This is a genomic window from Lysobacter sp. Root667, assembly GCF_001427715.1.
Taxonomy (GTDB): domain Bacteria; phylum Pseudomonadota; class Gammaproteobacteria; order Xanthomonadales; family Xanthomonadaceae; genus Lysobacter.
In genome coordinates this window covers 399,012-454,723 of sequence record NZ_LMHF01000001.1, presented here as the reverse complement: position 1 = coordinate 454,723, position 55,712 = coordinate 399,012, and the positions used below count along the sequence as shown (strand labels likewise).

The 55,712-nt window shown below is 69.8% G+C and carries 55 protein-coding genes (2 of these 55 cut by a window edge); 18 read left to right on the top strand and 37 right to left on the bottom strand.

Features of this window, described 5'->3' with window-relative positions:
- On the top strand, positions 1–335 hold the final stretch of the coding sequence (locus tag ASD78_RS01925; RefSeq protein ID WP_156087532.1) for a hypothetical protein. Its footprint begins 913 nt before the window's first position; 335 of the gene's 1,248 nt are visible here — the last part of the coding sequence; the start codon falls outside the window, past its left edge; its stop codon occupies positions 333–335.
- A gap of 46 nt (positions 336–381) precedes the next feature.
- Here ASD78_RS01925 and ASD78_RS01920 read toward each other — a convergent pair whose 3' ends face one another.
- The 21 genes from ASD78_RS01920 to ASD78_RS01820 all read right to left on the bottom strand — a co-directional run bounded on the left by ASD78_RS01920 (position 382) and on the right by ASD78_RS01820 (position 23,708).
- A complete protein-coding gene (locus tag ASD78_RS01920; RefSeq protein ID WP_055908214.1) occupies positions 382–846 on the bottom strand; it encodes a DUF2269 domain-containing protein in 465 nt (154 codons plus the stop codon).
- Between the two features lie 2 nt (positions 847–848).
- Positions 849–2,171: an SDR family oxidoreductase gene (locus tag ASD78_RS01915; RefSeq protein WP_056097981.1), complete on the bottom strand. Its 1,323-nt coding sequence runs from the start codon at positions 2,169–2,171 to the stop codon at positions 849–851.
- An 89-nt stretch (positions 2,172–2,260) separates the two neighbouring features.
- Positions 2,261–2,851, bottom strand: a complete 591-nt coding sequence (locus ASD78_RS01910; RefSeq protein WP_056097979.1) for a hypothetical protein — start codon at positions 2,849–2,851, stop codon at positions 2,261–2,263.
- Positions 2,848–3,411 (bottom strand): sigma-70 family RNA polymerase sigma factor, encoded by a 564-nt coding sequence (locus ASD78_RS01905; RefSeq protein ID WP_082559878.1) that lies wholly within the window; start codon positions 3,409–3,411, stop codon positions 2,848–2,850. Before ASD78_RS01905 ends, ASD78_RS01910 begins: the two co-directional genes overlap by 4 nt.
- A 91-nt stretch (positions 3,412–3,502) precedes the next feature.
- Positions 3,503–4,873, bottom strand: coding sequence for an ATP-dependent protease ATPase subunit HslU (gene hslU, locus ASD78_RS01900; RefSeq protein ID WP_156087544.1), 1,371 nt, complete (start codon positions 4,871–4,873; stop codon positions 3,503–3,505).
- Between the two features lie 40 nt (positions 4,874–4,913).
- Entirely contained in the window at positions 4,914–5,465 is a 552-nt protein-coding gene (gene hslV / locus ASD78_RS01895; RefSeq protein ID WP_055908207.1) for an ATP-dependent protease subunit HslV, read from the bottom strand.
- 137 nt (positions 5,466–5,602) lie between these two features.
- Complete coding sequence (locus ASD78_RS01890) at positions 5,603–6,880, bottom strand: pitrilysin family protein (RefSeq protein ID WP_056097977.1); 1,278 nt, start codon at positions 6,878–6,880, stop codon at positions 5,603–5,605.
- Positions 6,877–8,217 (bottom strand): pitrilysin family protein, encoded by a 1,341-nt coding sequence (locus ASD78_RS01885; protein WP_056097976.1) that lies wholly within the window; start codon positions 8,215–8,217, stop codon positions 6,877–6,879. The genes ASD78_RS01890 and ASD78_RS01885 overlap by 4 nt, the downstream gene beginning before the upstream one ends.
- A 14-nt stretch (positions 8,218–8,231) precedes the next feature.
- Complete coding sequence (locus tag ASD78_RS01880; RefSeq protein WP_056097973.1) at positions 8,232–9,608, bottom strand: MATE family efflux transporter; 1,377 nt, start codon at positions 9,606–9,608, stop codon at positions 8,232–8,234.
- 21 nt (positions 9,609–9,629) lie between these two features.
- The gene (locus tag ASD78_RS01875) at positions 9,630–10,865 is read right to left on the bottom strand and encodes a cytochrome P450 (RefSeq protein WP_056097972.1); all 1,236 of its coding nucleotides are present in this window, start codon (positions 10,863–10,865) and stop codon (positions 9,630–9,632) included.
- Positions 10,866–11,188: 323 nt separating this feature from the next.
- The gene (locus tag ASD78_RS01870; protein ID WP_056097971.1) at positions 11,189–12,190 is read right to left on the bottom strand and encodes a cytochrome P450; all 1,002 of its coding nucleotides are present in this window, start codon (positions 12,188–12,190) and stop codon (positions 11,189–11,191) included.
- Between the two features lie 657 nt (positions 12,191–12,847).
- The gene (gene xerC / locus ASD78_RS01865) at positions 12,848–13,744 is read right to left on the bottom strand and encodes a tyrosine recombinase XerC (protein WP_304438472.1); all 897 of its coding nucleotides are present in this window, start codon (positions 13,742–13,744) and stop codon (positions 12,848–12,850) included.
- Between the two features lie 180 nt (positions 13,745–13,924).
- A complete protein-coding gene (locus ASD78_RS01860; protein ID WP_056097967.1) occupies positions 13,925–14,599 on the bottom strand; it encodes a DUF484 family protein in 675 nt (224 codons plus the stop codon).
- Positions 14,596–15,465, bottom strand: coding sequence for a diaminopimelate epimerase (gene dapF, locus ASD78_RS01855; protein WP_056097966.1), 870 nt, complete (start codon positions 15,463–15,465; stop codon positions 14,596–14,598). The genes ASD78_RS01860 and dapF overlap by 4 nt, the downstream gene beginning before the upstream one ends.
- A complete protein-coding gene (locus ASD78_RS01850) occupies positions 15,462–15,728 on the bottom strand; it encodes a lipoprotein (RefSeq protein ID WP_056097963.1) in 267 nt (88 codons plus the stop codon). Before ASD78_RS01850 ends, dapF begins: the two co-directional genes overlap by 4 nt.
- A gap of 37 nt (positions 15,729–15,765) precedes the next feature.
- Entirely contained in the window at positions 15,766–16,179 is a 414-nt protein-coding gene (locus tag ASD78_RS01845) for a YbaN family protein (protein WP_056097961.1), read from the bottom strand.
- 49 nt (positions 16,180–16,228) lie between these two features.
- Positions 16,229–18,424, bottom strand: a complete 2,196-nt coding sequence (locus ASD78_RS01840) for a S9 family peptidase (protein ID WP_056097959.1) — start codon at positions 18,422–18,424, stop codon at positions 16,229–16,231.
- A gap of 241 nt (positions 18,425–18,665) precedes the next feature.
- Positions 18,666–20,801, bottom strand: coding sequence for a prolyl oligopeptidase family serine peptidase (locus ASD78_RS01835; RefSeq protein WP_056097957.1), 2,136 nt, complete (start codon positions 20,799–20,801; stop codon positions 18,666–18,668).
- A 280-nt stretch (positions 20,802–21,081) separates the two neighbouring features.
- The gene (locus ASD78_RS01830) at positions 21,082–21,411 is read right to left on the bottom strand and encodes a hypothetical protein (RefSeq protein WP_056097954.1); all 330 of its coding nucleotides are present in this window, start codon (positions 21,409–21,411) and stop codon (positions 21,082–21,084) included.
- Between the two features lie 330 nt (positions 21,412–21,741).
- Positions 21,742–22,740: a patatin-like phospholipase family protein gene (locus ASD78_RS01825; protein WP_055908165.1), complete on the bottom strand. Its 999-nt coding sequence runs from the start codon at positions 22,738–22,740 to the stop codon at positions 21,742–21,744.
- Positions 22,740–23,708 carry a YafY family protein gene (locus ASD78_RS01820; protein ID WP_055908161.1) on the bottom strand — a complete coding sequence of 323 codons (969 nt, stop codon included), beginning with the start codon at positions 23,706–23,708 and terminating at the stop codon, positions 22,740–22,742. Before ASD78_RS01820 ends, ASD78_RS01825 begins: the two co-directional genes overlap by 1 nt.
- Before the next feature lie 171 nt (positions 23,709–23,879).
- On the opposite strand from ASD78_RS01820, the gene ASD78_RS21335 reads away from it, so the two are divergent.
- The 8 genes from ASD78_RS21335 (at position 23,880) to ASD78_RS01785 (ending at position 31,350) form a co-directional block, all read left to right on the top strand.
- Complete coding sequence (locus ASD78_RS21335; protein ID WP_056097952.1) at positions 23,880–24,509, top strand: hypothetical protein; 630 nt, start codon at positions 23,880–23,882, stop codon at positions 24,507–24,509.
- 122 nt (positions 24,510–24,631) lie between these two features.
- Entirely contained in the window at positions 24,632–25,210 is a 579-nt protein-coding gene (locus ASD78_RS21330; RefSeq protein ID WP_056097950.1) for a hypothetical protein, read from the top strand.
- Positions 25,211–25,392: 182 nt separating this feature from the next.
- Positions 25,393–28,401: a molybdopterin oxidoreductase family protein gene (locus tag ASD78_RS01805; RefSeq protein WP_162250111.1), complete on the top strand. Its 3,009-nt coding sequence runs from the start codon at positions 25,393–25,395 to the stop codon at positions 28,399–28,401.
- Positions 28,398–28,616 (top strand): hypothetical protein, encoded by a 219-nt coding sequence (locus tag ASD78_RS01800; protein ID WP_156087530.1) that lies wholly within the window; start codon positions 28,398–28,400, stop codon positions 28,614–28,616. The genes ASD78_RS01805 and ASD78_RS01800 overlap by 4 nt, the downstream gene beginning before the upstream one ends.
- Complete coding sequence (locus ASD78_RS01795) at positions 28,613–29,401, top strand: 4Fe-4S dicluster domain-containing protein (protein WP_056097944.1); 789 nt, start codon at positions 28,613–28,615, stop codon at positions 29,399–29,401. Before ASD78_RS01800 ends, ASD78_RS01795 begins: the two co-directional genes overlap by 4 nt.
- A 5-nt stretch (positions 29,402–29,406) precedes the next feature.
- Positions 29,407–29,577, top strand: coding sequence for a hypothetical protein (locus ASD78_RS20420; protein ID WP_156087529.1), 171 nt, complete (start codon positions 29,407–29,409; stop codon positions 29,575–29,577).
- On the top strand, positions 29,577–30,569 hold the full coding sequence (locus ASD78_RS01790) for a DmsC/YnfH family molybdoenzyme membrane anchor subunit (protein ID WP_056097942.1): 993 nt from the start codon (positions 29,577–29,579) through the stop codon (positions 30,567–30,569). The genes ASD78_RS20420 and ASD78_RS01790 overlap by 1 nt, the downstream gene beginning before the upstream one ends.
- 136 nt (positions 30,570–30,705) lie before the next feature.
- Positions 30,706–31,350, top strand: coding sequence for a DUF481 domain-containing protein (locus tag ASD78_RS01785; protein WP_235566416.1), 645 nt, complete (start codon positions 30,706–30,708; stop codon positions 31,348–31,350).
- A gap of 251 nt (positions 31,351–31,601) precedes the next feature.
- Here the strand turns inward: ASD78_RS01785 and hemC are convergent, their stop codons facing one another.
- The 5 genes from hemC to ASD78_RS01760 all read right to left on the bottom strand — a co-directional run bounded on the left by hemC (position 31,602) and on the right by ASD78_RS01760 (position 36,412).
- Positions 31,602–32,516: a hydroxymethylbilane synthase gene (hemC, locus tag ASD78_RS01780; RefSeq protein ID WP_056097938.1), complete on the bottom strand. Its 915-nt coding sequence runs from the start codon at positions 32,514–32,516 to the stop codon at positions 31,602–31,604.
- 393 nt (positions 32,517–32,909) lie between these two features.
- A complete protein-coding gene (locus ASD78_RS01775) occupies positions 32,910–33,650 on the bottom strand; it encodes a LytTR family DNA-binding domain-containing protein (protein ID WP_200944108.1) in 741 nt (246 codons plus the stop codon).
- The gene (locus ASD78_RS01770; RefSeq protein WP_055908131.1) at positions 33,647–34,708 is read right to left on the bottom strand and encodes a histidine kinase; all 1,062 of its coding nucleotides are present in this window, start codon (positions 34,706–34,708) and stop codon (positions 33,647–33,649) included. The genes ASD78_RS01775 and ASD78_RS01770 overlap by 4 nt, the downstream gene beginning before the upstream one ends.
- A gap of 2 nt (positions 34,709–34,710) precedes the next feature.
- Positions 34,711–35,397, bottom strand: a complete 687-nt coding sequence (locus ASD78_RS01765; RefSeq protein ID WP_200944107.1) for an alpha/beta hydrolase — start codon at positions 35,395–35,397, stop codon at positions 34,711–34,713.
- Between the two features lie 58 nt (positions 35,398–35,455).
- Positions 35,456–36,412 (bottom strand): energy transducer TonB, encoded by a 957-nt coding sequence (locus ASD78_RS01760; RefSeq protein ID WP_056097937.1) that lies wholly within the window; start codon positions 36,410–36,412, stop codon positions 35,456–35,458.
- A gap of 120 nt (positions 36,413–36,532) precedes the next feature.
- Here ASD78_RS01760 and ASD78_RS01755 point away from each other — a divergent pair, with 120 nt between their 5' ends.
- From ASD78_RS01755 to ASD78_RS01740, 4 genes are read left to right on the top strand one after another with little or no spacing between them, the layout of a single operon-like run.
- Entirely contained in the window at positions 36,533–36,904 is a 372-nt protein-coding gene (locus tag ASD78_RS01755; RefSeq protein WP_055908127.1) for a hypothetical protein, read from the top strand.
- 57 nt (positions 36,905–36,961) lie between these two features.
- Positions 36,962–38,266 carry a TolC family protein gene (locus ASD78_RS01750; protein WP_055908124.1) on the top strand — a complete coding sequence of 435 codons (1,305 nt, stop codon included), beginning with the start codon at positions 36,962–36,964 and terminating at the stop codon, positions 38,264–38,266.
- Positions 38,263–39,243, top strand: coding sequence for an efflux RND transporter periplasmic adaptor subunit (locus ASD78_RS01745; protein WP_056097935.1), 981 nt, complete (start codon positions 38,263–38,265; stop codon positions 39,241–39,243). Before ASD78_RS01750 ends, ASD78_RS01745 begins: the two co-directional genes overlap by 4 nt.
- A 22-nt stretch (positions 39,244–39,265) precedes the next feature.
- Entirely contained in the window at positions 39,266–42,457 is a 3,192-nt protein-coding gene (locus ASD78_RS01740) for a CusA/CzcA family heavy metal efflux RND transporter (protein ID WP_056098158.1), read from the top strand.
- A gap of 152 nt (positions 42,458–42,609) precedes the next feature.
- Here the strand turns inward: ASD78_RS01740 and ASD78_RS01735 are convergent, their stop codons facing one another.
- The 3 genes from ASD78_RS01735 to ASD78_RS01725 all read right to left on the bottom strand — a co-directional run bounded on the left by ASD78_RS01735 (position 42,610) and on the right by ASD78_RS01725 (position 45,902).
- Positions 42,610–43,179: a hypothetical protein gene (locus tag ASD78_RS01735; RefSeq protein WP_200944106.1), complete on the bottom strand. Its 570-nt coding sequence runs from the start codon at positions 43,177–43,179 to the stop codon at positions 42,610–42,612.
- 10 nt (positions 43,180–43,189) lie between these two features.
- Positions 43,190–45,355, bottom strand: a complete 2,166-nt coding sequence (locus tag ASD78_RS01730) for a xanthine dehydrogenase family protein molybdopterin-binding subunit (protein ID WP_056097933.1) — start codon at positions 45,353–45,355, stop codon at positions 43,190–43,192.
- Positions 45,356–45,446: 91 nt separating this feature from the next.
- Positions 45,447–45,902 carry a (2Fe-2S)-binding protein gene (locus ASD78_RS01725; protein ID WP_055908113.1) on the bottom strand — a complete coding sequence of 152 codons (456 nt, stop codon included), beginning with the start codon at positions 45,900–45,902 and terminating at the stop codon, positions 45,447–45,449.
- Between the two features lie 197 nt (positions 45,903–46,099).
- On the opposite strand from ASD78_RS01725, the gene ASD78_RS01720 reads away from it, so the two are divergent.
- Both ASD78_RS01720 and ASD78_RS01715 read left to right on the top strand, forming a co-directional pair.
- Positions 46,100–47,101 (top strand): XdhC/CoxI family protein, encoded by a 1,002-nt coding sequence (locus ASD78_RS01720; RefSeq protein WP_235566415.1) that lies wholly within the window; start codon positions 46,100–46,102, stop codon positions 47,099–47,101.
- Positions 47,098–47,712: an NTP transferase domain-containing protein gene (locus ASD78_RS01715; protein WP_056097930.1), complete on the top strand. Its 615-nt coding sequence runs from the start codon at positions 47,098–47,100 to the stop codon at positions 47,710–47,712. The genes ASD78_RS01720 and ASD78_RS01715 overlap by 4 nt, the downstream gene beginning before the upstream one ends.
- Before the next feature lie 63 nt (positions 47,713–47,775).
- Here the strand turns inward: ASD78_RS01715 and ASD78_RS01710 are convergent, their stop codons facing one another.
- Complete coding sequence (locus tag ASD78_RS01710) at positions 47,776–47,991, bottom strand: hypothetical protein (protein ID WP_056097928.1); 216 nt, start codon at positions 47,989–47,991, stop codon at positions 47,776–47,778.
- 185 nt (positions 47,992–48,176) lie between these two features.
- Complete coding sequence (locus ASD78_RS01705; protein WP_056097926.1) at positions 48,177–49,088, bottom strand: LysR family transcriptional regulator; 912 nt, start codon at positions 49,086–49,088, stop codon at positions 48,177–48,179.
- Between the two features lie 108 nt (positions 49,089–49,196).
- Between ASD78_RS01705 and ASD78_RS01700 the strand changes: the two genes are divergently transcribed.
- Positions 49,197–49,658, top strand: a complete 462-nt coding sequence (locus ASD78_RS01700; protein ID WP_056097924.1) for a carboxymuconolactone decarboxylase family protein — start codon at positions 49,197–49,199, stop codon at positions 49,656–49,658.
- A 40-nt stretch (positions 49,659–49,698) separates the two neighbouring features.
- Here the strand turns inward: ASD78_RS01700 and ASD78_RS01695 are convergent, their stop codons facing one another.
- A complete protein-coding gene (locus ASD78_RS01695) occupies positions 49,699–50,592 on the bottom strand; it encodes a class I SAM-dependent methyltransferase (protein ID WP_162250110.1) in 894 nt (297 codons plus the stop codon).
- Positions 50,593–50,815: 223 nt separating this feature from the next.
- Here ASD78_RS01695 and ASD78_RS01690 point away from each other — a divergent pair, with 223 nt between their 5' ends.
- Positions 50,816–51,733: a rhodanese-like domain-containing protein gene (locus ASD78_RS01690; RefSeq protein WP_056097921.1), complete on the top strand. Its 918-nt coding sequence runs from the start codon at positions 50,816–50,818 to the stop codon at positions 51,731–51,733.
- A 13-nt stretch (positions 51,734–51,746) separates the two neighbouring features.
- Here ASD78_RS01690 and ASD78_RS01685 read toward each other — a convergent pair whose 3' ends face one another.
- Positions 51,747–52,142, bottom strand: a complete 396-nt coding sequence (locus ASD78_RS01685) for a VOC family protein (RefSeq protein ID WP_056097919.1) — start codon at positions 52,140–52,142, stop codon at positions 51,747–51,749.
- Between the two features lie 181 nt (positions 52,143–52,323).
- On the opposite strand from ASD78_RS01685, the gene ASD78_RS01680 reads away from it, so the two are divergent.
- Positions 52,324–52,608 (top strand): DUF4031 domain-containing protein, encoded by a 285-nt coding sequence (locus tag ASD78_RS01680; protein ID WP_056097918.1) that lies wholly within the window; start codon positions 52,324–52,326, stop codon positions 52,606–52,608.
- Between the two features lie 6 nt (positions 52,609–52,614).
- Here the strand turns inward: ASD78_RS01680 and ASD78_RS01675 are convergent, their stop codons facing one another.
- The 4 genes from ASD78_RS01675 to ASD78_RS01660 all read right to left on the bottom strand — a co-directional run.
- Positions 52,615–53,376, bottom strand: a complete 762-nt coding sequence (locus tag ASD78_RS01675) for an ABC transporter permease (protein ID WP_055908084.1) — start codon at positions 53,374–53,376, stop codon at positions 52,615–52,617.
- Positions 53,373–54,350, bottom strand: coding sequence for an ABC transporter ATP-binding protein (locus tag ASD78_RS01670; protein WP_056097916.1), 978 nt, complete (start codon positions 54,348–54,350; stop codon positions 53,373–53,375). Before ASD78_RS01670 ends, ASD78_RS01675 begins: the two co-directional genes overlap by 4 nt.
- Before the next feature lie 129 nt (positions 54,351–54,479).
- Positions 54,480–55,544, bottom strand: coding sequence for an NAD-dependent epimerase/dehydratase family protein (locus ASD78_RS01665; RefSeq protein WP_082575379.1), 1,065 nt, complete (start codon positions 55,542–55,544; stop codon positions 54,480–54,482).
- Positions 55,545–55,703: 159 nt separating this feature from the next.
- Positions 55,704–55,712: the 3' portion of a glutathione S-transferase family protein gene (locus tag ASD78_RS01660; RefSeq protein ID WP_056097913.1), read on the bottom strand. 705 nt of this gene lie beyond the right edge of the window; only the last 9 of its 714 coding nucleotides appear in the window; the start codon falls outside the window, past its right edge; the stop codon is at positions 55,704–55,706.

Genomic DNA, 55,712 nt, shown 5'->3' with positions numbered 1-55,712 from the left:
GCGCGGTCGGTGCGGATGCCGTGCTGTCGCCGCAGAACTACGCCTTCTGGCTGTCCACCGAGGACGTGCGTATCGCCGGCCGCCAGCGCCTGCTCGGCCGAAACGCGACCGTCGTCGTCGGCAAGCATGGCGACTACCTGGGCAGCAAGCTCGGCGCCGACAGCTTCCGGATGTGGGTCGACAGCGACACCGGCGTCCTGCTCAAGCTGATCGGCAACGACCGCCAGGGCAAGCAGGCGTATTCGATCGTGGTCCGCGATCTGCGCCTGGATACGGGCCTGAAGCTGCAGCCCACGTTGGCGACGCCGCGCGGTTGGACGCGGATCGAAGACTGAGTCGCCATTGCGGCACGTGGGCGATCGCCCGCGTGCCGCTACCCGCCTAGACCGGCTTGAGCACCATCAGCCAGAAGATCGCGAGCACGCTCAGGAAGGCCGGCCAGCCCAGCCAAAACCACCAGCGCATGACGCGGTAGTACGCCGGCGGCAGCGGCTCGCCCTCGCGCGCGGCCGCCTGCGCCAGGTTGCGCGCGCGCAGCTGCAGCCACAGCACCGGCAGCCAGCAGGCGCCGATCACGAAGAACAGCACCAGCGCCGTCTTCACCCAGAACACTTCGAACGGCAGGCCCAGGGTATGCGCCAGCCACAAGCCGCTGAAGAACTGCACGACCACCGCCGGCGCGGTGAAGCAGGCATCGGCGATCACCACCGTGCGCGCGGTCTCGGCGATCACACGCGCATCGCCGCGCCGGTGCGCGAGCCAGAAAAAGAATGCGATGCCCAGCCCGGTGCCGAACAGCAGCGTCGAGGACAGGATGTGCAGCCACTTCACCCATAGATACATCATGCTTATCTCCGCTCCGCCAGCACCCAGGCCACCGCCAGCGCCGGCAGCAGCACCAGATTCTTGGCCAGGCCGCCGAGCGGATCCAGCCACAGCCCGGGCAGGAGTGCGCCGAACACGAGGGTGTAGGCCGCGACGCTGAGCCCCATCAGCGCCAGCGCCCAACGCGGCCGCCAGGCGCTGGCCAGCCACACCGCCAGCACCAGATCCAGCGTTGCGGTCGCGCGCGCCAAGGCCACCGGCGCCCACTGCGCCAAGGCCGTATCCGCTGCCAGGCGCTCGATCTCGGCCACGGGCGTCGCCCAACCGGCCCAGGCCGACAGCAGCCACAGGGCCACCACGGCCACGCGCAGGCTCGGTGCGAGGAAATACAACTGCGCCTGCCAGCGGTCCTGGACCTGGCTGGGATGCGCGGCCAGCACCTCGTCCAGACCGCGCGGCGCGATGCCGAAGCTCTCGCGCAAGCGCGCGCCGGCCTGCGGCGCGGTCGTGTTGCCGCGCCGGAGCATGCGCCACATGGTCGTGCCGACCGGACCGCGGCCCAGCCATTCGCCGATCCGCACCTGCAAGGAGACCAGCGCTTCGGGCACCTGCCAGGCGCGCGTGCCGTCGATGCGCAGCCAGCGCCGCCACGCGTTCTGATAGGCGCGCAGGCTCAGCGGCTCGGGACCGCCGACGTCGTAGATGCCACGCGCACCGGTGTCCAGGGCACGCGCGACGAGAGCGCCCAGGTCCTCGGCCGCGACGGGCTGGATCGGCCAGCGCGCATCGCCCGGCAACAGCTGCATGCCGGGAAACGCGGCCAGCGCGCGCAGCAGCGAGGTGCCGCCGTAGGAACCCGAGGTCGCATAGACCACCGACGGCCGCAGCACCACCGCCTCCAGCGGCAGCGCCAGCAGCGCCTCATCGAAACGGTGCTTGGAGGCGACGAACTCGCCGTCTTCGGGCCGGCCCAGCGCCGACACCTGCACATAGCGCGACACCCCGGCGCTCACGCAGGCGCGCGCAAGCGCGAGCGGCGCATCGACATGGATGGTGGCGAAGCGCTGGGCGCCGGCCTCGCGCAGGATGCCCGAGGCGTTGACCACCGCATCCACGCCGGCGAGCACGGGCAACCAATCCCCCGGCCGGGTCAGGCGGGTCAGATCGCAACGGCGCTCGTCCTCGCGCAGGGCCCCGGCGCGACGCACGCCGCGCAGCACGCGCCAGCCCGAACCGCGCAAGGCCGCCAGGATGTAGCCGGCGAGAAAACCGTCGGCGCCGATCACCAGGACGGTGCGGGCGCTCGCGGTGGACTGGATCGGTGAGGACGGGTTCGACGACGGCATCCGCGCAGGCTAACCGAGCTCGCGCGCGAACGCGCGCAAGCCCCGCGGCGGATCGCGTCCGACGCCGTTGAGCCGGTAGCCGCTTGCGCTCAGCCGTCGCTCAACTGCCGCTGCAATTCGCGCAAGCGCGCCAGCCTGCGCTTGCCGCTGCGCGACTTGCGCCAGGCCATCACCACCGAGACCAGCAGACCGATGGCGCCGCCGATCACGCCGCCGGCCATGCCGCTGAGTTGGCGCGGGTCGCTGTCCGGAATCCCGATGACGGTGAGCGCGCAGATCCCCAGCCACAGCAACAGGCCGATCCAGGTGCCCTGGCGCCAATAACGCATGCTGGCCTGGACCCGGTCGATATCGAGCTGCAGCATCGCCGCGGTGTCGAGGCCCTGGTCGCGCCATTGCCGGCGCCGCAGCCACAGCGACCAGCCCTGGAATCCGATCGAGACCGGAATCAGCAGTACCAAGATCGGCAGCATCGGGTCCGAGGGATCGGCCTTGACGATCAGCGCGATCAGCATGGCGACCGACAGCAGCGTAAGCGCCATCTCGCCGAGCAAGGCCCGGCGCAGGCTGCGGCCGCGCTTGCTCACCTCTTCGCGCAGGCGATCGACGTCGATCGGGCTCGCGGCTTGCGCGCGCCACTCGTCGCCCAGCGAAGTCCAGTCGAATTCTGCGTCGTTCATGCCGATTCTCCCAGGCCGTCGCGCAATTGCCGGCGCGCGCGGCTCAGGCGCTGCGCGACGGTGTTCTCTTCCAGACCCAGCGAATCGCCGATCTCGCGCAGCGAAAAACCTTCCAGCGCCAGCACCACGACCTGGCGCTGGCCCAACGGCAGCAGCCGCACCGCCTCCAGCAGATTGCGGCGGCGTTGCTGGGCTTCGGCGTGACCGAGCGGATCGGGGCCGGGATCGGGGTGGGCGTCGTCGAGTTCGTCCTCGACCCGGCGATGCCGGGCGAGATAGTCGATGGCGCGGTTGTGCGCGATCCGGGCCACGAACGTGCGCAACGAGGCTTCGCCGCGCCAGGCCGGCAGCGCGCGCCACAGCGCCAGGCTGATTTCTTGCAGCAGGTCCTCGCGGCGGCCCGGCTCGGATTGATAGCTGCCGGCGATACGGCCGAGCATCGGCCCGTGCTCGCGCAGCACCGCGTCGAAATCCGGCGCTACGGCTTCGCCCCTGCGCCGCGCTGCGTGCGCAGCTGCGTCGTCGGCCTGCGTCGAAACCGCTTCCGCGGCGTTGTCCATACCGGTCTTCCTGGGTCCCCTGCCTGCATAGTCTGCCGGGGCGCGGAAAACCTGACACGGCGGCCGCACATCGCGGCCGCCGCGGGTCGGCTCAGAGGATGTAGCGGCTCAAGTCCGGGTCCTGGACCAGCTCGCCCAGGTGGGCGTCGACGTAGGCGCGGTCGATGCTCACGGCCTGGCCGCCGCGGTCGGGCGCCTCGTAGCTCAGGGTGTCGAGCAGGCGTTCGAGCACGGTGTGCAGGCGACGCGCACCGATGTTCTCCTGGCGCTCGTTGACCTGGGCCGCGATCTCGGCCAGGCGCTCGACCGCGTCGGCCGTGAATTGCAGGTCCACGCCCTCGGTGCGCAGCAGCTCTACGTACTGGGTGGTGAGCGCGGCCTTGGGCTCGGTCAGGATGCGCACGAAGTCGTCCTTGTTCAGCGCGCCCAGCTCGACCCGGATCGGGAAACGGCCCTGCAGCTCCGGAATCAGGTCGCTGGGCTTGGCCAGATGGAACGCACCGGAGGCGATGAACAGGATGTGGTCGGTCTTGACCGCGCCGTACTTGGTGCTCACGGTCGAGCCTTCGACCAGCGGCAGCAGATCGCGCTGCACGCCCTCGCGGCTGACGTCGCCGCCGCCGACGTTCTCGGAACGCTTGGCGACCTTGTCGATCTCGTCGATGAAGACGATGCCGTGCTGCTCGCAGGCTTCGATCGCGGCCTCGCGCACTTCGTCCTCGTTGACCAGTTTGCCGGCCTCCTCCTCGATCAGCTGCGGACGCGCGGCCTTGATCGTGAGCTGGCGTTTGTGGGTCTTGCCTCCGGACACCTGCGAGAACATCTGGCGCAGCTGCTGGCCCATCTCTTCCATGCCCGGAGGCGCCATGATGTCGACGCCCAGGTTGAGCGCGGTTTCGATCTCGATCTCGCGGTCGTCCAGTTCGCCGGCGCGCAACTGCTTGCGCAGCTTGGCGCGGGTGTCGTTGTCCGGCGCCTGGTGGTCCTGGGCCGGCGTATCTGCGCCGAAGCCGAAGCCGCCGGGGATGCGCTTGGGCAGCAGCGCATCGAGGATGCGGTCTTCGGCGCGGTCCTCGGCCTGCGCACGCACGCGGTGCTTGGCCTGCTCGCGGTACAGCTTGACCGCGGTGTCGGCCAGGTCGCGCACGATCTGCTCCACGTCCTTGCCGACGTAGCCGACCTCGGTGAAGCGGGTCGCTTCGACCTTGACGAAGGGCGCGTTGGCCAGCGTCGCCAGACGCCGCGCGATCTCGGTCTTGCCGACACCGGTCGGGCCGATCATCAGGATGTTCTTGGGCATCACTTCGTTGCGCAGATCGGGCTCGAGCTGCATGCGCCGCCAGCGGTTGCGCAGGGCGATCGCGACCGCGCGCTTGGCCGCTTGCTGGCCGACGATGTGGCGGTCTAGCTCCTGCACGATCTCGCGCGGAGTCATGGTGGCGTGGCTGTTGTCGGGTTTCATATTCATCGGGATGGGGTGCGGGGCGTGGACGGGCCGGAGCTCAAAGCTCTTCGACGACGACGTTGCGATTGGTATAGATGCAGACATCGCCGGCGATGCCGATCGCCTCGGTGGCGATGGTGCGGGCCTCGAGCTCGGTGTGCGCCATCAGCGCACGCGCCGCCGACAGCGCGTACATGCCGCCGGAACCGATGGCGATGATGCCGTCTTCGGGCTCGATCACGTCGCCGGTGCCGCTGATGATCAGCGAGGTTTCCTTGTCGGCGACCGCGAGCAGCGCTTCGAGCTTGCCCAGGCGACGCTCGGTGCGCCAATCCTTGGCCAGTTCGACCGCGGCACGGGTGAGCTGGCCGTGCTTTTCCAGCTTGGCTTCGAACAATTCGAACAAAGTGAAGGCATCGGCGGCGGCGCCGGCGAAACCGGCCAGCACCTGGCCGTCGCGGCCGAGACGGCGCACCTTGCGCGCGTTGGATTTCATCACGGTATGTCCCAACGTCACCTGCCCGTCGCCGGCGACCGCGACGCGGCCGTTGCGGCGCACCGAGACGATCGTGGTGGCGTGGAAAGTGGTCGGGTTTTGACTGGGGTCCATGCGGCCTCCGTTGCTGACCCTTCGAACGTGGGGCCGTGGCCGGTGGGTTCAAGGTCGGCAAGGAACGGCGGGGCCCGGCACTCAGCTGCCGCTAGGCCGCGCGCTGCTCCGCATGCCGGGTGCGAGTGCCCGCAGCCTCAATCGGCGGCAGCCGGCCCTGCGATGCAGGTCCGCCATTCCTGCGGACGCAGGCAATAGCCAATGACGCGATCGATCTGCGCGAGCGTGACCGCCGCGGTCCGCCGTTCGAAGCCGAGCAGATCGTCCGGCTCCCAACCCAGGTCGGCGGCCGACAGGATCGCATCGCTCAGCCCGTCCAGGGTCGCCAAGCCGATGTGGAACGCGCCGATGGCGGCGCGCTGCGCATTCTCGAACTCCCGCGTCTCCACGCCGGTCTTCGCCAGCTGCTCGATCACCGTACGCGTCGCCGCCAGCGCAGCCTCCAGCTTGTCGGGGCTGGCCGACAGCACGACCTGCCAATGGCCGCCGCCACGCCGGGATTCGCCGAGTTCGGAGCGCATGACATAGCAGAGCCCCTGCCGTTCGCGAACGCTGGAGACCAGGCGCGAGGAGAACGCGCCGCCCAGGATGCGGTTGGCCAAGCGCAGGGCCGGGTAATCCGGATGCGTGCGCTCCTGCGCCAAGCGCTGACCCATTGCGACGCCGTAGCTTTCCTGCCCCGGCAATAGCAGCCGCTGGCTGTCCGGCCCGGCGGCATGCTCGCTCCATTGCGTCGCCTCCGGCACGGCACGCGGCGCCCACCCTTGCACGCCGCGCTCGACCAGACGCGCCGCCGCCTGCGGGTCCACGTCGCCCACGACCGCGATGCGCAGATCGTTGGCGCCGTAGCGTTCGCTGTGAAACCTGCGCACGTCGGCGACGGTGAACCCTTCGAGCAAGGCGACCTGCTCGGCGGGACCGGGCTCGTAAGCCGGATGCGCCTGCGGATAGAGCATGCGCGTCAACGCGCCGGTCGCGATGTACGCGGAATCCATCGCGCGGTACTGCAGTTCCGCGATCAGGCGGGCGCGCTCGACATCGAGCAGGGTCTGGTCGAACTCGGGTTCGCGCAGGCACTCCATCGTCCAGTCCACGAGCTGCGGCAGATCGACCGTGCGGGCACGCGCGGAGAAGCGGACTCCGTCCGCATCGGCCTCGACCGTGAACGAAGCGCCACGCGCTTCCAGCAATTCCGCGATCTCGACCGGGCCGCGCCGGCGATTGGCGCAGCCCACCAACGCGGCGACCAAGCTCTGCAGCACCGTGCCTCCCGGCGCGAGCGCCGTCCCCGTGCGGAACGTGCCGGTCAGCGCAACGATCGACGGCACCGCCGCGCGCAGTCCGTAGAAATGCCCATGCGCGAGCGGCACCGTCGCGACAGACTGCAGCCCGTGCGACTTCTGGTCTGTGCTCATGACGAAAGCGCCGTGCGATCCGCTGCGTCCACGAGCCGGCCCACGGTGAGCCGCTGCTCGCTCAGGTAACGCGCCGCGACACGCGCCACGTCGCCCGCGGTCACCGCACCGACGCGCTCGGCCGCAGCGGCGTAGCTGCGCCAATCGCCGGCGGCTATGGCTTCGTTCAACTGCATGGCGATCGCCAGCGGCCCGTCGCGCGAGGTGAGCAGTCTGCCGTGGATCTGCGACTGGGCGCGGGCCAGCTCCTCGTCGGCGACGCCGGCACGAACTTCCTCGATCGCAGCGCGCATCGCGTACTCGACACGCCGATGGTCGGCATCGGGATGCACGACCGCGCTCAACTGAAACAGGCCGGGGTGCCGCAAGCGCGACACGTCGGCCCATACCTCCGTCGCCAGACCTGCCGCGACCAGGCGACGGTACAGCCGCGACGATCGCCCGCCCGCCAGCACCCGCCCCAGTACCTCCAGCGCGTCCACGTCGGGATCGAGGCCGCAAGGCGACTTGTAGGCGAGCATGACGATCCCCGGCGCCCCTGGGCATTCCACCGTGGCCCGACGCTCGTCGTCCTGCTCCGGCTCGGGCAGTTGCGCCGCCTCCGGCCCGGGCCGCGCGGCGATGCCTTCGAAGCGGTGCCTGACGGTCTCCAGCGCCGCGTCGCGCTCGACGTCGCCGATGAGGGTGATGGTGGCGTTGTCGGGCCGGTAGTGCGCCCGATAGTGCGCCAGCAGATGTTCGCGCCCGAAGCCTTCGATGTCCTCGCGCCGGCCTATCACAGGCATACCGTAGGGATGGCTGGCGAAGGCGGCACCCCAGACCGCTTGCAGCAGTTGTTCCAGTGGGTCGCCGATGAGGCGGTCGAATTCATTCAGCACGACCGTCTTCTCGGTCGCGAGCTCCGCGGCATCGAGGCTGAGGTTACTCATCCGATCCGCCTCGATCTGCGCGATCAGGTCCAGGCTGTCGCGCGGTGCGAGGGCGAAGTAGTGGGTACGGTCGTACCAGGTGGTGGCGTTGACCTGCGCGCCTAGCGGCAGCAGCAGTTGGTGTATGGAATTGCCCTGACCTTTGTGAAAATTAGCGCTGCCCTTGAACATCATGTGTTCGAGCATATGGCTCGCGCCGCGCGCACCCGCGCGCTCGTGGCGACTGCCGACCTCGTAGGTGACCATCAGCAAGACCACCGGCGCGGTCCGCATCGGCAAGTGCAGGATCTTCAGGCCGTTCGCCGCGAGGCGGCGCTCCTCGATGCCCCCGTTGCGGCTCGACGACGGTTCTGTCGCCCCCTCATCGCCGGCGATCGTCGCTCGCGCTTGCAGTTCCGTCGCTTCCATCGCCCATGCCTCCGCTACGGTGCGACAGCAACGCTGTCGGGAGAGGCGGCCAGCGGCGCCTCGGCCGGCTTGCCGAATTCGCGGCGCAGGAACCACCAAGCCATCATCGCCTGGCTCGAACCGGCGGCGACCATCGCCCACCAGATCCAGCTCGGACGGAAGCCCGCCAGCAGCGACAGGCCGCACGCCAGCGAGACCAGCAGGGTCATGTGCAGCAACTGCGCCATCAGTCCGGCGCGGGTATTGCCCATGCCGGAAAGCACCGCGAACACGACCGAAGCCATGCCCAGCGGAATCAGGTCCAGGGCGGCGATGCGCAGGAACGAAGCGCTCGCGGCGATCACCTGCGGGTCGCTGGAGAAGCGGCTGCCGATCCAGGGCGCGAAGCCCTCGGACACGATCAGCAGCACGGGCACCAGCACCCCAGCGAACAGCAGCCCGATCCGCAGCGTCCGGCTCACGCGCTCGCGCAGCCCGGCGCCGTAGTTCTGGCCGGCGACGATGCAGATCGCGCCCGCCAGTGCGGTCAAGGGCATCAGGCCAGCCTGGAACGCGCGCTGGCCTATGCCGAAACCGGCCTGTTCGATAGGTCCGAACGGCCGCAGCATCAAGCCGATCGTCAGCAACGACACGCTGACCACGCCACTGCCGATGCCGGCGGGCACGCCGATCTTCAGCGCGGTCCACAGTTCCCTGGGCCGGGCGAACCAGATCGCGGGCCGCATGCGCAGATAGGCGTCCTTGCGCGTGAAGTAAGCCAGCAACACCAGCATCACCGCCGCGCACGACAGCAGCGAGGCCAGTCCAGCGCCCGCGGCGCCCATCGCCGGCAAGCCCGACCAGCCGAACATCAACGCAGGCGTGAGCATGGCGCCCAGGGCCACGGTGCCGACCTGGGCGATGGCGCCGGCTTTGACGTTGCCGGTGAATTCCAGCATCGAGGCCAGCACCAGCATCGGGATCTGGATCGCGATCGAAGGGATGAACCAGCTGTAGAAGGAAGCGATCACCGCGGCGGTGGCCGCATCGGCCGTCATCAGGCCGCTGAAGGCCTCGCGATTCGCCCAGGCCAGCAGCGCCACCAGGGCCGAGACGATGGAGGATGCGCCGAAGGCCTCGTTGAAGATCCGGTCGACGCGCACGCGGTCCTTGGCGCCGACCGCATGCGAAATCAGCACGCCCGCGCCCATGCTGAGCACCGGCAGCAGGATCAGCACCAGCATGATCGGCATCGCCGCCAGCGTGACCGCGGCCTGCGCGGTCGGTCCCAGCTTTCCCAACCAGTAGATGTTCACCAGCGAGAACACCGTCCCGGCCAGCGAGTTCAGCAGCAGCACGCCGGACATCCGCAACAGATGCGCGGCGATCGGACCCTCGGTCAGATCGCGCATGAGGCCCTCCGAGGCGCCGGACTAGGCACGCACCACCGCGCCGACGAAATCCATCGGCCTGACCACCGAGGCGACGACCATCTTCGCGCGCTCCGGGTCGGCGATGCGCAGCCGATAGCGGGTGCTGAACAGATGCGCCATCAGGATCAGCTGACCCAGGCCGAGATTCGCGCCGATGCAGGACTTGGGCGCCCAGCCGAACGGCACGTAGCTGCCATGCGGGCACTGCTCGCGGCTCTCGGCCAGCCAGCGGTCGGGATTGAACACGTCCGGATCCGACCAGGTGCTCGCGTCGTGATGGGTGAAGAAGGAACTCAGCGCGTACACCTGCCCGGTCTTGAGCTGGGTTTCGCCTTCGCAGATGTCGGTTCGCACGCTGCGCGTCACGATCGGCGGAGAACTCCAGATCCGCAGCACTTCCTTGACGAAGCGCGTGGTGTTCGGCGCCAGGCGCGCGGGCGATTCGCACAGGGCGTCCAGCGGAATCGCGGACAGCTCAGCGATCATGCGCTCGCGCCATTCGTGCTGGCGCTGCCATTCGAACAACAGACAGGCCGCGCCGGCGCCGGGGGAACTGGTGATCGCGGTCAGCAGCGCGGTGACCGCGTCGGCGGCGCGATCCAGGCCCAGCTCCGGCAGCATGTCCACCATCGGATCGGTCAGATCCTCCTGGCGCGGGCGCTTGCCGCTGGCCCGGCCCTTCAACTCGCGCCTGACCTCCACGCCGACCAGGAACTGATAGACCCACATCTTGGGTTTGTGCAGCGGCGGACAGCGGTGCTCGTCGATATCCGACAGCACCAGCGCCACCTTCGACATCACTTCATCGACCACGCGCCGATGCGCGCGCGGCGTCAGGCCGGCGATGATGGCCGACACCAGCGGTTCGAGCATCGCCCGTTCGGCCAGCCAGACCAGGTCCTGATCGCGCCCGATTTCCGCATCGAGCAGGTTCTGAATGCGCAGCGCCAGTTGCTTGAAGCCTTCGACGCTGGTCAGCACGCGCATTTTCCCGAGCCAGGCCCCGCGCACCTGATGCCAGGACACCGGCTCGCTCTTGCGCCCGCGCACGATATCGGAGAAGCCGTCCAGCATCGTCAGATCGGCGTAGTTCGCCGCTTCCACGCGCTCGGCGACGTCCGGATCGAAGATCGCCATGGCCCGGTCTTCCTTTACCCAGAACACCGGCCCCTCTTCCTGGAGGCGACGACGGAACGCCTGCACCGACGGAATTTCCACCACTTTCGAATCCTGCATCGTCCGCGTCCTTGGGCCTGATGGGAACCGCTGATCGAAGCCGGGGGCGGCATGTCGCCGCCCCCAGCGCTACCACTCAGATGTTGTGGTAGATCACCCAACGCCAGAGGGTAATGCCGCAGCCAGAAGCACCGCGCACGCCGAAAGCGGCGCGCATCGCACAGATGACGTTCTTCATATCGAGCTACTCCTTGTAGATATGTGGAAGTACTGCGTTTACGCCATGACGCTCCGAGCGGTTCCTGCTCCGCACGCCGTGGTGCCCTTGCTGCGCCGGCCACGTCGCGGCCGTCGCGAATTTGGTCGATCGGAATTACCTGTCTTCAAGCCCTGTTTCGCAGGGTCAGGGTGAAGGGCGGCGGCGCCATCGCCGCGGCCACCGTGGGACGATCGCCCTGCGCGACGATGCCGACTTCGCCCAGTTCGAGAACCGTGCGCAGCATGTCGCCGACCAACTGCGTCGCCAGGTCGGCCGCCACGCAGCGATGCGCGCCATGGCCGAAAGGAATGAACGCCGGATTGCGCCAGGCCCGAGGATCCGCCCAGCGCTCCGGCTGGAACTGCGCCGGATCCGACCAGTGCGCGGCGTTGCGCTGGACCATGTAGGGACAGACCACGACTTCGTCGGAGGCCTCGAGCTTCACGCCCGACAGTTCGTGCGCCTGGGTCGGGCGGCGCCCGAGTTGCCAGGCGACGGGCCACAGGCGCAGCGCTTCCTGCACGATCCACTCGACCGGCGTGTCGCGGCGCGGGTGCGTTCCCCACAGATACAGCGACCAGGCCAGCACGAAGCCCACCGAGCCGGAAATGGCGAACAGGAAGGACAAAAAGACTTCGGACAGCTCGTCCTGCCGGCGATCCGGCCCGGCGGAATGGGCGACGATGTCGAGGATGTCCCTCGGCGGCGTGCGCGGATCGCGCTGACAGTCGCCGATCGCACGCGACAGGCGCAGCGTGGTGTTGAATTGCAGCAGCATCCGCCGCCATCGCGGCTGGCGCGCGCGCGCATTGGCGAGCACCGAACGCTCGACGATCTCATCCAGCAGGCGGCGCAGGGACGGCGAACGGTCCGGCGCGAGCAGCACCGGCAACAGGTATCGGTAGGTCAGTCGGTTGCCGGTGTCCGGCCATTGGCTTACCGGCGCCAGCTGTTCGCGCAGGAAGTCGCGCAGTTCGTCGGGTGCGCGCGCCTGCAGGAAATCCCGCAGCAGGCTGCGCGCCTCGCGGCGCATTTTCAGTTGCGCGGATCTCGGCTCGAAATAGCCGTAGCGGGTGTGGAAGAAATCGGAGTGTTCGGCGTAGCTGCCGTCGGCGTTGCCGAGCACGGAGCGCGCATCGGCAGGATTTCCGACGCAATATTCATTGCGCCCGGTCTGGACGATATCGCCTGCGCCAGACAGCTCCCGGTCCAGGAACCCCAACGGGTCCCGTTGAAAGCCGGACCAGGCTTCTTCTTTCAACACACGCCCTCCGATCCTGAATCACGGGTGCTGATACTTAAGTTGTATGGCGACCGGGTCGCCTGGAGTTGCAAACGACGGTGAGTTCCTTCACCTGCACTCCACACCGAGTATAGGTTTCGTTTTTGAAGAGCGTCAAGCGGATTTCCGGGCGTCGTTTTTCCCAACCATGCGTTCGCGTAAGGCAGACGATTCGCTGCGCGACTGCAGGTCTACACGCTTGCTGGGATTGGCTTTCGCTCGCCTATGCGCGGTCGCGCCATCGATTTCGAGTGTCGAACGAAACGCCCGTGGCGACGACCCCGAGCGCTAGTCGGCGAGCCGAACCACTCATGCTGCTCGGATGCGCACTGCAGCAATACGGCACGGTTTGGTTGCGTCGCAACAGAAACCTTCGCTTGGCCAGCCTAGGAGGCGGTCGAATTAAGCAGTGGTTTCGGCGAGCGCGATCGTCCAGCAACCAACGGATCGGTAGCGATCGCACGAACTTCGACAACAACTCCGACGCAACCGCGTCCGCGTTTACGCGTCGCTCTTGGCGGGCTTGCGCTTCGCACGCGGATGCGCGGCGTCATAGACCTTGGCCAGGTGCTGGAAGTCCAGATGCGTGTAGATCTGAGTGGTGGCGATATCGGCGTGACCCAGCAGTTCCTGCACACCGCGCAGATCGCCGGAAGACTCCAGGATGTGGCTGGCGAAGGAATGCCGCAGCAAGTGCGGGTGCACGCGCTTGAACAGGCCTTGGCGCTGGGCCAGCTGACGCAAACGCAGCTGCACCGCGCGCGGTGTGATCGGCGTGCCGCCGCGGCCCGGAAACACCGGCGCGTCGTTGCCCGCGCCGGTCGACGCGCGCCATTCGCCCAAGGCCGCGCGCGCGTGCGAACCCAAAGGCACGCTGCGCTGCTTGTTGCCCTTGCCGAGCACGCTGACCAGGCCGTCGGACAGATCGAGATCGCGCCAGCGCAGGCCGCACAGTTCGCTCAAGCGCAGGCCGGAGGAATAGAACAACTCCAGCAAGGCGCGGTCGCGCAGGCCCAGCGGCACGTCGGTCGGCACTTCGACCAGCGCCTTGGCCTCGTCGGGATCGAGCACCTGTGGCAGTTTGCGCGGCGCCTTGGGCGCGCGGATCGCGGTGGCGGGGTTGGTGTCGATACGGCCCTGCTTGAGCAGCCAGCCGTAGAAGCTGCGGCAGGCCGAGAGACGGCGCTGCAGGCTTTTCGGAGTGAGCCCGCGCCGGTGCTCGGCGGCGATGAAGCCGCGCAGTTGTTCGGTGTGCAGGGCCAACAGCTCGATGCCCTGCACCTGCGCCCAATCGGCCAGCGCGAGCAGATCGCGGCGGTAGGCGTCGAGCGTATGCGCGGACATGCGCCGCTCGACCTGCAGATGGGCCAGGAAATCTTCGATCGGTCCGACGGACACGGCGGCGTGGACTCCAAGGTTGCGAAAAAACGCCGGAATCCAGCGCATCTTGCGAGCATGGAGGGGCGATGTCGAGGGCGCAGCCCGCGCGCAGCGGCGCGGATTCGCGGCCGCGACTTACGTCGCTCCTACATGGGATAGACGGCTTTGGGGTGGCAGCGACGGGTGCCGCGGCCGGGTTCAGCCCTCGAAGCGCTTCAACGCCGCCGCCAGCGACTCGCCCATCATGCGCAGGAACAGCGTGCCCATGCCCGGGAAGAAGCGGTTGGGATCGCGGCTGCCGACCGCGACCATGCCGACGCCAGGCAGCGGCAGCAGTGCGGTCGACTGGACCTCGTCGGCCTGGGCGCCGTACAGCAGCGCGTGCTTCTCCGGCTGCAGGCGGCCGCACAGCGGTTCGCCGTCGGCCAGGCAATCGCGGAACGGCTGCAGGCGCGCGTCGTCGGCGGCGATGGTCTGCAGCCATTCGGCGCCATCCAGGCCGTCGACCGGCTGGAACATCACCAAGCGCACGCGGTCGCCGTTGAAATCCTCGGCCAGGGTCGCGGCCATCGCGCGCAGGGTGTCGGCGGCGCTGTTCTGGCGCATCAGCGCCAGCGTCAGTTGGTGCGTGCGCACCGACAGGCGCTCGTTCTCCTGGGCGTTGCCGAACAGTTCCTGCAGGCGGCGCGAGAGTTCGCGGTTCTTGTCGCGCAGCACTTCCAGCTGATAGCTCGCCAGCGATGCGGCCGAGCCTTCCTCGCGCGGCACCACCAAGCTCAGGGCCAGGTCCGGGAACTGCTGCAGGAAACGCGGGTGGCGACGCAGCCATGCGGCGACTTCGTGCGCGCCCAGCTTGTCCAGGGTTTCGTTCATTGCGCCCATTCCCCTTCGTAGACGAAAGCGGCCGGTCCCGACATCGACAGCGGAGCGTCGTCGGACGGCCAGACGATACGCAGCTCGCCGCCGGGCAGGGCCACGGCGACCTCGCGGTCGATGCGGCCGCGCCGCATCAGCACCGCCGCCGCGGCGCAGGCGCCGCTGCCGCAGGCCAGGGTTTCGCCGGCGCCGCGCTCGTACACCCGCAGGCGGATGCGGTCGCGCGATTCGACCTGGGCGAAACCCACGTTGACCGACTCCGGAAACGCCTCGTGCGACTGCAGCAACGAGGCGATGCTGTCCACCGGCGCGGCGTCGACGTCGTCGACTTCGATCACCGCGTGCGGATTGCCCATCGAGACCGCGCCGAAGCCGATCACGGTGTCGTGGATGTCGAGCACATACTGGTCGCGCGCGCCGGGAAAGCCGTGCAGCGGGATCGCGTCGGGATCGAAGCGCGGCTCGCCCATGCCGATGCGATAGACCTCGTCGGACAGGCGCTCGACCTGGTGGGTGTCGAGCGGGCTGTCGAGGGCGAAACTGCCGCCGACGGCGGCGCCCTCGCCGGCCGCGCCTTCGCGCACCAGCCAGGCGGCGATGCAGCGCGCGCCGTTGCCGCACTGCTGCGAGGAGGTGCCGTCGGAATTCCAGATCCGGTAGCTGGCGATCGAACCGGGCTCGCGCGGGTCTTCCACGGTCAGGATCTGGTCGCAGCCGGCGCCGAAGTGGCGGTCGGCGAACAGGCGACAACGCGCGGCGTCGGGCGGCGTCAGACCGCCGCGCAGGTCGAGCACGACGAAGTCGTTGCCGGCGCCGTGCATCTTGCTGAAACGCTGCATCGGTCGCTCCGCGTTAGGGCTCATCGGCCGCCGTCGGCCGGCGGGGTCGGTTCGGGCGGCGGCGTCTCGGTGCCGGTGCCGTCGTCGGCGGCCGGCGGCGTGGCCGGCTTCTGCGGCAGCGACGGCGGGGTCGCCTCCGGCGCCATCTGCACCGGGACTTCGCCCGCGGGCTGGTTCGGCGCGGCCACCGGGACCGGCTTGGTGGGCAGGACCAGGGGGCCCTTGTTGCCGCAGGCCGAGACGGCCAGCGACAGCGCGATCAGAGTCAGGACGGTGCGTGCATTCATGGCCGCAGTGTAGCCCGCGGGCGTGGCCGAACGAAGCTCAGCGCGGCGGCGGTTCAGGTCGCGCCCAGAGCCAGATTGCGACCACGGTCATGAAGCCGGTGCCGGTGGCGGCCATCCACCATTTCGGGGCGGTCAGGAACATGATCACGGCGCAGACCGACATCATGCCGATCGCCAGCCTTTTGGCCCGGCGGCTGACCGCGCCGTGCGCCTGCCAGTCGTGGATCATCGGGCCGAACTGACGGTGGGCGAGCAACCAGGCGTGCAGCCGTTGCGAGCCGCGGGCCGCGGCGAACGCCGACAGCAGCACGAACGGGACGGTCGGCAGCCCGGGCACGACGATGCCGACGATGCCCAGGCCCAGGCTGGCATAGGCCAGCAGCCACCAGGCCCAGCGGAAGCGGCTGGGGCGGACCGGTGCGGGCTCGTCGGACGGTGGCGGGGTCGACATGGCGGCAGTATGCGACCGCGGCGGACGCCGCGGTCGCATCGGCCATGCGTCAGTGCGTTGCGCTGGCGGCGGCGCCGGCGCCGGCCAGACCCAGCTGGCCGAGCATGAAGGCGAACATTTCCGAGGATTCGCGGTAGCGGCGGAAACGGCCGGACTTGCCGCCGTGGCCGGCTTCCATATTGGTGCGGAACAGCAGCGGCCCGGCGCCGGTGTTCAGGTCGCGCAGGCGCGCCACGTACTTGGCCGGTTCGAAATACTGCACCTGCGAGTCCCACAGGCCGGTGCCGACGAACATGGCCGGATAGGCCTGCCTGGACAGGTTGTCGTAGGGCGAGTACGTCAGCATGTAGTCGTAGTATTTCTTCTGCTCGGGGTTGCCCCACTCGTCGTATTCGTTGGTGGTCAGCGGGATGCTCGGGTCCAGCATCGTGGTGACCACGTCGACGAAGGGCACCTGCGACAGGATCACCCGGTACTTGTCCGGCGCCATGTTGGAGATGGCGCCCATCAGCAGGCCGCCGGCGCTGCCGCCGTAGGCCGCGACGCGGTCCGGCGCGGCATAGCCGGCCTTGACCAGGTAGTCGGTGACGTCGATGAAGTCGGTGAAGGTGTTCTTCTTCTTGAGCAGCTTGCCGTCGTCGTACCACTTGCGGCCCATCTCCTGGCCGCCGCGGATGTGCGCGATCGCGTAGACCATGCCGCGGTCGAGCAGGCTGACGTTGGTGACGCTGAAACCCGGGTCCATCGAGGCGCCGTAGCTGCCGTAGCCGTACTGCAGCAGCGCGGCCTTGCCGTTCTTCTCGAAGCCGCGCTTGTACACCAGCGATACCGGAATCCGGGCGCCGTCGCGCGCCGGCACCCAGACGCGCTCGGTCACGTACTGCGACTGGTCGAAGCCGCCCAGCACCGGCTGGCGCTTGAGCAGGCGGCGCTCGCCGGTCTGGACGTTGAGTTCATACACGGTCGCCGGGGTGGTCAGCGAGGTGTAGCTGTAGCGCAGCCACTGGGTGTCGGGCTCGGCGTTGACGTCCAGGCCCATCGAATACGCCGGCTCGTCGGCCTTGACGTACTCCTCGTGGCCGTCGGCCTTGAGGATGCGCACGCGCTCCAGCGCGTCGGAACGCTCGGCCACGGCGGTATAACCGTCGAACAGCTCCACGCCTTCGATGTAGACGTCGTCGCGGTGCGCGATCCAGTCCTTCCAGTCCTTGCGCGAGGTCGAGCCGGTCGGCGCGGTCACGACCTTGAAGTTGGTGGCGCCGTCGGCGTTGGTGCGGATCACCCAGCGGCCGCCGAAGTGATCGGCGCTGTATTCGACGTCGCGCGCGCGCGGCGCCAGCACGGCGAACGCGCTCGGGTCGGCGGCGGGCGCGTAGCGGTATTCGTCGGACACGGTGCTGCTGAGGCCGATCAGCAGGTACTTGTCGTCGCGGCTGCGGTCGATGCCCATGTAGAAGCTGTCGTCCTTCTCCTCGTACACCACCGGGTCCTGGGCGACCGGAGTGCCGAGCACGTGCTTCTTGACGCGCTTGCTCAGCAGCGTCTCGGGATCGTTCTCGACGTAGAACAGGGTCTTGTTGTCGTCGGCCCAGACCAGGTTGGCGGACACGCCCTTGATCTCGTCGGCGTAGGTTTCGCCGGTGCTCAGGTTCTTGAAGCGCACGGTGTACTGGCGGCGGCCGTTGGTGTCGTCGGCGTAGGCCAGGATCGCGTTGTCCTGGGTCACGGCGTAGTCGCCGACCTGGTAGTAGTCCTTGCCCTTGGCCATGGCGTTGACGTCGAGCAGCACGCTCTCGCCGGCGAAATCGCGCTCGGCGTTGGCTTTCTGGATCGACGCGGCATCGACACCGGGGGCGTCCTTGCGGCGGGCGTGGATCGGGTAGTCCTGGCCGGTCTCGAAGCGGCTGTAGTACCAGTAGCCGCGTTCGCGGTACGGCACCGAGCTGTCGTCCTGCTTGATGCGGCCGACGATCTCGTTGTAAAGCTTGTCTTCCAGCGGCTTCAGCGCCGCCATCTGGGTATCGGCGTAGGCGTTCTCGGCGTTGAGATACGCCAGCATCTCCTTGTTCTCGCGCTTGTCGTCGCGCAGCCAGTAGTACTCATCGTCGCGCTGGCCGCCATGCGGCGCTTTGACCACGTGCGGCTTCTTGGCCGCATCGGGCGGCAGGGCGGAATCGGCGGCGAAAACGGGCGGGGTCGTGGTCATCAGGAGCGTCGCGGCCAGCAGGATGGAGGTCGGTTTCATAGATGGGTCCGATTGCGGGGAGCGCAATGGCGGAGGCTCTCAGTCCGCCGCCCCGGGATATTCATGGCTGGAAGGCCAGTGACTCAAGTGCTTCAGGACTGGCCCGGGCTAGGCCCCGAGCCGGCCCCGGGTGAAGGCGCGCGACGACCATGCCGCCAAGGTGGCCAGCGCGAAGGCTTCGATCAGCAACCCCAGGAAGAATCCGAGGTCGCTGAGGCATGGGCATCGGCGCCCGCCGCCGTCACTTGGACAGCTTGTCCCAGAGGAAGGTGTAGGCCAGCGCGCTCATATGCGCGGCCTGGGCGTTGTTGGCCGAACCGCCGTGGCCGCCTTCGATGTTTTCGTAGTAGCGCACGTCCTTACCGGCCTCGGACATCTTCGCCATCATCTTGCGCGCGTGGCCCGGGTGGACGCGGTCGTCGCGGGTCGAGGTGGTGAACAGGGTCGGCGGATAGTCGCGCTTGGCGTCGAACAGGTGGTAGGGCGAGAAGGTCTTGATGAAGTCCCAGTCGGCCGTGTCCGGGTCGCCGTATTCGGCCATCCACGAGGCGCCGGCCAGCAGGTGGCTGTAGCGCTTCATGTCCAGCAGCGGCACCTGCACGACCACCGCGCCGAACAGCTCCGGGTACTGGGTCAGCATGTTGCCGGTGAGCAGGCCGCCGTTGCTGCCGCCCTGCACGCCCAGGTGCCTGGACGAGGTGACCTTGCGCGCGACCAGGTCCTGCGCGACCGCGGCGAAGTCCTCGTAGGCCTTGTGGCGGTTGGCCTTGAGCGCGGCCTGGTGCCAGCGCGGACCGTACTCGCCGCCGCCGCGGATGTTGGCGACCACGTACACCCCGCCCTTCTCCAGCCAGCCCTTGCCGACGCTGCCGGAATAGCCCGGGGTCATCGAGACCTCGAAGCCGCCGTAGCCGTACAGCAGGGTCGGGGTGCTGCCGTCGAGCTTGAGGTCCTTCGGGCGGACCATGAAGTAAGGCACCTTGGTGCCGTCCTTGCTGGTCGCGAAGTGCTGCTCGATCACGTTGTCGGACCCGTCGAAGAACACGGGCATGGTCTTGAGCGTTTCCGGCTGCTGGCCGAGCTTGGCCAGCGACAGGGTGGTCGGGGTCAGGTAGTCGGTGGCGGTCAGCCAGACGTCGTCGTTCTCGTCGTCGTCCACCGCCGACACGCCGATGCTGCCGAAGCTGGGAGCGCCGACGAACTCGCTGCGCTGCCAGCTGCCCGGGGTCAGCACGCTGAGCTTGTACTTCACGTCTTCCATGACGTTGAGCACGAGCTTGTTGCGGGTCCAGGTGGTGCCGGCCAGCGAGGTGCGTTCGGTCGGCTCGAACAGTGCGGTGAAATCGCGCTTGCCGGCCATGAAGTCGTCGAAGCGGGTCACGATCAGGCTGCCCGGCTTGTAGGTCTTGCCGCCGGCGGTGTAAGGCTCGCGCAGCTCCAGGGTCAGCCATTCGCGGTGCACGGACTTTTCGGCCGAGTTCGGCGCGTCGATCTTGGTCAGCTTGCCGTCGGCGCCGCGCAGATACAGTTCGTTGTTGTAGAAGGCGATGGTGCGCGAGACGAAATCGCGCTCGAAGCCTTCGGTCGGGTCGTGGCCGGCGGAGATGTACATGTCCTCCGCGGTGCCTTCGTAGACGACCGTGGCGGCGCCGAGCGGCGTGCCGCGCTTCCACTGCTTGACGATGCGCGGGTAGCCCGACGAGGTCATGCTGCCCTCGCCGAAATCGGTGAAGACATAGACGTTGTCGCGGTCGATCCACTGCAGCCCGCCCTTGGCTTCGGGACGGAAGTAACCGTCCTTGACCCAGGACTTGCTCTCCAGGTCGAACTCGCGGGTCACGTCGGCGTCGGCGCCGCCGCGCGAGAGCGCGATCAGGCAGCGCTGATACTGCGGCTTGAGGCAGTCGGCACCGTGCCAGACCCAGTTCTCGCCCTCGGCCTTGTTGAGCGCATCGAGGTCGATCACGGTTTCCCAGGCCGGCTTGTCCTTGCGGTACTCGGCCAGGCTGGTGCGGCGCCACAGGCCGCGCTGGTGGTTCGCGTCCTTCCAGAAGTTGTAATAGTGGTCGCCGATCTTCATCACGCCGGGGATCTTGGCGTCGGAGTCGAGGATGGCGCGGATGTCGGCCTCAAGCTTCTTGAACTCGGGCCCGGCGGCCAATTCGGCTTCGGACTGGGCGTTGCGCTGGCGCACCCAGGCGAGCGAGCGCTCGCCTTGCACGTCTTCCAGCCAGGCGTAAGGGTCGGACCCATCGGTCACTTTGGCGGCCTCCTCGGCAGGGGCGGCAGCGACCGGAGCGGCCAGGCCGGCCAAGCCGACGGAGATCATTCCAACCGAAACGAGCAACGGCTTGCAGGCCTTGGACAGCGTGGACATCGGCGCTCCGCGAAAACAGGGAAAGGCCGAACGCTAGCACAGGCCCCGGCGGCGGCCGCCGTGCCCGAAGTCATGTGGGGAGGACGCGGCGTGGCCGCGTTATGGCGGAAATTACCGGGTTCGTATGCTGGATGGCGCTATCCGCAAGCGCTATCCGCAGGCGCTGGGCGACGGCGACGGCGACGGCGACGGCGACGGCGACGGCGGTTGGCGGTTGGCGGTTGGCGGTTGGCGGTCGGCGGCGGGCGGTTGCGCCGCGTCACCGATCGACTCGGCCTGCTCAGGCCGCGCGCGCAGCCGCGACGCGCGCCAGTGGACGAACGCGGCGCCGCGCCTGGGCGCCCGCGCGACGGCGGCGGACCGGCGCCGGCAGTGCGTCGGCCGCGCGGCGCGGCAGCCGGAAGCGGTGCAGCGCCCACCACGCGGTCAGCGGCATCGCCAGCAGCCACAGCGGCAGCCAGCCGATCTGGGCACTGGACGCACGCGCGGCCGGCAACAGCAGCACCAGCGCGGCGCCGATGGCGACGGCGTAACGCAGGACCTCTTCGACGCGCGGGTCGATGGCGGGGTCGGCGGAGGGGCGGATCGGGTGGGCAACGGACTGGCGCATGGCGAGGGCTCCGAAGGTAGGCAACGGGTCCGAGGACCCGACGCATCCACCTTGGCCCGCCTCCGTCTCAAAGGCTGCGACCTGTCCTGAGCCGCGCTTCGGCCCCCTGTGGGAGCGGCGTAAGCCGCGATGCCGACCATGCGATATGGCCGTAATCCTGCGGCTTGCGGAAGGAAATCGCGGCTCACGCCGCTCCCACAAAAAGCGGGCTTTGGGGTAGGAGCGGCGTAAGCCGCGACCGCGTATTCGCGACTGCCTTGAGATTCCGATCGCGGCCGTAGCTCCGGGTCGCGGCTTACGCCGCTCCTACCCCAAGGCGAAGGCTGGTTATCAGTAGCCGGCGGCGTCCAGGGCTTTGTCGGCTTCTTCGCGGCCCAGGGCGATGAGTTCGCGGGCGCGCCAGAATTCGTAGAACTGGCAGGCGTCGCGCGGGATGCGGATCACCAGTTCCGGCGGGTCCAGGGCCAGATGCACGCGTGCGATCTGCGCCTGCATGGTGTCGAGCGAACGCGCCATCAGTTCGCTGAAACCCAGCTCGTGTTCGTTTTCGCCCTCTGCGTCGGCGACGTTCTGGCGCCGCCAGCGTTCGCCGAACCAGCGCAGCAGGCCCGCGCCGCGCGTATCGGAATCGCCTTCGACGACACCGCCGCCGGCACCCGCTGCCGCATCCGATGCGTCGCCGGCCGGGCCGCGGCCGTCTCGCACCGGTGTGCCGTTGTTGCGTCGCGCCGGCGCACCCGGCGGGCGCTGCGGCCAGCCATGCATATCGACCGCAATCAGGCGATGGGCGTCGGACAGGCGCGTCGCGGCGATCGGCAACGGCGCCAGCAGGCCGCCGTCTACCAGTTCGCGCCCGTGCACTTCGTAGGGAGTGAACACGCCGGGGATCGCGATCGAGGCACGCACCGCATCCCAGAGGTCGCCCTCGCGCAGCCAGACCTCGCGCTGCCGCATCAGATCGACCGCGACCGCGGTGAACGCGATCGGCAGCTGTTCGATGCGCGGTTCGCCGGCGAGTTCGCGCAGGGCGTGCATCAGGCGCTCGCCGCGGAACAGCGAGGCGCGGCCGAGCGCGGGATCGAGCAGGCGCAGCATGTCGGTGCGGCTGAGGCCGTACAGCCAGTCGCGGTAGACCTCCAGCTTGCCGGCCGCATACAGGCCGCCGACCAGGGCGCCGCTGGAAGAGCCGGCGACCGCGACCACGTTGAGCGAACGCGCCTGCAGCGCTTCGATCACGCCGATCTGGGCCAGACCGCGCGCGCCGCCCGCACCCAGCACCAGCGCGACCGGTTCGTCGCTGCGGATATGCGGGGCGTCGGCCGCGGCCATCAGCGGTCGTAGTTGCCCAGGGCCAGCGACAGCATGCTCTTGGCCTGCTCGCGCAGCACCGCCGGCTCGACGATCTCGGCGTCGCTGCCGTAGTGCATCACGTCCATCAGCAGTTCGCGGCCGGCGCTGTAGGGCAGCTTGAGTTCGTAGCGGCCGTCGGGCAGGAAGCGGCCCTGCTGCTGCGAATGCCAGTGTTCGTCGGCGACCCAGCGCGCGGCCTTGGCGCTGAACACGATCGTGGCCCAGCCCTTGGGCGTGCCGGAGAAGATGCCGTAGCTGGAGGCGAGGTGACGGTCGAGCTCCTCGTCGGGCACGTCGCGGGCCTCGCCTTCGAGCATGCGCGCGGCCGTGATGCGATCGACCGAGAAGCTACGCAGGGCGTCGCGCTCGTGGTCCCAGGCGTCCAGGTACCAGTTTTCGCGGTAGTGGGTCAGGCGTTGCGGCGAGACGTTGCGGCGGGTGCGCTCGTCGGTGGAACGGGCGCGATATTCAAAGCTCAACGGCTTGCGGTCCAGCACCGCGGTGGCGACCGCGCGGAACGCGGTTTCGTCCAGGCGGCGGGTGCGGTGCGGGATCACCCGCACGCGCTCGACCGGCACCCGGCGGCCGCCGGCGTGTTCGTCCAGCAGCTTTTCGATCCGGTGCTGCAAAGGCGCCAGCGCGTTCGACAGCACGCCGCCGCCGCTGCGCAGCAGCAACTGCTGGGCGGCCAGCAGCGAATGCAGTTCCTCCGAGCTCAGCCACAGGCCGGGCAGTTCGAAGCGGTCGCCCTCGCTGCTGTCGTAGCGGAAACCGGCCTCGCCGTTGCCGACCACCGGTGCCATCAGGTAGTCGCGCAGGTAGGCCAGGTCGCGGTAGACCGTCGCGCGCGAGCACTCCAGGTCCTCCTGCAAACGCTGCACGGTCACCGGATAACGCGCGGCGGTCAGGATGCGGTGCAGGGCGTGGATGCGTTCGATGCGTTCCATGGCGGGGTCTGAAGGAAGCGGTGATCCGACGCCTAGCATCGCACCCGCGACTACGCAGCCGCCACTGCCGCGGGCGAGAAGCCGATCACGACGCGGTTATCCGCCCGAACGGCTAACGACCGTTTAACCGGCTGGGCCACAAGATGCGCGGCCCCGGAATGGAAGCCGAGCATGCGGACCAGGTCAGGATGGAGCGAGCAGACGCTGGCGGTCGCGGTCGTGGTCGTGACGCATCTGCTGATGGTCATGACCTTGAACCGCTACTTGCGTTCCGATCCCCCCACCCCGTCGGCGGACGATGAGGAGCCGCTGTTGCTGGTGTTCCTGCCGCCGCCGCGCCCGGCGGCGACGAGCACCGTCGCCGCGCCCGGCCAGCATCCGCCGCGCGCGTCGCAGATGCTGCGACGGGTGCCGACGCGCACCGCGCCGCCACCCGTCGCCAGCACGGTCGTCGCCGACACGGCAGCGCCCTTGGCGGGTCGGCCGCTGACGGCTGTCTACGTGCAACAGGTCGGCGGTCTGCGCGAAAGGCCGCCGCCGGGACTGGACACGCAGCGCGCCGATCCGTTCGCGAAACGCAGGCCCACCCTGCCCGGCGCCGGCGCCGGCGCGACCTTGGGCGTCGCCATGCGCGAGCCGATCAGCGCGGCCAAGGTGGTCGATGCGATCGGCAGCCTGTTCGGCGGACCCAGTTCGCCGTGCCCGGACAACCGCAAGGACATCGCCGCGCTGGCGACCGGCGGCGATCGCGCCGCCCTGGATCGCGCGGTCGACTACGAGCGGCGCTACTGCCGGCCCTGAGTCGTGCTGCGCCGGCATCCGACGCCGGCCGCGACGATGCGGGAGGCGCGCCTGGCTGGTCGCGGCCGATTCCCGCGTTAGGCATGGCATCGGCCGATGCTCGGCCCTCCAGCGGATGAGCCATGAAGACGATCGGATACGCGGGCCGCGTACTGTGCCTGGCAGCAAGCCTGGCCGCGCTGCCGGCCTGGGCGGGCGCGCGCGAGGAAGTGAACGCGTCGATGGAGAAGTTCATGGCCGCGCGCAGCTACCACGCCAGCATGACCGCGACCGGCGCGCACACGATGAACAATCAAGTCGACTACGTCGCGCCCGGCCGCTACCGCATGCGCATGGCCGGCATGGGCGAGCAGATCATCGTCGGCGACACCATGTACCTCGACCTGCGCGGCCGCAGCACCAAGGTGCCCCTGCCCAAGGGCACCCTGTCGCAATGGCGCGACCCGGCGCGGCTGACCGAGAACGCCAAGACCATGACCGTCACCGCGCTGGGCAGCGAGGCCGTCGGCGGCGCACCGGCGCGCAAGTACCGCGTCGACCACAGTCAGCCGCAGCCGAGCATGATGACCCTGTGGGTCGGCAGCAACGGCTATCCGCTGCGGATCGTGAGCAGTACCCAGATACAGGGCAAGCCGATGGTCACCACCATCGTCTACTCGCGCTACAACGATCCGGCGCTGCGGGTCGACGTACCCAAATAACGGTGACGCGCAGGGTCCCGCGCCGGGCCCGAATTTGCTGCAGTGCGGTGAGCGGGCGTCGTCGCTGCCACGCACAAGCCCGGCCGACGCGCAAGCTCGCCCTCGGCCGCCGGGCTAGGCACAATGCCCGCATGCGAGGGCCCGCACCCACCAAGCCAGCTCCATCGGAGCCAGCGATCGATTTGTCGCCCTCGCCGGGCGACGAGGTCAAGACGACCACCTGCTACATGTGCGCCTGCCGCTGCGGCATCAAGGTGTGGCTGGCCGACGGCAAGATCCGCTACATCCAGGGCAACCCCGAGCACCCGGTCAACCAGGGCGTGCTCTGCGCCAAGGGCTCGGCCGGGATCATGCAGCACTACTCGCCGGCGCGGCTGGACAAGCCGCTGCTGCGCGTGGGCGAGCGCGGTCGCGGCGAGTTCAAGGAAATCGAGTGGGACGAGGCGCTGGCGATCGCCGTCGGCTGGCTGGCGCCGATCCGCGAGCGCAATCCCGACGAGCTGGCCTTCTTCACCGGCCGCGACCAGTCGCAGGCGCTGACCGGCTGGTGGGCGCAGCAATTCGGCACGGTCAACTACGCCGCCCACGGCGGTTTCTGCTCGGTCAACATGGCCGCCGGCGGCTTGTACACGCTAGGCGGCTCGTTCTGGGAATTCGGCGAACCCGACTGGGAGCATTCGCGCTACCTGATGCTGTGGGGCGTGGCCGAAGACCACGACTCCAACCCGATCAAGCTCGGCCTGGGCAAGCTGAAGGCGCACGGGGCCAAGATCGTCGCGGTCAATCCGGTGCGCAGCGGCTACGGCGCGATCGCCGACGAGTGGATCGGCATCCGCCCCGGCACCGACGGCCTGTTCGCGTTCGCGCTGATCCACGAACTGCTCAAGGCCGACCGGATCGACCTGGACTATCTGGTGCGCTACGCCAATGCGCACTGGCTGGTGATCCGCAATCCGGGCGGCGCCGACGATGGTCTGTTCGCGCGCGACAGCGAGGGCCATCCCTTGTGCTGGGTGCGCGGCCCTCACCCCGGCCCTCTGCCGCAGACGGGAGAGGGAGCGGACGCGACGCGGCCGATAGCGACACGCGCGACCGAAGCCTCCTTGCTGTACAGCGAAGCGGAGGCTTCCGAAGCATCTTCTCTGCATAAGCAAACGAATGCCGCGGAAGAGCTCCCTCTCCCGTCTGCGGCAGAGGGCCAGGGTGAGGGCAGCGCACAGCGCGCCGACGCCATCGGCATCTCGCCCGCCGTCGTCGGCGAATACACCCTGCCCGACGGCCGCCGCGCGGTGCCAGTGTTCCATCTGATCGCCGAGCGCTACCTCGATCCGCAGTACTCGCCCGACGCGGTCAGCGAACGCTGCGGCATTCCGGCGGACACCATCCGCCGGATCGCGCGCGAGCTGGCCGAGGCCGCCTTCGATCATCCGCTGACCCTGCCGATCGCCTGGACCGACGCGTACGGCCGCGAGCATGCCGAAATGGTCGGGCGCCCGGTCAGCATGCACGCTATGCGCGGCATCAGCGCGCACAGCAACGGCTTCCACACCTGCCGCGCGCTGCACCTGCTGCAGCTGCTGCTGGGCGCGGTGGATACGCCGGGCTCGTTCCGCTATCAGCCGCCGTTCCCGAAACCGATCGCGCCGCCGAACCGGCCCGGCAAGAACCGCCAGGCCAACGGCGTGCTCGATGCCGCGCCGCTGGGTTTCGTGCACGCGCCCGAGGACCTGGTGGTCGACGCCGACGGCCGGCCGCGCCGCATCGACCACGCTTTCTCCTGGGCCTACCCGCTGTCCGCTCACGGCATGATGCACAGCGTGATCCGCAACGCCTGGGCCGGCGACCCGTACAAGATCGACACCCTGATGATGTTCATGGCCAACATGAGCTGGAACTCGTCGATGAACACCGCCGAGACCATCGGCTGGCTCACCGACAAGGATCAGCAGGGCGAGTACCGCATCCCGCGCATCATCTACGCCGACGCCTACGCCTCGGAAATGGTCGCCTACGCCGACCTGGTGCTGCCGGACACGACCTACCTGGAGCGCTTCGACGCGATCAGCATGCTCGATCGCCCGATCTCCGACGCCGAGAGCGCGATCGACGCGATCCGGCACCCGGTGGTCGACTCGAAGGAGCAGCGCGAAGGTCGCGACGTGCGCGGCTTCCAGTCGGTGCTGATCGATCTGGGCGCACGCCTGGGCCTGCCGGGACTGGCGCACGAGGACGGCAGCCCGCGCTATCGCGACTACGCCGACTACATCGTGCGCCACGAACGCGCGCCCGGCGTCGGCCTGCTCGCCGGCTGGCGCGGCGAGCATGGCGAACTCGAAGCCAAGGGCCCGCCCAATCCGCAGCAGCTGGAGCGCTACATCGAACACGGCGGTTTCTGGCGCAGTCCGATCCCCGAGCACGCGCGCTATTTCAAGATGGCCAACCGCGGCTATCTCGACTGGGCGCAGAAGATGGGCTTCATTGGCCACGCCGACCCGATCGTGCTGCAGCTGTATTCGGAGACGCTGCAGAAGTTCCGGCTCGCGGCGCAGGGCCACGGCGAACACCGGCCGCCGGAGCAGCACCGCGAGCGCGTGGCCACCTACTTCGATCCGCTGCCGATCTGGTACGAGCCCTTCGAGGGCGCGCAGGTCGCCGATTCCGACACCCGCTACCCGCTCAGCGCGGTGACCCAGCGGCCGATGTTCATGTACCACGCCTGGGGATCGCAGAACGCCTGGCTGCGCCAGATCACCGCGCGCAACTATCTGTACCTGCATCCCGACACCGGCGCCCGTCACGGCATCGCCGACGAGGACTGGATCGCGGTGGAATCGCACCACGGCCGCATTACCGTGCAGGCGAAGTTCGCCGGCAACGTGCAGCCGGACACGGTCTGGACCTGGAACGCGATCGGCAAGCGCAAGGGCGCCTGGCGCCTGGGCAAGGACGCGCCGGAAGGCCGCAAGGGCTTCCTGCTCAACCATCTGATTTCCGACATCACCCCGCGCGGCGACTACGCCAACGCCGACCCGGTCACCGGTCAGGCGGCCTGGTTCGACCTGCGCGTGCGCATCAGCCGCGTCGAGCCGGTCGAGCAGAGCCAGCCGCAGTTTCCGGCGCTGGAGCTGGGCGAGGCCGACAATCGACCGCTGCGCTACGGCGCGGCTTTCCGCAACAAGGCGTCCCGATGAAACGATCGTTCCGCATGCTGGTGGGCTGGTGCTGCGTCGCACTGAGCTTCGCGCTGGTGATCCTGATCGGCCTGGGCGTGTTCGACCCGATCGGCAGCGTCGCCGGGCGCGGTTCGCTGACGCCGGTGCTGGTCGGCCTGCTGCCCAGCGTGAGTTTCGGCATCGCCATGTTCGCCCTGGGCGTGTGGTTGATCAGTACGAGCCGCAAACGATGACCGCTCTGCCACCGCCGAGCACGAAGAAGATGGGGCTGGTGATCGACCTCGACACCTGCGTGGGTTGCCATGCCTGCGCGGTAAGCTGCAAGGAATGGAATGCGGGCGGTTTCGCCGCGCCGCTCACCGACGAAAGCCCGTACGGCAAGGACCCCAGCGGGGTCTGGTTCAACCGGGTGCACAGTTACGAGATCGCGGCGGAGCCGGCGACGACGGGTTGCGGCGGCGGGGCCGCGGCGGTCGCGCCGCAACCGGCGATGACCCTGCACTTCCCGCGCTCCTGCCTGCATTGCGAAACCCCGGCCTGCGTGACCGTGTGCCCGACCGGCGCCAGCTACAAACGCGCCGAGGACGGCATCGTCCTGGTCGACGAGGACAAATGCATCGGCTGCAAACTGTGCTCCTGGGCCTGCCCCTACGGCGCACGCGAGTACAGCCCGGTCGAAGGCGTGATGAAGAAATGCACGCTGTGCATCGATCGCATCTACAACGAGAAGCTCGAAGAGTCCGAGCGCCAGCCTGCCTGCGTACAGGCCTGCCCGACCCGCGCGCGCCACTTCGGCGATCTCGGCGATCCGGAATCCAAGGTGTCGAAGCTGGTCGCCGCGCGCGGCGGCGTCGACCTGATGCCGGAGCTGGGTTACAAACCGACCAACAAGTACCTGCCGCCGCGGCCGCGCCGCACGGGCGAAACGGCGGCACCGGCGACGCCGCCCGCCGAAGCCCTGGACACCGCGGCGCTGCCGCCGGTGTTGCGTTGGCTGGATCGGGTGCTGTCGCGATGAGGCGGATGTTCGTGCGCGCCATCGCGGCCGATTCGTCGGCCGCAGCATCGTGCGTCGATGCGATCCCGTACCGGATGCAACGCGCATGCGACCCGGCGCGGCCCTGCATTCCGCTTCCGCCCGACGCGCGTATGCGCGCGCTGCTGCCGGGCGTGGCCCCGACGCCGGACCGCTGATGCATCCCGCCTTCTCCGTCATCCTGTTCACCACCCTGTCCGGCGCGGGCTATGGCCTGCTGGCGTGGCTGGGCGCCTTGCTCGCGACCTCGCGGCTGCAAGCGCTGAGCTACCCCGGCGCCGATATGGTCTCGGCGCCGCTGCTGGGCCTGTTCGCGCTCGGCCTGGGTCTGCTGCTGAGCGTGGCCGGCCTGCTCGCTTCGACTTTCCATCTGGGCAAACCGCTGCGCGCCTGGCGCGCGTTCTCGCAATGGCGCACGTCCTGGCTGTCGCGCGAGGGCGTGCTGTCGCTGGCGACCTTCGTGCCGGCGCTGGCCCTGGCCGCGATGCTGTGGAGCGCGGGCGACGCCGGCGCGGGCGCACTGCTGGCGGGCTGGGACCGCGTACTCGGCGCCGCGCTGACCGTACTGTCGCTGCTGACGGTGGTCTGCACCGCGATGATCTACGCCTCGCTGCCGCCGATCCCGGCCTGGCGCCATCGGCTGGTGGTGCCGGCGTATCTCGGCTTCGCCCTGCTCACCGGTTGGGCGCTGCTGGCGACGCTGGCCGTGGCATTCGCCGGGAACGGTCTGCCGTCACCGACGCTACGCTACCTCGCGCTCGCGCTGGGCGTGCTGGCCCTGGCCGCGGCGGCGATGAAGCTGCGCTATTGGCGCGCCATCGACACCACCCCGCTCACCGTCACCCGCGCCGACGCGGTCGGCCTGCCCGGTCGCGAACTGAGCGTGTTCGAGCGCCCGCATACCGAAGACAACTACCTGACCCGCGAGATGGGCTACGTGCTCGCACGCAAGCACGCGCGCAAGCTGCGCCTCATCGCCGTCGTGCTGTTCGGGGTCGCTCCGCTGCTGCTGGCCGCGCTGGTATGGGCGGCGCCCGCAGCGGCGATGGTCGCGTTCCCGTTGGCGGCCGTGGCCGCCTTGGTCGGCGCCCTGGTCGAACGCTGGCTGTTCTTCGCCCAGGCCCGGCATCTGGTCACGCTGTATTACTGAGGCGTTAGCCGCGTCGTGGCGCGGTCCAGACGGCGGTTCAGCCCAGGTCTTGGGACTGTAATCGTTTTCATGGCATCATCCAGCTACCTTCTTGGCCCTGTTCACGACGATGTCCGGCTTGCTCGGGCTCGCCCTGTTGGGCGGTCCCCTCCTCACATTGCCGACGATGCCGGTCTCCGGCGACCCCACGCTGATGGCGCTCGCGAGCGATCCGGCGCAGATGCGGCTGTACTGTTTTTCCACGCGCTGCGGGGATGAGGAATGGCGTCTGGCGCTGGCGCCGCCGGTCCGGGTACGCAGCCTGGACGAGCCGCAGGCCACGCCGCGCCGGCCGCTGCGCCTGCCGGGCTCGCAGCGCTACATCGGTCTGAGCGCGCCGGCCGCGACGCGCGAAAGCCGCGGCGCCTACTCCAACGATTTCCGCATCGGCACCCGCTACGGCGTGCAGGTGCTGCGCGACGGCCCGACCCAGCTGGGCCTGCAGTTCGGCGCCGGCTACCGGCTGGCGCCGCTGTACGACGACGGCATCAACCGGCCCGGCGCGGTGATGCGCGGCGAACTCAACTTCGGGCAGAAGATCGGCGACCGCGCGCGCTGGACCCAGCGCGTGTTCGTCGAAAGCGGCCACGGCAATACCTTCGTCAAACAGTCGGTGCGGCTGGACGTGGCCTTGTGGCCGGACTGGACCCTGGAAACCGACTTCGCGATCCGCCACGATTCCGAGAGCGGCGGCGGCAGCGAGACGGCGGAAAGCTCCATCGAGTTGCGGCGGCGGTTCTAGTTGCGGCGGTGGGTGCGGGGGGAGCGGGGAATCGTGGTTCGCGGGTGATCGGGTGGCCGGGGTCGCGGCTTACGCCGCTCCTACCCCAGGGCGGCTGTCGGCGGGTGCGGCGTGAGTTGCGACCGCGCCGCCGCTGGTAACTTCGCGATCGCGGCTTACGCCGCTCCCACAGCGCTGCTCACGCTCATCGCATGCCGGCGTCGGCTATCGCTTTCGCGCCGACACCAGCTATCGCATCCAGCGGGCGCGGCTCAGAGCGCGGCCGCGATGAACTCGCCCGCGCCCTGCGCCAGCAGCGCCTGCGCGACTTCCAGGCCCAGGCATTCGGGCGCGTCGCCGCGGCCTTCGCCGTGGGCGCGCACCTGGCGGCCGTCGGCGGCGCCGACCAGGCCGTCCAGGCGCAGGTGTTCGCCGTCCAGGCGCGCGTGCGCGGCGACCGGCACGTGGCAGCTGCCGTGCAGGGCGCGGTTCATCGCGCGCTCGGCCTCGACGCAGGTGCGGGTGTCGCTGTGGTCGAGCGCGGCGCACAGCGCGCGCGTGGCCAGGTGGTCGCTGCGGCATTCGATCGCGATCGCGCCCTGCGCCGGCGCCGGCAGCCATTGCGGCGCCTGCAGGCGCTCGCGCACGCGTTTGCCCAGGCCGAGGCGCTCCAGGCCGGCGACCGCGAGCACGATCGCGTCGTATTCGCCGGCGTCTAGCTTGGCCAGGCGGGTGTTGACGTTGCCGCGCAGGTCCAGCAACTGCAGGTCCGGACGCAGCGCGCGCAGCTGGGTCTGGCGGCGCAGCGAAGAGGTGCCTACGCGCGCGCCCTGAGGCAGCGCGTCGATGCGGGCGTAGTGCGGGCTGACGAAGGCGTCGGCGTAGTCGGCGCGTTCCAGGATCGCCGGCAGGGCGAAGCCGGGTTCCAGCTCCATCGGCACGTCTTTGAGCGAATGCACGGCGCAGTCGGCTTCGCCGCGCTGCATCGCCACTTCCAGCTCCTTCAGGAACAGGCCCTTGCCGCCGATCGCGGCCAGGGAGCGATCCAGCACCTCGTCGCCGCGGGTGCTCATCGGCACCAGCAGCACCTCCAGACCGGGGTGGGCGGCGCGCAGGCGCGCGGCGACGTGCTCGGTCTGCCACAGGGCGAGCGGGCTTTTGCGGGTGGCGATGCGGAGACGGGTCATGGGGGAATTTTAGAAGCAAATCCCCCTCGATCCCCCTTTTTCAAAGGGGGAAGCTGCATTGGTGGGTTCTGGGTGCCACTGCCGCTCCGTGCTTCGCTTTCCCCTCTTCTAAGGGGAAGCTGCATTCGTGGGTGCAACAGTCACTCCCCTGCCCTCGCTGCTCCCCCTCGTCAAAAAGGGGCCGCATTCGTGGGCTCTGGGTGTAACCGCTGCTTTCGCTGTTCGCCCGTCAAAGGGGGGCGCATTTGTGCGGCTCTGGTGTAGCCGCCACTCCCCTGCTCCGCTGTACCCCTCTTCAAAGGGGGAAGCCGCATTCGTGAACGGTTGCCAGCTCGCCCCGCTCTGACCGTTCCCCCCTTTGAGAAGGGGGGCTGGGGGGATTTGCTCCGCCCGCTACAGATGCTTCAACGTCTCCCGCAGCGCCGACACGCAGCGCCGGCTGACTTCCAGCGGCTGCTTGCCGTGGCGCAGCACCGCCTGGACGTGGCCGTCCGGGCAGCGCTTGAGCTCGACGATCTCGTGGCGGGCGACCAGGCAGTTGCGGTGGATGCGCACGAAGCGTTCGCCGAACTCGTCTTCCAGCGACTTCAGCGATTCCTCGATCAGGTCCTCGCCGCGCGCGTGGTGGACGATCACGTACTTCTCTTCGGCGTGCAGGTAGTGCACGTCTTCGATCGGGATCAGGCGCAGGCTGCCGCGCAGGCGCGCGCACAGGTGGGTGCGGCGCTGGCCCGGCGCGACCTCGCCGCCGCGCTCGCGGCCGGCGGCGAAGGTGCGCACGCGCTCCAGCGCGGCGCTCAGGCGTTCGGCACGGACCGGCTTGACCAGGTAGTCGATCGCCTCGGCCTCGAACGCCGACAGCGCGTGGGCGTCGTAGGCGGTGCAGAACACCACCGCCGGGCGCGGTTCGAACGCGGCCAGATGGCGCGCGGCCTCCAGGCCGTCGATGCCGGGCATGGCGATGTCCAGCAGCACCAGGTCGGGCTGGTGCTCGGCGCAGGCGTGCAGGGCGTGCTGGCCGTCGGCGGCCTCGGCCACCACCTCGACGTCGTGCAGTTCGGCCAGCAGAGCGCGCAAACGCTCGCGCGCCAGCGGCTCGTCGTCGGCAATGACTATCCTCATTGCGGCCCTCATCGGTACAGCGCCTCCACCCCAGTCGGCACGTGCAGTTCGCACAGATAGTAGTCCTGCGCCCAGCCCGCGGTCATCCGGGCCTGCGGGCCGTAGGCGTAGCGCAGGCGCTGGCCGATGCTGCGCTGGGCGTGGCGGGTACCGCTGCCGGGGCCTTCCGGCGGCGGCGGGGCCGGATTGCGCACCCGCAGCACCAGCATCTGGCCGCTCACCAGCAGCTCGATTTCCAGGGTTCCGCCGCCCTGCAGGCGCGAAATGCCGTGCAGCACCGCGTTCTCAACCAGGGGCTGCAGGACCAGGCGCGGCATCGGCAGGGTCCAGGGCAGCGGCTCGTGCTTGCGCCATTCCACCTGCAGGCGGTCGCCCAGGCGCAGCTGCTCGATCGCCAGGTAGCGCTCGGACAGCTCGACCTCCTCGGCCAGGCTGGAGTCGGACTCGCCGGCGCCGAGCGCGGCGCGGAACAGGTCCGACAGGTCCAGCACCGCGCGCTCGGCCACCACCGGGTCGCTGCGCACCAGGCCGGCGATGGTGTTCATGCTGTTGAAGAGGAAGTGCGGCTTGATCCGCGCCTGCAGCGCATCGACCTCGGCGCGCGCACTGGCGCGCACCTGCGCCTTCCAGCCGTCGTTGATATAGAGGTAACGCAGCACCACGCCGACCGCGAGCATGGTCACCGCCGCGGTGCCCAGGCTGAAACGCGCGAACGAAACGCCCGGCGGCACCAGGCTGGCGCCGACGGCGTGGTCGATCGAATGGGTGATCGCGGCGAAGGTCGCGCCGAGCAGGGCCGCGGCCGCGGTCGCGATCACGCCGCCGAGGCTGGCCGGCAGCCGCAGCAGGCGTTCGCGCGAGACGCACAGCAGCACCGACACGGTCAGCGCCAGCCACAGCGCGAAAGTGCTGCCGGACACGAAGCGCTGCCAGTCCCAGGGCGCGCCGCCGTCGGGCGCCAGCGCCAGCACGACCACGATCAGCTCGGCCATGCTCAGCATCACTACCAGCCGCGGCAGGCGGCACAGGTCGGGCAGCCAGGGTTCGCGCTCGCTGCCGGGGGCGCTCATGCTCAGGCGGCGAAGCGCCGCGACATCCAGTCGCCCAGGTCCTGGATCTGCTCCAGGCAGACCTGGTGCGCCATCGGATAGGCGTGCCAGTCCGGGTTCAGGCCGAGCGCGCGCAGCCGCGCCGCGCTGGTCTCGCCGGCGGCATAGGGCACCACCGGGTCGTGGCGGCCGTGGGCCATGAACACGGGCTGCGAGCGCGCGCCCTCGCGGGTTTCGCGGGCCAGCCGTTCCGGCATTGGCAGGTAGGTCGAGAGCGCGATCAGGCCTGCCAGCGGCTGTTCGCGACGCAGGCCCGCGGCCAGGGCCACCGCGCCGCCCTGCGAGAAGCCGGCCAGCAGCACCCGCGAGGCCGGCACGCCGCGCTCGGCTTCGCGCTCGATCAGGGCTTCGATCTGAGCCACCGATTCATCCACGCCGGCTTCGTCGGCACGATGGTTGAAATCGCTGAAGTCGCGGATGTCGTACCAGGCGCGCATACGCACGCCGTTGTTGATGGTCACCGCGCGCACCGGCGCATGCGGGAACACGAAGCGCAGCGCCGGCCAGTCCGGGCGCAGCAGTTCGGGCACGATGGGCGCGAAATCGTTGCCGTCGGCGCCCAGGCCGTGCAGCCACAGCACGGACCAGGCCGGCGACGGGCCGGTTTCGTGTTCGACGGTATCCAGCAGGGGGGCGGTGGCAGTAGTCATCGCCGCATTGTGCGCGCAGGCCCCCGCGAGCCGCCAGCACCGGCGTCACGCCTGCGGCTCAGCCCTTGGGCAGGCGGAAACTCAGGGTCCGGCTGGTCGGCACGCGCTGACCGCCGGCCTCGAAGCGCCAGCGCGAGACCGCGGCCAGCGCGGCCTCGTCGAACACGCCCGGCGGCGTCGACGACAGCAGACGCACCGCGGTCACGCTGCCGTCGGGCTGGATCACGAACGCGATCTGCACGCTGCCCTCGATGCGGCGATTGAGGGCGCTGAGCGGGTAACGCGGCGCGGAATCGCTGATCAGGCGCGGCAAGGGACGCGCGGCGGCCTCGTCGCGGCGCGGCGCCGGCGGCGCTGCGGCGATCGCGATCGGTTCGACCGGCGCCGGCGCGGGCACCGTGGCAACCGGCGGCGGCGCGGGCGCGGCCGATGCGGCTGGCGCAGCGGAGGCAGGCGCGCTCGATACAGGCGCGACCGATGCCGGCGCGGCCGGCTTGTTGGCCGCATTCGCGAGCGCCGTGGCGCGTTGCTGGGCCAGGCGCTGATCTTCGGCCTGCAACTCGGCTAAACGCTGGCTCTGCGCGGCACGCGCCGCGTCCAGGCCCGCGCGCAGACGCGGCAGCGCCGGCGCCTGCGCGTCCACGCGCGCGAGCAGGTCCAGCAGACGCTGGGCCTCGCTCAGTTCGCCGCCGGCCATCGCCTGTTCGGCGGCGATCAGCACGTAAGGCTGCAGTTCCTGCAGCGCATTGGCGACCGTGGCCTCGCCCGGCGCCTTGTCGCGCAAGGCGAGGTAGTACTCGACCGCGTTGTCGCCGGCCGGTGCGTAGGTGCGTTGGCCGCGCAGGGCCTCGGCGGCGAGCGTGCGCAGGCGCTCGATGTCGAGACTGGCCAGGGCCGGTCGCGCCGGTATCGCCTCCGGCGACGACGGGGCCTGCGCTTGCGGCGCCGGCTCGGAGCCGCAAGCGACCAGGCACGACAGCGCGGCGAAGGCCGCGCAGGTCCGAACCCACTTCATGACACGCCCCCTGTAGACGAGGCGCGCAGTCTGGCCAGCGCATGTGACGCCCGTGCGGCACGCACTGTGCCGTATCGGCGCAATTGTGTATCGCCGCACCCGGCCCGTACCCTAGCGGCCATGTCCGGTCTGCCGCCCCTGTCCTCGATCCTGCGCTGCCTGGTCTTCGGCCTGCTGATCGCCATGGCCGTGGTCCGGCCGGCGCTGGCGTTCGCCGAGGAGGCGCGCGAGATCGCATCGATCGGCGGCGCGCAGAGCGAATCGGCCCTGGGCGAGCACGGCCATGACCATCCGCCGGGCCAGCCCGGCAGCGACGGCGACAGCGACAACCGCTGGCACCTGAGCCACTGCTGCGGCCAGCAGGCCGCGGTACTGCCGCGTTACGAGTTGGGCGTGACCGCGCCCGCCACCCGCGAGGCGATTCCGCCGCGCGCGTTCGCGTTCGTGCCGGCGCCGTTGCCGGCGCCGTTCCGCCCCCCGATCGCGGACTGACGTCGCCGCCGGCCTGAGCCGGCCGATCGTTCCTGTCCCGATTCGGAGTATTCCCTCATGTGGTTGCGTCCAGCGGCTTCGGCCGTCCTGGCGGCTGCGTTGTGCTTTCCTGCACGCGCGCAGTTGCCCCCTGCTGTTTCCGCCGCGGCCCCGCGCCCGGCGGTGTTCACTCTCGACGACGCGCTCGCGCGCATCGACGCCTCGCATCCCGACCTGCGCCTGTTCGGCCAGCGCCGCGACGCGCTCGCGGCCGAACTCGACCGCGCCGGCCAGCGCCCGGCGCTGGTCGCCGGCGCTAGCCTGGAGAACGCGTTCGGCAGCGGCGACCTGCGCATGCTGCGCGGCGCCGAACTGTCCCTGACCCTGGCCTCGGTATTCGAACGCGGCGGCAAGCTCGACGCACGCCGTGCGTTGGCGCAGGGCCGGATCGACGCGCTCGCGCTCGAACGCGAGAGCCGTCGCCTCGATCTGTTGGCCGAAGCTGCGCGGCGTTATCTCGCCATCGCCGTCGCCCAGCGCCGGATCGAACTCGCCCAACTTGATATCGCCCAGCGCAAACGCAGCGTCGCCGCCGCGCGTCAGCGCCTGATCGCCGGCGCCTCGCCGGAATCGGGCCTGCTGACCGCGCAGGCCGCGCAGGCGCGCGCCGAACTCGACCGCGGCCGCAGCGAGCAGGCCCTGCTCGCCGCACGTCAGCACCTGGCCGCGCTGTGGGGCGAACGCGACCCCGGCTTCGCCCAGGTCGCCGGCGATCCGTATGCCTTGCCGAAGATCGCCGACGCCGATGCGCTCGCCGCTTTGCTCGAACGCACGCCGGAACTGACCCGCTTCGTCGACGCGCGACGCATCGGCGAGGCGCGCCTGCGCCTGGCCCAGAGCCAGGCCAGCGCCGATCTGGACTGGCAGGCCGGCGTGCGCCGCCTGCAGGACGGCGGCGATCTGGCGCTGCTCGGCGGGGTGTCGTTCGCGCTGGGCGCGCGCGGCCGCGCCGAACCGGAGATCCGCGGCGCGCGCGCCGAACTGGCGAGCGTGGAGACCGAACGCGAAATCCAGGGTCTGGCGCTGTACTCGACCCTGGTCGAAGCGCACGGCCGCTATCGCGTCGCCGCGCTCGAAGTCGGGCGATTGCAGGAGGACGTGCTGCCGCGCCTGAAGCGCGCCGAGGACGCGGCCGAGTACGCCTACCGCGCCGGCGCGATCGGTTACCTGGAACTGGCCCTGCTGCAGGCCGAAAGCGTGGCCGCGCGCAAGCAGCGCCTGGACGCCGCACTGGAAGCGCAGCTCGCCCTGATCGAAATCCAGCGCCTCACCGGCGAGTCCTTCGTCGTCGCCGACGCCACCCCCACCGGAGCCGCCCCATGAAGCCCGAACTGTTGCTCGCCGCAGGCCTGCTGGCCCTGACCCTGAGCGCCTGCGGCAAGGACGACGCGCGCGCCGCGCCGCCGGCCGATGCGAAAGCCGCGCATGCCGACGAAGCCGGCGCCGGACACGACGAAGGCGCAGCCGATCACGAGGAGCAAGCCGAAAGCACGACCATCCCCGCCGCGATCGCACGCCAGTCCGGCATCGTCGTGGCCGCCGCCGGCCCCGGCACCATCGCCGACGAACACGAGGTGCAGGGCCTGGTCACGCCGCTGGAAGGCCGCGTCGCCCGCGTCACCGCCCGCTATCCCGGCCCGGTGCGCACGCTGCGCGCGAACGTCGGCGACCGCGTGCGCGCCGGCCAGACCCTGGCCACCATCGACAGCAACCTCAGCCTGACCACCTACGCCATCGCCGCACCGATCTCCGGCGTGGTGCTGGCGCGCAACGCCGCGTTCGGCGAAGTCGCGACCGAAGGCACCGCCCTGTTCGAGATCGCCGACCTGTCGACGCTGTGGGTCGACCTGCATGTGTTCGGCGCCGACGCCTCGCACCTGCGCCCGGGCCTGCCGGTCACAGTGATGCGCATGGGCGAGGACAGCGGCGTCGCCACCACCCTGGACCGGATCCTGCCCGGCACCGCGACCGCCAGCCAGAGCACCGTCGCGCGCGCCTCCATCGCCAACGCCGACGGCCTGTGGCGCCCTGGCTCGGCGGTGCGCGCGCGGGTCACGGTGGAACTGCAGCCGGTCGCGCTGGCGGTACCGCTGAGCGCGCTGCAGCGCATGGACGAACGCGACGTGGTGTTCGTGCGCGAGGGCGAGCGCTACAGCGCGCGGCCGCTGCGCATCGGCCGCCGCGATGCGCGCCGCATGGAAGTGATCTCGGGCCTGAAGGCCGGCGAACAGGTGGTGGTCGAACAGAGCTTCCTGATCAAGGCCGACATCGAAAAGTCGGGGGCCGCGCATGAGCACTGACCGCGACGCCGCGCGCAGCGGCGTGCTGGAACGGATCATCGGCTACGCGATCGCGCACCGCTGGCTGATGCTGGCGCTGACCCTGGCCCTGATCGGGCTGGGCGTGTGGAGCTTCCGCCAGTTGCCGATCGACGCGACGCCCGACATCACCAACGTCCAGGTCCAGATCAACACCCAGGTACCGGGCTATTCGCCGCTGGAAGCTGAGCAGCGCGTGACCTTCCCGATCGAGACCGCGCTGGCCGGCGTGCCCGAACTCGACTACACCCGTTCGCTGTCGCGCTACGGCCTGTCGCAGGTCACGGTGGTGTTCAAGGACGGCACCGACCTGTATTTCGCCCGCCAGCAGGTCGCCGAGCGGCTGCAGCAGGTGAAGTCGCAGATACCGGCCGGGCTGGAACCCGAACTCGGCCCGACCGCGACCGGACTGGGCGAGATCTTCATGTACACCGTCGACGCCGAGCCGAAGGCGCGCAAGGCCGACGGCACGCCCTACACCGCCACCGACCTGCGCACCCTGCAGGACTGGGTGATCCGCCCGCAGCTGCGCAACACGCCCGGCGTTACCGAGGTCAACACCATCGGCGGTTACGCGCGCCAGATCCACATCACCCCGGATCCGGCGCGGCTGATGGCCTTGAACCTGAGCCAGCGCGACGTGGTCGCCGCGCTCGCGACCAACAACCAGAACGTCGGCGCCGGCTACATCGAACGCAACGGCGAGCAGTTCCTGGTGCGCGTACCGGGCCAGATCGCCGGCATCGAGGCGATCGGCGACATCGTGCTCGACCGCCGCGACGGCGTGCCGATCCGCGTCCGCGACGTGGCCGCGGTCGGCGAAGGCCAGGAACTGCGCAGCGGCGCGGCGACCCAGAACGGCCACGAGGTCGTGCTGGGCACGGTGTTCATGCTGGTCGGCGCCAACAGCCGCGAAGTCTCGCAAGCCGCGGCCGAAAAGCTCCAGGCCGCCAACGCCAGTCTGCCCAGGGGCGTCAGCGCCAATCCGGTCTACGACCGCACGTCCCTGGTCGACCGCACCATCGCCACCGTGTCCAAGAACCTGGTCGAAGGCGCGCTGCTGGTGGTGGTGGTGCTGTTCCTGTTGCTGGGCAACTTCCGCGCCGCGCTGATCACCGCGCTGGTGATACCGCTGGCGATGCTGTTCACCATCACCGGCATGGTCCGCGGCGGCGTCTCGGGCAATCTGATGAGCCTGGGCGCGCTCGACTTCGGCCTGATCGTCGACGGCGCGGTGATCATCATCGAGAACTGCCTGCGTCGCTTCGGCGAAGCCCAGCATGCGCTCGGCCGCGAGATGAGCGACGAGGAACGCCACGAACTCACCGCCAGCGCCACCGCCGAGGTGATCCGTCCCAGCCTGTTCGGCCTGGGCATCATCACCGCGGTTTATCTGCCGATCTTCGCGCTCAGCGGCATCGAAGGAAAAATGTTCCACCCCATGGCGATCACCGTGGTGCTGGCGCTGACCGGGGCGATGCTGCTGTCGCTGAGCTTCGTCCCGGCCGCGGTCGCGATCTTCCTGGGCGGCAAGGTCGCGGAAAAGGAAAACCGCGCGATGGCCTGGCTCAAGCGCCGCTACGAGCCGGCATTGGCCTGGGCGCTGCGCAGCCGCACTGCGGTGATGGCCGGCACCGTGGCGCTGGTGCTGCTCAGCGGCGCGCTGGCCCTGCGCATGGGCAGCGAGTTCGTGCCCAGCCTGGACGAAGGCGACGTCGCGGTGCAGGCCATGCGCATCCCCGGCACCAGCCTGAGCCAGTCGGTGACGATGCAGAAGACCATGGAACAGGCCTTCCTGGCCCTGCCCGAAGTCGAGCGGGTGTTCAGCAAGATCGGCACCGCCGAAGTCGCCAGCGACCCGATGCCGCCCTCGGTGGCCGACACCTTCCTGATGCTCAAGCCGCGCGATCGCTGGCCCGACCCGGGCAAGCCCAAGGCCGCGCTGATGGAGGAGATCGAGGCCGTGGCGCGGCGCCTGCCCGGCAACAACTACGAGTTCACTCAGCCGATCCAGATGCGCATGAACGAGCTGATCTCGGGCGTGCGCGCCGATGTCGCGATCAAGGTCTACGGCGACGACCTGCCGCGCCTGCTCAAGCTGGCGCAGAAGATCGAGGCCGTGGCCAAGCGCGTGCCCGGCGCGGCCGACGTCAAGACCGAACAGGCCACCGGTCTGCCCATGCTCAGCATCGAGCCGGACCGGCGCGCGCTGGCGGTGTACGGCCTCAACCCGGCGGCGGTGCAGGAAACGGTAGCGACCGCGGTCGGCGGCGAAGTCGCCGGCCAGCTGTTCGAAGGCGACCGCCGCTTCGATCTGGTGGTGCGCCTGCCCGAAGCGCTGCGCCAGGACCCGGCCGCGCTCGCCGACCTGCCGATCCCGCTGCCGCCGCGCAGCGAGGGCGATACCGACGAATCCAGCCGCGCCGCGACCTGGAGCGGCGGCGCGCCGCGCACGGTGCCGCTACGCGAGGTCGCCAGCTTGAATCCGATCCTGGGCCCGAACCAGATCAACCGCGAGAACGGCAAGCGCCGGATCGTGGTGACCGCGAACGTGCGCGACCGCGACCTCGGCGGTTTCGTCGCCGAGCTGCGCCAGCGCATCGACGCCGAAGTGAAAGTGCCCGAGGGCTACTGGATCGGCTACGGCGGCACCTTCGAGCAGCTGATCTCGGCCAGCCGGCGCCTGGCGGTGGTGGTGCCGGTGACGCTGGTGGTGATCTTCGCCCTGTTGTTCATGGCCTTCGGCTCGGCCAAGGACGCGGCGATCGTGTTCAGCGGCGTGCCGCTGGCGCTGACCGGCGGCGTGATCGCGCTGGCGCTGCGCGGGATACCGCTGTCGATCTCGGCCGGCGTCGGCTTCATCGCGCTGTCGGGCGTGGCGGTGCTCAACGGCCTGGTGATGATCGCTTTCATCCGCAAGCTGCGCGAACAGGGCGACCGCCTCGACGACGCCATCGTCGACGGCGCGCTGGGGCGTCTGCGTCCGGTGATGATGACCGCGCTGGTGGCCTCGCTGGGCTTCCTGCCGATGGCCTTCAACGTCGGCGCCGGCTCGGAAGTGCAGCGGCCGCTGGCGACGGTGGTGATCGGCGGCATCGTGTCCTCGACCCTGCTGACCTTGCTGGTGCTGCCGGTGCTGTACCGCTGGCTGCATCGCGGCGAGGAAGGCGGTCGCGACGCGACGCCGGCCGGCTGAAACGACGAAGCCCGCGGCGCGACGCCGCGGGCTTCAGTCCATGCGCCAACACGCCAGCGACTGTGGGAGCGGCGTGAGCCGCGATCGCGATACCGCAGTTGCGTCGCAACCGCGAGGACGCGATCGCGGCTCGCGCCACTCCCCAGGCGGGGTTACGAGGCCGGGCAAGGACCGCCGGCGTCGGCCCAGAGTTTGAACTGAGCGACGAATTCGTCGTGCGGCACCGGCACCGGCAGACGGTTGCCGCCGGGCTCCCAGCCCCACAGCACCAGCTTGTCCTCGCTGACGTGCTTGAGCAGCGCGGCGAAGTCGCGGTCGCCGTTGCTGCGTTTGTCCTGGATCATTTCGCACAACTGCTTCGGCGGCAGACCGATCCAGGCCATCTTGTGTTCCGGCGGCGGCAACTGCCAATGCGGCGCGCCCGGCGGCGCGTTCGGGCCGTAGCTGGCCGGCAGGTTCTTCTCGCCATGGCAGGTCGCGCAGGGCAGGCCCGCCGCGCCCTTGCCGTCGGGGCCGCGCACCACGCCCATGGCATGCGGCAGGCCGGCATCGAACTGCAGCGGCTGGTCGCCGGGGATGTGACAGTTCTGGCAGCGCGGGTGCTGGAACACCTTCTGCACGGTGGCGAAGGCCGCGACGGCTTTTTCGCGCTGCTCGGGGCTGGGCCGCGGGCCGCAGGCGGCGAGCGCGCAGATCAGGGCGATCGATAACGGTATGCGCATGTCGTCGTCCTCAGGCCTTCAGCCGCAGCGGCAGTTCGCGCAGGCGCTGGCCGGTCAACGCGAACACCGCGTTGGCGACGGCGGGCGCGATCGGCGCGGTACCGGGCTCGCCGGCGCCGCCCATGCGTTCGGTGCTGGGCACGATGTGGACCTCGACCTGCGGCATCTCGTGCAGGCGCAGCACCTGGTAGTCGTGGTAGTTCGATTCCTGCACGCGGCCGTCCTTGAAGTTCAGTGCACTGTGCAACGCCGCGCCCAGGCCGAAGGCGATGCCCGATTCCATCTGCGCGCGCACGCCTTCCGGATTGACCGCCACGCCGCAGTCGATGGCGCACACCACCCGGTGCACGCGGATCGCGCCGTTCTCGACCGAGACCTCGGCGATCTGCGCCAGATAGCTGCCGAAGGATTCGTGCACGGCGACGCCGCGGCCGCGGCCCTTGGCCGGCGCCACGCCCCAGCCGGCCTTGTCGGCGGCCAGGTTCAGCGCCCCGAGATGGCGCGGATGCGCCTTGAGCAGCGCGCGCCGGTATTCGACCGGATCCTTGCCGGCGGCGTGCGCGAGCTCGTCGATCAGGCTCTCCATCACGAAGGCGTTGTAACTGTGGCCGACCGATCGCCACCACAGCACCGGTATCCCGGTCTTGGGCGAATGCAGCTCGACGCGATGGTGGGCGATGTCCTTGAGGTAGGGCGAATCGGCGACGCCTTCGACCGAAGTCGAATCGATGCCGTTCTTGACCAGCGCCGCTTCGAACGGCGTGCCGCCGAGGATGGACTGCCCGACCAGGCGGTGCTGCCAGGCCACCGGATAGCCCTGCGCGTCGACCGCGATTTTCGCCTGCTGCAGGTACATGGGCCGGTAGTAGCCGCCGCGCACGTCGTCCTCGCGCGACCACACCGTCTTCACCGGCTTGCCCGCGGCCTTGGCCACCTGCACCGCCTCGGAAACGAAATCCGAGGTCGGCGTGGCGCGCCGGCCGAAGCCGCCGCCCAGGAACATGGTGTGGATCATGACCTGCTCGGGCTTGAGCCCGAGAATGCCGGCCGCGACCTGCTGGTCCAGGGTCTGGAACTGGGTGCCGGTCCAGATTTCGCAACCGTCGCCGTCGATCTTCACCGTGCAGTTCAAGGGCTCCATCGGCGCATGCGCGAGATAGGGCACGTTGTATTCGGCGTCGAAGGTCTTGCCGGCCTTGGCCAGCGCGGCGGCGGCATCGCCGGCCTGCGCGGCGACGGTGCCCGGGGTCGCCGCGAGCTTGCGGAATTGCTCGCGCAGCGCCGCGGTGTCCAGCGTCGCGTTCGGTCCCAGGTCCCACTCGATCTGCAATGCGTCGCGGCCCTGCTTGGCGGCCCAGTAGTGATCGGCGACCACCGCCACGCCGGTCGGCACCTGGACCACGTCGCGCACGCCGGGCACGGCCTTGGCCTTGGCCGCGTCGAAGGATTTGACCTTGCCGCCGAACACCGGCGGCCGCGCGACCACCGCGGTCAGCAGGCCCTCGAACTGCACGTCCATGCCGAACTTCGCCCGGCCGGTGATTTTTTCGGGCGAGTCCAGGCGCTTGGTCGGCTTGCCGATCAGCTTCCAGTCCTTGGCCTGCTTGAGCACCGGCGCGGTCTTGGATACCGGCAATTTCGCCGCCGCGTCGGCGAGTTCGCCGTAGCGCGCACGCTGGTCGCCGGCGATGGCCACGCCGTTCTCGGTGCGCACCTCCGACTCGGCCACGCCGAAGCGCTGCGCCGCGGCGGCGACCAGCAACTGGCGCGCGGTCGCGCCGGCCTGGCGATAGCGGTCGAACTCGGACCAGGTGCTGGTGGAACCGCCGGTCATCTGCATGCCGAACGCGGTGTGCGCGTACGCCGGCGCCGCGGGCGCGTGCTCGACCCGGATCTTCGACCAGTCCGCGTCCAGTTCTTCGGCGACCAGCATCGACAGGCCGGTCCAGATGCCCTGCCCCATTTCGGAGTGCGCGATCAGCACGGTCACGCTGTCGTCGTTGCCGATGCGCAGGAAGGCGTTGGGGGCGAAGCCGGCCGCGGCGGCGGCTTCGGCGGGCGCGGCGAGCGCGAAACGGCGCGCGCCGGGTATCACGAAACCGATCACCAGCCCGCCACCGAGCAGGGCGCCGGCTTTGAGGAACTGACGTCGGGACGGCTGGGGCACGGCGTTCACGGCTAACCTCCGTTGAGTCGCGTGACGGACGGCGCGGGCGGCAGCGAAGCCGCGCGAGGTCCGGTTGCTGGCGTGGTCAGACCTGCCCTGATCAGACTTGTCCCGAGCCGGCCGCGCGCTTCACCGCCGCGCGGATCCGCGGGTAGGTGCCGCAACGGCAGATGTTGCCGGACAGGGCCTGATCGATATCGGTGTCGGTAGGCGCAGGCACCTTGGCCAGCAGCGCGGCCGCGGACATGATCTGGCCGGACTGGCAGTAGCCGCACTGGACCACGTCGAGCTCGGCCCAGGCGCGCTGCACCGGATGGCTGCCGTCGGGCGACAGGCCTTCGATGGTCAGGATCTGCTTGCCTTCGACGGTCGATACCGGCGTCACGCAGGAGCGGCGCGGGGCGCCGTCGACGTGCACGGTGCAGGCGCCGCATTGGGCGATGCCGCAGCCGAACTTGGTACCGGTGAGTTGCATCAGGTCGCGCAGGACCCAGAGCAAAGGCATGTCGGGTGGGGCGTCCACCTCGTGCTCGTTGCCGTTGACGTGCAGTTTCATGCATCCCTCGCGGCGGCTGGGGAAACGACAACATACGCCTGGCACGCGCGTTGTGCCAACCGGGTCCGGCGACCTCCGCGTCCCCCGCAGTACGGCGCCCCGGCGGAACGGCGCCCGGCAAATACCGCGTCGATGCGTTTGCAGGCGTCATGCCCAGACCGCATGATCGGGGCGTCGTCCGCGCCCAGGGAACCACCGTGCCAGACGCTCCGCCCGTTACTCCCGCCCTGCCCGCCGCCGGCGGCGTGCGCGGCATCCTGGAAGCCGCGGTGCGCGCGCAGGAACGCGGCGACGACGCGACCCTGGCGCTGGTGCTGGAGACCGACGGTTCGACCTACGTGCACCCCGGCGCGCTGGCCCTGTTCGGCGCCCGCGACGGCCAGGCCGGCTGGCTCAGCGGCGGCTGCATCGAACCGGAGATCGAAACCCTGGCCGCGGACGCGGCGCGTTACGGCCGGGTCGAATGGATGGACATCGACACCCGCAGCGACGAGGACCTGTTCGACGGGTCCGCGATCGGCTGCCGCGGCCGCCTGCGCCTGGCGCTGCTGCCGCTGGCCGCGCTGCGCGAATTGCCGGCGCTGGTCGACGAATGGCGGCGCGGCCACGGCGACCTGCGCCTGGAGATCGACATCAACGGCGCGATGCGCGCCAACGTCGGCGACCTGCGCCGGCCCTGGACCCTGCCGGTGGCGACGCCGCCGTGGCTGGGTCGCGGCGCGACCGCGTGGCGGCTGGAGATCGCGCGGCCGCCGTCGGTGCTGGTGTTCGGCGCGGGACCGGAATCGCCGGCGCTGCTGCCGCTGCTGCGCACCCTGGGCTGGGTCACCAGCGTCGTGGAGCGCCGCCCGCGCTGGTCGGCGCAAGCCGCGCTCGCCGACAGCGTGATCGCACGCGCGCCGGCGCAGGCGCTATCGACCACGCGCCCGCACGACGCCGCGCTGGTCATGCACCACCATTTCGAACTCGACCGCGAAGCCCTGGAAGCGCTCGCCGCCAGCGACATCGGTTTCGTCGGCCTGCTCGGCCCGGGCCAGCGCCGCGACGACCTGTTCAAGGTGCTGCCCGAAACCGCGCGCGCGGCGCTGACGCCGCGTCTGCACGCGCCGATCGGACTCAAGCTCGGCGGCGACGGGCCGGAGGCGATCGCGCTCAGCATCGCCGCGCAGTTGCAGGCGCTGCGCCACACCCCGGCATGAGCGCGGCGCACGCGGCGGTGGTGCTGGCCGCCGGCGGCAGCCGCCGGCTCGGCCGCGCCAAACAGAACCTGAGCCGCGACGGCGAAACCCTGATCCACCGCGCCGTGCGCCTGGCCGCGCAGACCGGGCCGCGACGCCTGTTGATCGTGCTCGGCGCCGATGCCGATGCGCTGCAGGCGGCGATCGCGGATCTGCCGGGCGAGCGGTTGTTCAATCGCGATTGGGAACAGGGCCTGGCCGGCAGCCTGCAATTGGCCGCCTCGGCGCTGGCCGCGCATGCCGGGCCGGTGCTGATACTCGGTTGCGATCAACCGGCGTTGGACGCCACGCACCTGCAGCATCTGATCGCCGCCGCGGCGACCGCGGCCTCGGGCTGCGCGGTCACCCGGCACGGCGACGCGCCGGGGATACCGGCGGCGATCTCAAGCGAATTGATGACGCAGGCGGGCAGCCTGTACGGCGACCGCGGCTTCGGCCGTTTGCTGGCGCGCCGGCCGGCGCAGGAATTGGGCTGGCTCGACGACCCCGCCCTGCATCTGGACATCGACGTGGAAGCCGACGTCGCCCGTGCCGTGGCCCTGGGCCTGCTGGATCGCAGCGCGGGCGCTTGAGAGGCGCCCAGGCCGCCCGGCGCGGTCGTCCTCCGTTCCGGGCGGCATGGGCTTCACGCGGGCCTAGGGGACCAGCGTGCCGAACACTGCCTGCGAACGCGCGTCGTAGATGCGCAGCCACAGTCCGTTGCGTGTTTGTTGCGCGTAGCGCTGCGCCAGCGGCAGCACCGCTTCCAGTGCGGCCTCGGGGCTGAGGTAGACCTGCGCCAGTTCCGCGATGGAAGTGGTCAGGGCCTTGCCGTCTTTGCCTTCCCGCAGCTTCAGTTCGACGCGGAACATGGCGCTTCCTTGCTCTGTGATGAGGCGCCCCCGGCCCAGCTTCGACATTCCTGTCTCGGCGTCCATCTCCGTGGCGGCGGCATCCTGCCGTTGCCTGAGGCCGTGCTGTCGGGGACGCGATCAATGTGCACTTTTCGTGACGCAAATAACGTCATCGGACTACCCGACCGCTTGTAGGACTTTTCCTACACGGCTAGCCCGGCGGGCGCCTGTCCGTCCAGGCGCGGCTGCAACTCCGCCAGGCCTTCGCGCAGGGCGTCCAGGAACACCCGTACGCGTTCGGTGCGGCGCAGGTCCGGATGGGTCAACAGCCACAGATCGGTGCGCAGCTCGGGGATCGGGTCGCCGACCCGCACCAGACGCGTATCGCCGTCGCAGAGGTAACAAGGCAACACCGCCAGGCCGATCCCGACCGCGACCGAATCGCGCAACGCGAGCAGGCTGTTGCTGCGCAGCGCGGCACGCTCGTGATAGCCGCGCTTGCGCACCCATTGCGCCATCGAGATATGCGACAGACTGTCGTCCGGCACCACCCAGTCGCAGTCGCCCAGGTCGGCGCCGGTAGCCAGCTGCATCCGGCGTGGCCGATACACCGCCGCGGCGATCGCCCCGACCTTGCGCCCGACCAGCGTCTCCGACGGCTGCCCGCCCGGGCGCAGGGCGACATCGGCCTCGCGCCGGCTGAGGTCGCGGGTGGCGTTGTCGGCGGTCAGCTCCAGCACGATGCGCGGATACGCCTGGCGGAACTTCGCCAGCAGCGGCGGCAGTAGGTCGTACAGCAGCGGCTCGACCGTGGTCACCCGCAAGCTGCCGGCCGGCCGCGCGTCCAGGCCCGAGAGCCGGCGCTCGGTCGCCTCGATGCGTTCCTCGACCTCGGCCGCGACCCGCACCACCTCCTCGCCGGTCGCGGTCGGCGCGTAGCCGTCGCGCGCGCGTTCGAACAAACGCGCGCCGAGCTTGCGCTCGATCTCGTTGACGCGGCGGAACACGGTGGGGTGGCTCACGCCCAGGCGCTTGGCCGCGCCGTTGAGCGAGCCGGCGCGGCCGATGGCAAGGATGAAGCGGTAATCGTCCCAGGACATGGATTGTTCATTCATGCAATCACCGCTTGCACTTGTGTCGGAATGTATTTCACCGATGAACATCCTACTCTGCCCGCCGGACGCCCCGCACGGTGCCGCCGCCCCTCTCCCCGGAGCACGCTCATGTCGCAACGCCTCGATACCAACACCCTGCTGCCCGCCGGTCTCAAAGCCCTGGGCGCCCTGCACGCCGCGGTCCACGACAGCGGCCTGGAAGCCTCGCTGATCGACCTGATCAACCTGCGCGCCTCGCAGATCAACGGCTGCGGCTACTGCCTGTGGCTGCACACCCGCGAAGCCCTCGCCCACGGCGAAACTCCCGAGCGCCTGCAACTGCTGAGGGTGCCGGAGGAAGGTCCCTTCAGCGAACGCGAGCGCGCCGCCCTGGCCTGGACCGAAGCGGTCACCCGCGTCGCCGACGCAGCGGTGCCGGACGCGGTCTACGAACGCGCCCTGGCTGCGTTCGGCGAACGCGACCTGGGCGCGCTCAACTATGCGGTGATCGCGATCAACGCCTGGAACCGGCTCGCGATTCCGTTCCGCAAGGCGCCGCCGGCGGCGCACGGCGCGCACGCGGCGGCATGAACCGCACGCGTCGGCACCGATGCCGTCTTAGCCGGTTTCGTCAGAAGCGATAGCGCGCCAGCCGCCCCAGCCGGCGCAGCCAGGCCCAGCGGTCGTAGACGCTGTACAGCCAACGCTGGCCCGCAGGGAGCCCCGCCAGTCCGGCGCGCTCGTGCAAACGCGGCTCGTCGACGAAGGCCAGCCGCGGATGCCATTCCTCCATTTCGCGCGGATCGTCGAAGCCCCAGTCGCCGAAGCGCGCACCGGTGCTGCGCGCGACCCAGGAGCGCTGCAGCAGCCGCAACGCGAGCCGGCTGTAGATGTCGCACAGCCATTGCCCGCGCGGAAAACGATCGATCACGCGCTGCACCAGCGCGCGCGCGGCGGATTCGCTCAGGTAGGGGAACAGGCCTTCGCTGATGATCAGCGCCGGACGCCCGCCCGCGATCGGCGCCAGCCAATCCGGATCGGACACGTCCATCGCCAGCATGCGGTAGCTACCATAGCGCTCGGGCAGCAGCTCGCGGCGCAGCTGGATCACGTCGGGGTAGTCGATGTCGATCCAGTCCAGGTCCGAACGCGGATTGATCCGGAACACGCGCGTGTCCAGGCCGCAGCCCAGGTGCAGCACGATGGTGTCGGGATGCTGGGCCAGCCATTCGCGCGCCCAGTCGTCCAGCACCTTCGCGCGCAGCGCCAGGCCGCTGATCTGCCCGGCGTTGAGTTGGAAACGGCTGAAGTCGTAGTCGATCCGGCGCACGACCTCGTCGGCCAGTTCGTCGCGCAGCAAAGGCTTCGCCGTTCGGTTGTCCAAGGCCTTGGCGTACAGAGTGATCAACAGCGTCAGCTGACTGCCTTCCAGTTCCACGTCGTTTCTCCGGCCGCGCCGCGAGGCCGCGATCGCGCGCCCGTGCACGCCGACCCCGACCTTATGGACGATCTTGCGACTGCGCATGTGAGGGTCAGGCGTAGACGGCCCGGTCCGGACCGGCCCGGGCTGTCCGCGTGTGCGGCGGTTCATCACGAACGGCGGCGGTACCGCGGTCCGTGCCGCCGGCGCCAAGGCCCCAGCTGCGCAACAGTGCTTCTTTCCGGCGCCGATTGCGCGGCGCTCAGGCAGCGCCGAGACTGCCGCTCTGGCCCGCGCGACCGCGCGGCGCACCGCCCGGGATCCGACGATGGAGCTGTTGCTGCACCTGATCGAAAGCTACGGCCTGCTCGTGGTCCTGGTCGCCGTGCTGCTCGATCAGGGCGGCGTGCCGGTGCCGGCGTATCCGCCGATCATCGTCACCGCCGCGGTCGCGGTCGATCGCGGCGAGAACCTGCTCGCGATCGTGCTGGTCGCCTCGCTGGCCGCGGTGGCCGCCGACTGGCTGTGGTTCATCGGCGGCCGCCGTTTCGGCAACGCGCTGCTGCGGCTGATGTGCCGCCTGTCGCTGTCGCCGGATTCCTGCGTCCTGATGACCCGCGGCGTATACGCGCGCTGGGGCGCGCCGTCGCTGATCGTGGCCAAGTTCGTGCCCGGCTTCGCCGCGGTCGCGACCACCCTGGCCGGCGATACCGGCACGAGCACGCGCCGCTTCCTGCTGTTCGATGCGCTCGGCGCGCTGCTGTGGGCCTCGGTCGCGGTGGCGGTGGGCGCGGTGTTCCACAAGGCGGTCAACGAAGTGCTGGAGCGGCTGGAATCGCTGGGACACTACGCGCTGCCGGTGCTGCTGACCCTGATCGCGGCCTTCGTCGCCTACAAATGGGTGCGCCGGCAGTGGTTCCTGCGCCAGTTACGGATGGCGCGGATCAGCGTCGGCGAGCTCTACCGCATGATCGAGGACGGCAGCGGTCCGACCATCCTCGACATCCGCCGCGCCGAAGCGCGCGCCGAGTCGGGCTGGATTCCCGGCGCGATCCTGGTCGCGACCCTGTCCGACGCGCCGCTGGTGCCGGCCGATGAAGTGATCGTCTACTGCGACTGTCCCAACGAAGCCTCGGCCGCGGTGCTGGCGCAGGAACTCAAGCGTCGCGGCTACAAGCGCGTGCGCCCGCTCGCCGGCGGTTTCGCGGCCTGGGCGGCGGAAGGCCATGCGGTCGCGCGCGACTGAGCGCGCCGCCGCTTCAGTCCGGCGCGCGTTCGTACAGCTCCAGCGGCAGCCCGTCGGGATCGGCGAAGAAGGTGTAACGGCGCCCGGTGTACTCGTCCACGCGCACCGGCTCCACGGCTACGCCATGGCCGCGCAGCGCGACCGCCGCGGCGTCCACGTCGGCGACTTCGAAGGCCAGATGGCGCAGTCCGCAGGCCTCGGGGTACGAGGGCCGCGGCGGCGGATCGGGAAACGAGAACAGTTCGAGCTGGCTGCCGTCGGGCAGGGCCAGGTCGAGCTTGTAGGAGTCGCGCGCCTCGCGGTAGGCCTCGGCGATCACGCGCAGGCCCAGCACCTGGGTGTAGAAATGTTTCGAGCGCGGGTAGTCGGAGCAGATCAGAGCGACGTGATGAAGCGCGGAAATCTGCATGGCGGCGACCGCATTCGGACTGCGCTCATTCTAGAGCGAGGCCGCGGCGCGTTCGGTGAACCGCGTCTTGCCGCCACGATCGGCCAAGGCCGTCGGCCGGGATCGCGTCGAACTGGCCTGGCCGAACCATGGCGCTCGCGTGCATAGTCGGAAACCGTCGCCCTACATCACCGGATTCCCCATGACCGTCTACGTCGACGACGCCGTCTGGCCCTGGCGCGGCGAACGCTGGGCCCACCTGATGGCCGACACCCTGGACGAGCTGCACGTATTCGCGCAGCGACTGGGCATCCCGCGGCGCGCGTTCCAGAACAAGACCAGCGGCGCCCACTACGACGTCAACGTGGCCCTGCGCGAGCGCGCGATCGCCTTGGGCGCGGTCGCGATCTCGCGCCACCGCGATCGCGAACTGGTGCATGCGGTGATCGCCAACGCCAAAGCCCAAGGCCGCGGCGAGCGCCCTTGAACGCTTTCAGGTCTTGAGCTTGTAGCCGGTGCGGAAGATCAACCAGATCGCGCCCAGGCACAGCACCAGGAAAGCCGCCGTCATCGAGACGCTGATCGCGATGCTGACGTCGGACACGCCGTAGAAGCTCCAGCGGAAGCCGCTGACCAGGTAGACCACAGGGTTGAACAGCGAAATCTTCTGCCACAGCGGCGGCAGCATGTTGATCGAATAGAAGCTGCCGCCCAGGAAGGCCAGCGGCGTGACCACCATCATCGGCACCACCTGCAGTTTCTCGAAGCCGTCGGCCCAGACCCCGATGATGAAGCCGAACAGGCTGAAGCTGACCGCGGTCAGCACCAGGAAACCCAGCATCCAGAACGGATGCGCGATCTCGAACGGCACGAACAGCCGCGCCGTCGCCAGCATGATCAGGCCCAGCACCACCGACTTGGTCGCAGCCGCGCCGACGTAGCCCAGCACCACCTCGACGAAGGAAATCGGCGCCGACAGGATCTCGAAGATCGTGCCTGTGAACTTGGGCATGTAGATGCCGAAGGACGCGTTGGAGATGCTCTCGGTCAGCAACGCCAGCATGACCAGGCCCGGCACGATGTAGGCGCCGTAGCTGATGCCGTCGATCGCGACCATGCGCGAGCCGATGGCGGAGCCGAACACGATGAAATACAGCGAAGTGGACAGCACCGGCGAGGCGATGCTCTGCATCAGCGTGCGCCAGGTGCGGTGCATCTCGAAGTAATAGATGGCGCGGACCGCATGCACGTTCATGCCGCCGCTCCCCTGCCGTTCGACCGCACCAGGCTGACGAAGATTTCCTCCAGCGAGCTCTGGGTGGTCTGCAGGTCCTTGAAGTCGATGCCGTGCTCGCCCAGGCACCTCAGCAGCGCGGCGATGCCGGTCTCCTCGGCCTGGGCGTCGAAGGTGTAGATCAGCTCATGGCCGTCCGCCGACAGCTCCAGTGCGTAGCCGGCCAGCGGTTCGGGCAACCGCTGCAGGGGCGCCTGCAGATGCAGGGTGAGCTGCTTCTTGCCGAGCTTGCGCATCAGCACCGCCTTGTCCTCGACCAGCACGATCTCGCCGCGGTCGATCACGCCGATGCGGTCGGCCATCTCCTCGGCCTCTTCGATGTAGTGCGTGGTCAGGATCACGGTCACGCCGTTGGCTCGCAGCGCCGAGACCATGTCCCACATGTCGCGGCGCAGTTCGACGTCGACGCCGGCGGTGGGCTCGTCCAGGAACAGCACCTTGGGCTCGTGCGACAGCGCCTTGGCGATCAGCACCCGGCGCTTCATGCCGCCGGACAAGGCCATGATCTTGGCGTCCTTCTTGTCCCACAGCGACAGGTCGCGCAGCACCTTCTCCAGATACTTGGGATTCGGCGGCTTGCCGAACAGGCCGCGGCTGAACTTGACCGTGTCCCAGACGCTTTCGAAGGCATCGGTAGACAACTCCTGCGGCACCAGGCCGATGGTGGCGCGGGCAGCGCGGAAGTCGCGCACGATGTCGTGGCCGTCGACCCGCACCGTGCCGTCGCTGGCGTTGACGATGCCGCAGACGATGCTGATCAAGGTGGTCTTGCCGGCGCCGTTGGGCCCCAGCAGGGCGAATATCTCGCCCTGGCGTATTTCCAGATCCACGCCCTTCAGGGCCTGAAAGCCGCCGGCATAGGTCTTGGTCACGCCGACGACGGAGACGATGGCTTCGGCGGACGCGGCGTCCGGCGCTTTCGCGGTCGACTGCATGGCAACTCCATCAAGATCGCGCACCCGAGCGGAGCGCGCAACACGGCGGCACAGGCCGCGCGTGGCCACTCTAACCGACCGGCGCCGCCCCCGGCCTGCGCCGGATGGAACGATGCGATCCCAGGCCGATCACGCCGCGATCGGCAATTCCAGCGGCAGTTCCGAGGGCGGGCGAATGGGCGTCGCGACCGGCGCGGGCGCGTCGGCGCGGGTGCGCGCCCGCACGACCGGCTCCAGCGCGACAGGCTCCAGGCATCCCATGCCGATCAGGGTCTCGCGCACCGCGGCATCCAGATCGGTGCGCGGCTCCTCGCCGAGGAAATCGAGCAAGCGGCGATTGTCCAGGCGTACCGGCTCCTGCCACAGCCGGCGCAGTTCGGCGATCTCGCGGAACATCGGCAGCAGCGGCGAACTCATGCGCAGCAGCGCCCATGGGAAACGTTTGACGCGCAGGTCCGGGCGCCCGACCGCGCGCGCGATCGCCGCGGTCATGGCGCTGCCGTCGGCGTCCCAGTGCCCGCCGACGTGGAAACTCTCGAACGCGCCGAGGCGCTCGTCGTCGAGCAGGCGCAGCATGGTTTCGGCCAGGTCGGGCAGATAGCACCACTGGTGGCCGATACCGGCGCGGCCGGGGTAGCGCAGGCTCGCCGGCGCACTGCCGGGCTCGACCATGGCCTGCGAGAACCAGTTGTTGCCCGCGTAAGGCCCGAAGTGATCGCCGCTGCGCACGATCAGCGCGCGCGCACCGCGCGCGACCGCATCGCGCAGGCGCCGCTCCATCTCGACCCGGAGCAGGCCGCGGCGGGTGAGCGGCCGCTGCGCCACGTCTTCGGCGACCGCCGCCGAAGGACCGTAGTTGCAGGCCGCACCCGGCAGCAACAGGCGCGTTCCGCCGGCAACCGCGGCGTCCAAGCTGTGCTGCAACATCGGCAACGACTGCGCGTCGCCGTCCTGATAGACCGACGGATTGACCGCGTGCACGATCAGCGCCGCGCCCTTGGCCGCCTGCATCACGTCGTCGCGGTTCATGGCATCGCCGCGCCACCAGTAGATGCCGTTGCCACGGCGCCCGGCCATGCGCGTGCGGTGCTGCAGCGCATGCACTTCCCAGCCGCGCTGGACCAGCCGCACCGCGACTTCGCCGCCGATGCCGCCGCTGGCGCCCAACACCAATGCGCGTCTGTTCGAGTTCATGCGGACCTCCGTTGCCCACGCCGGCCACGACGCGGCTTGATGCGTACCTTGGCAGCGCGCCCGCGGGCGCGGAATTGACGAATGTCATCTGCTGCGCATCGAAAAACGCATGACGTGGCGAAGCGCCGTCGGCCGCAGCCGACGGCACCCCCCTGCGCATCAGGCCGC

Bases quoted from the DNA above. Each gene is read 5' to 3' on its own strand.
- ASD78_RS01920 (WP_055908214.1), bottom strand. From the start codon at position 846: ATGATGTATCTATGGGTGAAGTGGCTGCACATCCTGTCCTCGACGCTG.
- ASD78_RS01915 (WP_056097981.1), bottom strand. From the start codon at position 2,171: ATGCCGTCGTCGAACCCGTCCTCACCGATCCAGTCCACCGCGAGCGCC.
- ASD78_RS01910 (WP_056097979.1), bottom strand. From the start codon at position 2,851: ATGAACGACGCAGAATTCGACTGGACTTCGCTGGGCGACGAGTGGCGC.
- ASD78_RS01905 (WP_082559878.1), bottom strand. From the start codon at position 3,411: ATGGACAACGCCGCGGAAGCGGTTTCGACGCAGGCCGACGACGCAGCT.
- hslU (WP_156087544.1), bottom strand. From the start codon at position 4,873: ATGAAACCCGACAACAGCCACGCCACCATGACTCCGCGCGAGATCGTG.
- hslV (WP_055908207.1), bottom strand. From the start codon at position 5,465: ATGGACCCCAGTCAAAACCCGACCACTTTCCACGCCACCACGATCGTC.
- ASD78_RS01890 (WP_056097977.1), bottom strand. From the start codon at position 6,880: ATGAGCACAGACCAGAAGTCGCACGGGCTGCAGTCTGTCGCGACGGTG.
- ASD78_RS01885 (WP_056097976.1), bottom strand. From the start codon at position 8,217: ATGGAAGCGACGGAACTGCAAGCGCGAGCGACGATCGCCGGCGATGAG.
- ASD78_RS01880 (WP_056097973.1), bottom strand. From the start codon at position 9,608: ATGCGCGATCTGACCGAGGGTCCGATCGCCGCGCATCTGTTGCGGATG.
- ASD78_RS01875 (WP_056097972.1), bottom strand. From the start codon at position 10,865: ATGCAGGATTCGAAAGTGGTGGAAATTCCGTCGGTGCAGGCGTTCCGT.
- ASD78_RS01860 (WP_056097967.1), bottom strand. From the start codon at position 14,599: ATGAACGAAACCCTGGACAAGCTGGGCGCGCACGAAGTCGCCGCATGG.
- dapF (WP_056097966.1), bottom strand. From the start codon at position 15,465: ATGAGCCCTAACGCGGAGCGACCGATGCAGCGTTTCAGCAAGATGCAC.
- ASD78_RS01850 (WP_056097963.1), bottom strand. From the start codon at position 15,728: ATGAATGCACGCACCGTCCTGACTCTGATCGCGCTGTCGCTGGCCGTC.
- ASD78_RS01845 (WP_056097961.1), bottom strand. From the start codon at position 16,179: ATGTCGACCCCGCCACCGTCCGACGAGCCCGCACCGGTCCGCCCCAGC.
- ASD78_RS01840 (WP_056097959.1), bottom strand. From the start codon at position 18,424: ATGAAACCGACCTCCATCCTGCTGGCCGCGACGCTCCTGATGACCACG.
- ASD78_RS01835 (WP_056097957.1), bottom strand. From the start codon at position 20,801: ATGTCCACGCTGTCCAAGGCCTGCAAGCCGTTGCTCGTTTCGGTTGGA.
- ASD78_RS01830 (WP_056097954.1), bottom strand. From the start codon at position 21,411: ATGCGCCAGTCCGTTGCCCACCCGATCCGCCCCTCCGCCGACCCCGCC.
- ASD78_RS01825 (WP_055908165.1), bottom strand. From the start codon at position 22,740: ATGGCCGCGGCCGACGCCCCGCATATCCGCAGCGACGAACCGGTCGCG.
- ASD78_RS01820 (WP_055908161.1), bottom strand. From the start codon at position 23,708: ATGGAACGCATCGAACGCATCCACGCCCTGCACCGCATCCTGACCGCC.
- ASD78_RS21335 (WP_056097952.1), top strand. From the start codon at position 23,880: ATGCGGACCAGGTCAGGATGGAGCGAGCAGACGCTGGCGGTCGCGGTC.
- ASD78_RS21330 (WP_056097950.1), top strand. From the start codon at position 24,632: ATGAAGACGATCGGATACGCGGGCCGCGTACTGTGCCTGGCAGCAAGC.
- ASD78_RS01800 (WP_156087530.1), top strand. From the start codon at position 28,398: ATGAAACGATCGTTCCGCATGCTGGTGGGCTGGTGCTGCGTCGCACTG.
- ASD78_RS01795 (WP_056097944.1), top strand. From the start codon at position 28,613: ATGACCGCTCTGCCACCGCCGAGCACGAAGAAGATGGGGCTGGTGATC.
- ASD78_RS20420 (WP_156087529.1), top strand. From the start codon at position 29,407: ATGTTCGTGCGCGCCATCGCGGCCGATTCGTCGGCCGCAGCATCGTGC.
- ASD78_RS01790 (WP_056097942.1), top strand. From the start codon at position 29,577: ATGCATCCCGCCTTCTCCGTCATCCTGTTCACCACCCTGTCCGGCGCG.
- hemC (WP_056097938.1), bottom strand. From the start codon at position 32,516: ATGACCCGTCTCCGCATCGCCACCCGCAAAAGCCCGCTCGCCCTGTGG.
- ASD78_RS01775 (WP_200944108.1), bottom strand. From the start codon at position 33,650: ATGAGGGCCGCAATGAGGATAGTCATTGCCGACGACGAGCCGCTGGCG.
- ASD78_RS01770 (WP_055908131.1), bottom strand. From the start codon at position 34,708: ATGAGCGCCCCCGGCAGCGAGCGCGAACCCTGGCTGCCCGACCTGTGC.
- ASD78_RS01765 (WP_200944107.1), bottom strand. From the start codon at position 35,397: ATGACTACTGCCACCGCCCCCCTGCTGGATACCGTCGAACACGAAACC.
- ASD78_RS01760 (WP_056097937.1), bottom strand. From the start codon at position 36,412: ATGAAGTGGGTTCGGACCTGCGCGGCCTTCGCCGCGCTGTCGTGCCTG.
- ASD78_RS01755 (WP_055908127.1), top strand. From the start codon at position 36,533: ATGTCCGGTCTGCCGCCCCTGTCCTCGATCCTGCGCTGCCTGGTCTTC.
- ASD78_RS01750 (WP_055908124.1), top strand. From the start codon at position 36,962: ATGTGGTTGCGTCCAGCGGCTTCGGCCGTCCTGGCGGCTGCGTTGTGC.
- ASD78_RS01745 (WP_056097935.1), top strand. From the start codon at position 38,263: ATGAAGCCCGAACTGTTGCTCGCCGCAGGCCTGCTGGCCCTGACCCTG.
- ASD78_RS01735 (WP_200944106.1), bottom strand. From the start codon at position 43,179: ATGCGCATACCGTTATCGATCGCCCTGATCTGCGCGCTCGCCGCCTGC.
- ASD78_RS01725 (WP_055908113.1), bottom strand. From the start codon at position 45,902: ATGAAACTGCACGTCAACGGCAACGAGCACGAGGTGGACGCCCCACCC.
- ASD78_RS01715 (WP_056097930.1), top strand. From the start codon at position 47,098: ATGAGCGCGGCGCACGCGGCGGTGGTGCTGGCCGCCGGCGGCAGCCGC.
- ASD78_RS01710 (WP_056097928.1), bottom strand. From the start codon at position 47,991: ATGTTCCGCGTCGAACTGAAGCTGCGGGAAGGCAAAGACGGCAAGGCC.
- ASD78_RS01705 (WP_056097926.1), bottom strand. From the start codon at position 49,088: ATGAATGAACAATCCATGTCCTGGGACGATTACCGCTTCATCCTTGCC.
- ASD78_RS01700 (WP_056097924.1), top strand. From the start codon at position 49,197: ATGTCGCAACGCCTCGATACCAACACCCTGCTGCCCGCCGGTCTCAAA.
- ASD78_RS01695 (WP_162250110.1), bottom strand. From the start codon at position 50,592: ATGCGCAGTCGCAAGATCGTCCATAAGGTCGGGGTCGGCGTGCACGGG.
- ASD78_RS01690 (WP_056097921.1), top strand. From the start codon at position 50,816: ATGGAGCTGTTGCTGCACCTGATCGAAAGCTACGGCCTGCTCGTGGTC.
- ASD78_RS01685 (WP_056097919.1), bottom strand. From the start codon at position 52,142: ATGCAGATTTCCGCGCTTCATCACGTCGCTCTGATCTGCTCCGACTAC.
- ASD78_RS01680 (WP_056097918.1), top strand. From the start codon at position 52,324: ATGACCGTCTACGTCGACGACGCCGTCTGGCCCTGGCGCGGCGAACGC.
- ASD78_RS01675 (WP_055908084.1), bottom strand. From the start codon at position 53,376: ATGAACGTGCATGCGGTCCGCGCCATCTATTACTTCGAGATGCACCGC.
- ASD78_RS01670 (WP_056097916.1), bottom strand. From the start codon at position 54,350: ATGCAGTCGACCGCGAAAGCGCCGGACGCCGCGTCCGCCGAAGCCATC.
- ASD78_RS01665 (WP_082575379.1), bottom strand. From the start codon at position 55,544: ATGAACTCGAACAGACGCGCATTGGTGTTGGGCGCCAGCGGCGGCATC.